This is a genomic window from Flavobacterium sp. F52, from assembly GCF_000278705.1.
Taxonomy (GTDB): domain Bacteria; phylum Bacteroidota; class Bacteroidia; order Flavobacteriales; family Flavobacteriaceae; genus Flavobacterium; species Flavobacterium anhuiense.
In genome coordinates this window covers 288,358-346,028 of sequence record NZ_AKZQ01000023.1, presented here as the reverse complement: position 1 = coordinate 346,028, position 57,671 = coordinate 288,358, and the positions used below count along the sequence as shown (strand labels likewise).

The 57,671-nt window shown below is 36.1% G+C and carries 45 protein-coding genes, 1 tRNA gene and 1 pseudogene (2 of these 47 only partly in view); 30 read left to right on the top strand and 17 right to left on the bottom strand.

Features of this window, described 5'->3' with window-relative positions; translation table 11 throughout:
- Nucleotides 1-2,266 (bottom strand): annotated as a pseudogene (locus FF52_RS23150) (SusC/RagA family TonB-linked outer membrane protein); it reaches 684 nt to the left of the window's first position.
- A 381-nt stretch (nt 2,267-2,647) separates the two neighbouring features.
- The gene (locus tag FF52_RS08830; protein WP_035691240.1) at nt 2,648-6,781 is read right to left on the bottom strand and encodes a hybrid sensor histidine kinase/response regulator transcription factor; all 4,134 of its coding nucleotides are present in this window, start codon (nt 6,779-6,781) and stop codon (nt 2,648-2,650) included.
- Nucleotides 6,782-7,122: 341 nt separating this feature from the next.
- Here FF52_RS08830 and FF52_RS08825 point away from each other — a divergent pair, with 341 nt between their 5' ends.
- Both FF52_RS08825 and FF52_RS08820 read left to right on the top strand, forming a co-directional pair.
- Nucleotides 7,123-7,956 carry an SIR2 family NAD-dependent protein deacylase gene (locus FF52_RS08825; protein ID WP_008464723.1) on the top strand — a complete coding sequence of 278 codons (834 nt, stop codon included), beginning with the start codon at nt 7,123-7,125 and terminating at the stop codon, nt 7,954-7,956.
- A 96-nt stretch (nt 7,957-8,052) separates the two neighbouring features.
- Entirely contained in the window at nt 8,053-8,412 is a 360-nt protein-coding gene (locus tag FF52_RS08820) for a hypothetical protein (protein ID WP_008464721.1), read from the top strand.
- A gap of 382 nt (nt 8,413-8,794) precedes the next feature.
- Here FF52_RS08820 and FF52_RS08815 read toward each other — a convergent pair whose 3' ends face one another.
- A complete protein-coding gene (locus FF52_RS08815; protein ID WP_008464720.1) occupies nt 8,795-9,400 on the bottom strand; it encodes a nucleosidase in 606 nt (201 codons plus the stop codon).
- A 168-nt stretch (nt 9,401-9,568) separates the two neighbouring features.
- Here FF52_RS08815 and FF52_RS08810 point away from each other — a divergent pair, with 168 nt between their 5' ends.
- Genes FF52_RS08810 through FF52_RS08800 form a run of 3 tightly spaced genes read left to right on the top strand, consistent with a single transcriptional unit; the run spans nt 9,569 to nt 11,325 of the window.
- Entirely contained in the window at nt 9,569-10,132 is a 564-nt protein-coding gene (locus FF52_RS08810) for a DUF6642 family protein (RefSeq protein WP_008464718.1), read from the top strand.
- A gap of 1 nt (nt 10,133) precedes the next feature.
- Nucleotides 10,134-11,075 carry a helix-turn-helix domain-containing protein gene (locus tag FF52_RS08805; RefSeq protein ID WP_035691234.1) on the top strand — a complete coding sequence of 314 codons (942 nt, stop codon included), beginning with the start codon at nt 10,134-10,136 and terminating at the stop codon, nt 11,073-11,075.
- A gap of 49 nt (nt 11,076-11,124) precedes the next feature.
- On the top strand, nt 11,125-11,325 hold the full coding sequence (locus FF52_RS08800; protein WP_008464714.1) for a hypothetical protein: 201 nt from the start codon (nt 11,125-11,127) through the stop codon (nt 11,323-11,325).
- A 124-nt stretch (nt 11,326-11,449) separates the two neighbouring features.
- On the opposite strand, the gene FF52_RS08795 is transcribed toward FF52_RS08800, so the two are convergent.
- The 4 genes from FF52_RS08795 to FF52_RS08780 form a co-directional block, all read right to left on the bottom strand.
- Nucleotides 11,450-13,024: a DUF4957 domain-containing protein gene (locus tag FF52_RS08795; RefSeq protein ID WP_008464712.1), complete on the bottom strand. Its 1,575-nt coding sequence runs from the start codon at nt 13,022-13,024 to the stop codon at nt 11,450-11,452.
- A gap of 30 nt (nt 13,025-13,054) precedes the next feature.
- Entirely contained in the window at nt 13,055-14,857 is a 1,803-nt protein-coding gene (locus tag FF52_RS08790) for a RagB/SusD family nutrient uptake outer membrane protein (RefSeq protein ID WP_008464711.1), read from the bottom strand.
- Between the two features lie 18 nt (nt 14,858-14,875).
- On the bottom strand, nt 14,876-18,118 hold the full coding sequence (locus tag FF52_RS08785; RefSeq protein WP_008464709.1) for a SusC/RagA family TonB-linked outer membrane protein: 3,243 nt from the start codon (nt 18,116-18,118) through the stop codon (nt 14,876-14,878).
- Nucleotides 18,119-18,745: 627 nt separating this feature from the next.
- On the bottom strand, nt 18,746-19,912 hold the full coding sequence (locus FF52_RS08780) for an MFS transporter (RefSeq protein ID WP_008464707.1): 1,167 nt from the start codon (nt 19,910-19,912) through the stop codon (nt 18,746-18,748).
- Between the two features lie 103 nt (nt 19,913-20,015).
- Here FF52_RS08780 and FF52_RS08775 point away from each other — a divergent pair, with 103 nt between their 5' ends.
- The 7 genes from FF52_RS08775 to FF52_RS23625 all read left to right on the top strand — a co-directional run bounded on the left by FF52_RS08775 (nt 20,016) and on the right by FF52_RS23625 (nt 28,121).
- Complete coding sequence (locus tag FF52_RS08775) at nt 20,016-20,849, top strand: AraC family transcriptional regulator (RefSeq protein WP_008464706.1); 834 nt, start codon at nt 20,016-20,018, stop codon at nt 20,847-20,849.
- Between the two features lie 70 nt (nt 20,850-20,919).
- Nucleotides 20,920-21,276: a hypothetical protein gene (locus FF52_RS08770; protein ID WP_157498557.1), complete on the top strand. Its 357-nt coding sequence runs from the start codon at nt 20,920-20,922 to the stop codon at nt 21,274-21,276.
- A 97-nt stretch (nt 21,277-21,373) separates the two neighbouring features.
- Entirely contained in the window at nt 21,374-21,901 is a 528-nt protein-coding gene (locus tag FF52_RS08765; protein ID WP_008464702.1) for a DUF3347 domain-containing protein, read from the top strand.
- A gap of 2 nt (nt 21,902-21,903) precedes the next feature.
- Nucleotides 21,904-22,464, top strand: a complete 561-nt coding sequence (locus tag FF52_RS08760) for a helix-turn-helix domain-containing protein (protein WP_035691173.1) — start codon at nt 21,904-21,906, stop codon at nt 22,462-22,464.
- A gap of 335 nt (nt 22,465-22,799) precedes the next feature.
- Nucleotides 22,800-25,346, top strand: a complete 2,547-nt coding sequence (locus tag FF52_RS08755) for a heavy metal translocating P-type ATPase (RefSeq protein ID WP_008464698.1) — start codon at nt 22,800-22,802, stop codon at nt 25,344-25,346.
- A gap of 199 nt (nt 25,347-25,545) precedes the next feature.
- Entirely contained in the window at nt 25,546-27,786 is a 2,241-nt protein-coding gene (locus tag FF52_RS08750) for a multicopper oxidase family protein (RefSeq protein WP_008464696.1), read from the top strand.
- A gap of 167 nt (nt 27,787-27,953) precedes the next feature.
- Nucleotides 27,954-28,121 (top strand): hypothetical protein, encoded by a 168-nt coding sequence (locus tag FF52_RS23625; RefSeq protein WP_157498555.1) that lies wholly within the window; start codon nt 27,954-27,956, stop codon nt 28,119-28,121.
- 105 nt (nt 28,122-28,226) lie between these two features.
- On the opposite strand, the gene FF52_RS08745 is transcribed toward FF52_RS23625, so the two are convergent.
- A complete protein-coding gene (locus tag FF52_RS08745) occupies nt 28,227-28,679 on the bottom strand; it encodes a DUF4442 domain-containing protein (RefSeq protein ID WP_008464693.1) in 453 nt (150 codons plus the stop codon).
- A 229-nt stretch (nt 28,680-28,908) separates the two neighbouring features.
- Here FF52_RS08745 and FF52_RS08740 point away from each other — a divergent pair, with 229 nt between their 5' ends.
- The 5 genes from FF52_RS08740 to FF52_RS08720 all read left to right on the top strand — a co-directional run bounded on the left by FF52_RS08740 (nt 28,909) and on the right by FF52_RS08720 (nt 33,306).
- Entirely contained in the window at nt 28,909-29,388 is a 480-nt protein-coding gene (locus tag FF52_RS08740; RefSeq protein ID WP_119792881.1) for a DUF4870 domain-containing protein, read from the top strand.
- Nucleotides 29,389-29,539: 151 nt separating this feature from the next.
- Nucleotides 29,540-29,872, top strand: a complete 333-nt coding sequence (locus FF52_RS08735) for a PadR family transcriptional regulator (RefSeq protein WP_008464689.1) — start codon at nt 29,540-29,542, stop codon at nt 29,870-29,872.
- Nucleotides 29,873-29,875: 3 nt separating this feature from the next.
- Entirely contained in the window at nt 29,876-31,624 is a 1,749-nt protein-coding gene (locus FF52_RS08730; protein ID WP_008464685.1) for a PspC domain-containing protein, read from the top strand.
- 3 nt (nt 31,625-31,627) lie between these two features.
- Nucleotides 31,628-32,362 (top strand): head GIN domain-containing protein, encoded by a 735-nt coding sequence (locus tag FF52_RS08725; RefSeq protein WP_008464684.1) that lies wholly within the window; start codon nt 31,628-31,630, stop codon nt 32,360-32,362.
- An 83-nt stretch (nt 32,363-32,445) separates the two neighbouring features.
- Entirely contained in the window at nt 32,446-33,306 is an 861-nt protein-coding gene (locus FF52_RS08720; protein WP_035691169.1) for a GIN domain-containing protein, read from the top strand.
- Between the two features lie 108 nt (nt 33,307-33,414).
- On the opposite strand, the gene trxB is transcribed toward FF52_RS08720, so the two are convergent.
- Nucleotides 33,415-34,362, bottom strand: a complete 948-nt coding sequence (gene trxB, locus FF52_RS08715) for a thioredoxin-disulfide reductase (protein ID WP_008464669.1) — start codon at nt 34,360-34,362, stop codon at nt 33,415-33,417.
- A gap of 255 nt (nt 34,363-34,617) precedes the next feature.
- On the opposite strand from trxB, the gene FF52_RS08710 reads away from it, so the two are divergent.
- The 13 genes from FF52_RS08710 (at nt 34,618) to FF52_RS08650 (ending at nt 48,903) form a co-directional block, all read left to right on the top strand.
- Nucleotides 34,618-34,692, top strand: a tRNA-Pro gene (locus FF52_RS08710).
- A 301-nt stretch (nt 34,693-34,993) separates the two neighbouring features.
- Complete coding sequence (locus FF52_RS08705) at nt 34,994-36,259, top strand: site-specific integrase (RefSeq protein WP_008464668.1); 1,266 nt, start codon at nt 34,994-34,996, stop codon at nt 36,257-36,259.
- Nucleotides 36,260-36,524: 265 nt separating this feature from the next.
- Entirely contained in the window at nt 36,525-37,286 is a 762-nt protein-coding gene (locus FF52_RS08700; RefSeq protein WP_008464666.1) for an SDR family oxidoreductase, read from the top strand.
- 26 nt (nt 37,287-37,312) lie between these two features.
- Nucleotides 37,313-38,740 carry a coniferyl aldehyde dehydrogenase gene (locus tag FF52_RS08695; RefSeq protein WP_008464664.1) on the top strand — a complete coding sequence of 476 codons (1,428 nt, stop codon included), beginning with the start codon at nt 37,313-37,315 and terminating at the stop codon, nt 38,738-38,740.
- 23 nt (nt 38,741-38,763) lie between these two features.
- Entirely contained in the window at nt 38,764-39,654 is an 891-nt protein-coding gene (locus tag FF52_RS08690; RefSeq protein ID WP_008464663.1) for a helix-turn-helix domain-containing protein, read from the top strand.
- Between the two features lie 206 nt (nt 39,655-39,860).
- Complete coding sequence (locus tag FF52_RS08685) at nt 39,861-40,478, top strand: TetR/AcrR family transcriptional regulator (protein WP_035691166.1); 618 nt, start codon at nt 39,861-39,863, stop codon at nt 40,476-40,478.
- A gap of 56 nt (nt 40,479-40,534) precedes the next feature.
- Nucleotides 40,535-41,869 (top strand): TolC family protein, encoded by a 1,335-nt coding sequence (locus FF52_RS08680; protein WP_008464658.1) that lies wholly within the window; start codon nt 40,535-40,537, stop codon nt 41,867-41,869.
- Between the two features lie 16 nt (nt 41,870-41,885).
- Entirely contained in the window at nt 41,886-42,932 is a 1,047-nt protein-coding gene (locus FF52_RS08675; protein WP_035691231.1) for an efflux RND transporter periplasmic adaptor subunit, read from the top strand.
- Nucleotides 42,933-42,939: 7 nt separating this feature from the next.
- Nucleotides 42,940-45,999: an efflux RND transporter permease subunit gene (locus tag FF52_RS08670; protein ID WP_008464655.1), complete on the top strand. Its 3,060-nt coding sequence runs from the start codon at nt 42,940-42,942 to the stop codon at nt 45,997-45,999.
- 21 nt (nt 46,000-46,020) lie between these two features.
- A complete protein-coding gene (locus FF52_RS08665) occupies nt 46,021-46,824 on the top strand; it encodes an SDR family oxidoreductase (protein ID WP_008464654.1) in 804 nt (267 codons plus the stop codon).
- Between the two features lie 88 nt (nt 46,825-46,912).
- Nucleotides 46,913-47,809, top strand: a complete 897-nt coding sequence (locus tag FF52_RS08660; protein ID WP_008464653.1) for a 3-hydroxyacyl-CoA dehydrogenase — start codon at nt 46,913-46,915, stop codon at nt 47,807-47,809.
- Nucleotides 47,810-47,916: 107 nt separating this feature from the next.
- Nucleotides 47,917-48,132: a DUF2798 domain-containing protein gene (locus FF52_RS23415; RefSeq protein ID WP_008464652.1), complete on the top strand. Its 216-nt coding sequence runs from the start codon at nt 47,917-47,919 to the stop codon at nt 48,130-48,132.
- Nucleotides 48,133-48,285: 153 nt separating this feature from the next.
- Nucleotides 48,286-48,903: a TetR/AcrR family transcriptional regulator gene (locus tag FF52_RS08650; RefSeq protein WP_008464651.1), complete on the top strand. Its 618-nt coding sequence runs from the start codon at nt 48,286-48,288 to the stop codon at nt 48,901-48,903.
- Nucleotides 48,904-49,427: 524 nt separating this feature from the next.
- Here the strand turns inward: FF52_RS08650 and FF52_RS08645 are convergent.
- From FF52_RS08645 to FF52_RS08610, 8 genes are all read right to left on the bottom strand, one after another.
- Entirely contained in the window at nt 49,428-49,850 is a 423-nt protein-coding gene (locus FF52_RS08645) for an organic hydroperoxide resistance protein (protein WP_008464650.1), read from the bottom strand.
- Between the two features lies 1 nt (nt 49,851).
- Nucleotides 49,852-50,286 (bottom strand): MarR family winged helix-turn-helix transcriptional regulator, encoded by a 435-nt coding sequence (locus tag FF52_RS08640; protein ID WP_008464649.1) that lies wholly within the window; start codon nt 50,284-50,286, stop codon nt 49,852-49,854.
- A 27-nt stretch (nt 50,287-50,313) separates the two neighbouring features.
- Nucleotides 50,314-50,946, bottom strand: a complete 633-nt coding sequence (locus tag FF52_RS08635) for an NAD(P)H-dependent oxidoreductase (RefSeq protein ID WP_008464648.1) — start codon at nt 50,944-50,946, stop codon at nt 50,314-50,316.
- 306 nt (nt 50,947-51,252) lie between these two features.
- Nucleotides 51,253-52,368 (bottom strand): adenylate/guanylate cyclase domain-containing protein, encoded by a 1,116-nt coding sequence (locus FF52_RS08630; RefSeq protein WP_008464647.1) that lies wholly within the window; start codon nt 52,366-52,368, stop codon nt 51,253-51,255.
- A gap of 85 nt (nt 52,369-52,453) precedes the next feature.
- Nucleotides 52,454-52,732 carry a hypothetical protein gene (locus tag FF52_RS08625; protein ID WP_035691159.1) on the bottom strand — a complete coding sequence of 93 codons (279 nt, stop codon included), beginning with the start codon at nt 52,730-52,732 and terminating at the stop codon, nt 52,454-52,456.
- A 4-nt stretch (nt 52,733-52,736) separates the two neighbouring features.
- The gene (locus FF52_RS08620) at nt 52,737-54,083 is read right to left on the bottom strand and encodes a TolC family protein (protein ID WP_008464646.1); all 1,347 of its coding nucleotides are present in this window, start codon (nt 54,081-54,083) and stop codon (nt 52,737-52,739) included.
- A gap of 22 nt (nt 54,084-54,105) precedes the next feature.
- Nucleotides 54,106-57,192: an efflux RND transporter permease subunit gene (locus FF52_RS08615; RefSeq protein ID WP_008464645.1), complete on the bottom strand. Its 3,087-nt coding sequence runs from the start codon at nt 57,190-57,192 to the stop codon at nt 54,106-54,108.
- 12 nt (nt 57,193-57,204) lie between these two features.
- Nucleotides 57,205-57,671, bottom strand: partial view of an efflux RND transporter periplasmic adaptor subunit gene (locus FF52_RS08610; RefSeq protein ID WP_008464644.1) — the end only. It continues 574 nt past the right edge of the window; the window shows 467 of its 1,041 coding nt (coding positions 575-1,041); its start codon lies beyond the right edge, outside the window — the gene reads right to left on this strand; it ends in the stop codon at nt 57,205-57,207.

The following is a 57,671-nucleotide window of genomic DNA, read 5'->3' as shown; positions in this document are numbered from 1 at the left end:
TCCGTCTGCATCTTTTCCGTAGATGCTTACAATGCTGTTTTTATTTTTAGTAAAAGTGGCTCCAAGATTCAATCTAAAATCTTTTGTTTTGAATACATCTCCATTTAAAGTCACTTCCAAACCCTTGTTGTTTACTTTTCCAATGTTAGAAAGTTTGGTCGTATAACCTGTATTCGCGTTAAGCGTTTCATAAATCAATAAATCTGAAGTATCTGTATTATACACCTCAACTGTTCCTGTTAATCTGTTTTTAAATAAACCAAAATCAGCTGCCAAGTTTAACTGTGTTGAAGTTTCCCATCTTAAATCTGGATTTGATAATTGCGAACCTGGCACATAACCCGAAACTTTTACACCATTGATAATGTAATCTCTCTGTGTCGCTGTTGCCATACTTTGATATGGGTTCTGAGGCTGATTACCCACTTTACCATAACTTGCTCTCAATTTTAAATTACTGATTACAGGAACGTGTTCTTTCATAAATTCTTCATTCGAAACATTCCATGCCGCATTGACAGCCGGAAAAAATCCCCATTTATTATTGGCTCCAAATACTGAAGATCCATCAGCTCTTCCTGAAACTGTAAAATAATATTTGCTGTCAAAATCATACTCTAATTTTCCGGCAAAAGAAATCAGCGATCTTTCATTTCCTCCAATTTCAGGCGTATTTAAGAACGCGCTTTCTAAACCATAAATCCCAAGAATATCACTCGGAATTCTGCTTGCAGAGTTTCTAAAATCATTGTATTCTGATGAGGTAAGTTCATAAACTCCCGTTAAAATGATTTTTTTCGGCTACATTTAAATTATAATGTAAAATATTACTCAATTGATACTCTACATTATCCTGAAAACGAATATAACCGCTTCCTTGCCCTGAGTTTGCAATTCCTGAAAGTGATTTTGAAGTATTGAAAGACATCGCTTTGTAATTCCACGATCTGCGGCTGGCATTCAATTTATAGGTAAAACCTTTTGCCAGATTAATATCCAAAAACACGTTCATGATGTCGTTACGGTTCAATTCATTAGTATTCGTTTCGTAAACATCAATCAGCGGATTTGGTGTTTCTTGAATTCCTCCCGGTAGGTAACGGAAAGAACCATCTGGATTATAAACTTGTCCTAACGGAGATGTATTAATTGCATTATTTAAAATATTGCCCACATTCGGACGGTTAGATTCAGAAAACTGAAGCGAAACATTCATTCCAACTTTCAGCCAATCTGTAATTCTTTGATCCACATTGACACGCATGGCAACTTTTTCGTAATCCGAATTTGGAACAACTCCAGAAGTATTAATATAGTTGATACTCGAAAAAATACTTGTTTTCTCTGTCCCTGACGAAATACTAACACTGTGGTTGTTTGTTACACCAGTTCTTAAAACCAATTTTTCCCAATCAATATATTTTCCAGATTGAACAGATTCCAGTTCAAGCGGTGTGAAAACCTGATCGTCTGGACGATAAACTCCGCCATTGCTTGTTCTGTACGCTTCTCTTTTTAACTGCGCAAATTCTTCTCCGCTGTAAACATCAAAATTTCTGTTGATGGTTTGAATTCCAGAAAAACCATTGTACGAGATTTTTGCTTTTCCTGTTTTTCCTCTTTTAGTCGTAATTAAGATTACACCATTTGAAGCTCTTGCTCCGTAAATAGATTGTGCAGCAGCATCTTTTAAGATTTCCAAAGAAGCAATATCGTTGGCATTAATATCGTTAATGTTTCCGATTACGATTCCATCTGCAATAACGATCGGTTCGTTACTTCCGTTAATCGATTTTTTTCCTCTAATTTGGATTGAAGAAGAACTTCCCGGTCCGCCATCATTTAAACTTACTTGTACACCGGCAGCTTTTCCACGAAGCATTTCTCCAACATCAGAAGTTGCCACTTTAGTCATATCTCCCGGTTTTACTGAAGCCACAGAACTGATTACGTCACTTTTCTTTTTAGTCCCGTAACCTACAACAATGATTTCGTCTAAAGCTTGAGAACTTGGTTTTAAAACTACTTTTAGGTTTTTCTTGTTTTCGGTTTCCACCGAAACCTCATCCATTCCGATGAAAGAGAATACAAGCGTACTTTTTGGGGCAGTACTAATCGTGAAATTACCGTCAAAATCGGTTTGGGTTCCTTTTGTGCTTCCTTTTACATGGACGTTTACACCCGGAAGAGGCAATCCTGCATTATCGACTACTTTTCCAGAAATCGGACTTTCCTGTGCATTAATTGTGGTCGAAAAAATACACATAAACAGTACTAAAACTAGTTTTAGATATTTTCCTTCACGGCAAAACATCTTGACACGTTTGTTTTGTTTCATAAAATAATTGTTTGGTTAGTTAGATAGAAATCAGTCATGATTTATGTTGCAAATGTGACTAATAAATGATGGTTTTAGGGGAGGAAAACATTCGCATTTGGGGGCGTGAATGTGTTTATTTGTGTTTTAAGGGCTTTAAAAAGCATTATTCGTAATATAAACCTTAAAAATTTGTGAGGTGGTTATTTTTTTTCGATTATTTAACCGCAAAGCTCGCAAGGAATAAAAGCGCAAAGTCCGCAAAGTTTAATATTTCAACATTGCGGACTTTGCTTAAACCTTCACTCCCGATAGCTATCGGGAGTGAAGTTAAACTTTACTCTGAGCTCCTTTATATTCACTCGGAGATAAATTATAAAACTTCTTAAACTCTTTGCTAAAGTGTTTTCGATCATTAAAACCAACCATATAAGCAACTTCAGAAACTGAATAACTGGTATTGGCCAATAAACTCGCTGCTTTCTTTAAACGCATATTTTTAATGAGACCAGCCACTGACTGATTTGTGAGCGACTGTACTTTTTTATACAATACCGTTCGGCTCATTCCTATTTCGCTTACCAGATCATTTACATCAAAATCGGTATTGTCAAGATTGGCTTCGATAATCTGAATCAGTTTTTTGAGGAACTGTCCTTCAGGAGTATTTAGATTTTCCTGTTCTGTATCTCCAATAAATCCATCGCCATATTTCTGACGCATAATTTCTTTTGCAGATAATAAATTGGCAATCGTAAGTTTTAATTCTTCAATACTGAAAGGTTTCGAAATATAAGCATCAGCACCAGTCGAAAGCCCTTCGATTCTATTTAAAGTCGAAGATTTTGCCGTCAATAAAATAACCGGAATATGATTGGTATTTTGACTTGTTTTTAAAATCGTACACAATTCAAAACCATCCATTTCTGGCATCATCACATCGCTTACAATTAAATCTGGAATTTCCTTTTCCATGTATTCCAGCGCCTGGATTCCATTTGTAAATTTCAGCACTTTATAATCGGCATATAAAATGTCATACACAAAAGAGAGTACTTCTTCATTGTCTTCAATTACCAGAACGGTCTTTTTAAAAGTGTTTTCCGCATCATCCAAATATTCTGGTTCATAAAGATCAATTTCAGTTTTAACATCCGAAATCGGATTTGCATTTTCTTCGATTTTAACTGAATTTTCAACAATCTGCGATTTTTTAAAATGCTCTTTTCCTTTCTTCAATTTTATTCTAAATATGGTATTGAAATTAGAATCGGCTTCTGTCTGCACCTTTATTTCGCCATGATGCAGCTCTACAATGCTTTTGCTTAAAGCCAAACCAATTCCGCTTCCTAAATTGGCGCTTCCGCGTTCGTCCAACTGGAAAAAATTCTTGAAGATTTTCTTCTTTCTGTTTTCTGGAATCCCAATTCCATTGTCTTTGACTTTAATTTCGATAAAATCTTCACCTTCCTTTTGTTCTACCGCAAGAGTGATACGGCCATTTTTACTGGTAAATTTAAAAGCATTCGAAAGCAGATTGTAGATTACTTTCTCCATTTGGTTTTTGTCGAAATAAATCAAAGCCGTATTGATATTCAGTACAAACTTATAATCGATTTTTTTCTCGACTGCAATTCCGCGGAACGACTCGTAAATATCAAAACAAAATGAAACAATATCCTGTTGTTCGCAATAGATTTTCATACTTCCTTTTTCAGCTTTTCTAAAATCCATTAATTCATTGACCAATTTTAATAATCGATCAGAATTGCTTTTAATGGTTTTCAGTTTATGCTCAAGATTTGAACCTTTTTCGGCACCGCTCAGAAGTTCTTCAACTGGTCCGCTAATTAGTGTCAATGGCGTTCTAATTTCGTGAGAAACATTGGTAAAGAAATCCAATTTCATTTTATACAACTCTTCCTGTCTTTCTTTTTCAACTTGTTCCAAATAATAAGCTTGTTTTAATAATTCTCGATTTCTTAAAAAACGGAACAATAAAACCGAAGCACCAGCCAATAGTGCGATATAAAACAAATAGGCCCACCAAGTTTTCCACCAAGGCGGTAACATGATAATTTTTAAAGTTTTAATTGTCGGATTCCACTCTCCTCCTCCATTAGACGTTTTAATTTTCAGCAGATAAGTTCCCGAATTCAAATTGGTCAGATTAATATAATGCTGTGAGCCTATCACATGCCATTCGTCTTTATTAAATGAACTTTCCAATTTATAAGCATATTCATTTTTTTCTGGCGAAATAAAATTCATAGCACTAAACTCTAATCCGATGTATCCTTGATCGTGCTTTAAAGTGATTTCTGAAGTTTCGCTTATCCTTTTTTCCAAAAAAACCTCTTTATTACCAGGTTTAATTTCCTCATTATTAACAATTAGCTTGGTTAAAACAATTGGTGATTTATCTTTTGTTTTAATTAATTTGGAAGGATTAAAAATGATTAAACCATTTGAACATCCAAAAACCAGTTCTTTTTCATTTAGTTTTATGCTACAATTGTTTGAGAATTGCTTTACTTTCAAACCATCATTCGAAGAAAAAGAAGTGATTTCAAAATCTTTAATATTAGGAACAGGTTTTACATTTTTGGTTTTGATTTTATAAAGCAAATTATTGTCACTAATCCAGATATTTCCTTGGGCATCTTCTGAAATACTTTTGATGGTTTCATCTGTAAAACCCATCGAACGGTTGATTTCGAAGAAACGGCCTTTCTTCTCGTCAAAAATATTTACGCCTCCACTTTCTGCACCAATCCAAAATCGGTTTTTAGAATCGGTAAACATTACCGTAAGACTATTATTTGACAAACCGCTTTTAGGACCTGCTTTGAAAACTCTGGTAACTTGTTTTAACTTTTTATCGAAATAATTTAAACCATATTGTGTGGCAATCCAAAGTCCGTCCTTTCTATTTGCAATATCTGTAATGAAATTATCACTAAGCGAATTGGCAGAACCATCGGCCATATAAATTTCGACCGTTCCGTCAGGCATTACTTTTTTCAATCCGTTACCATTTGTTCCCACCCAGAGATCTCCGTTATCCATTAATAAAGAGGTAATCGGACGTTCTCTTTCTTTGGAATCCTTTCGCGAAAGCGATATAAACTGAAATGTTTTACTGCTTTTATTGAATTTGAATAACCCGTTGAAAGTTCCACAAAATAAATTTTGTTCGTTTTGATTCGCTAAAACCGTTATCATGTTCACGCTTTTGTCAAAATCATGAGCTTCAATTTGATAAGAAGCATTTTTATTATTTCTAAAATCAAGATAATTTAAGCCTCCGCCATTGGTACCAGCCCAAACAGATCCGTCATTTTCTTTTAAAACAGCATTAACAAAGGCTGTATTCAGTCCGAAATTTGGTTTTATGACTTCTCTAATATTTGTGAAATTTGTATTCGTTTTCTGGAAAAAATTAACTCCTCCTCCATTCGTACCTATCCAAATATCATTGTGACGATCTTTTAGAAAACATTTGACATCATCATCAGAAAGACTGTAATTCTGTAACGGATTATGCCCATATTTTGTAAACTCATTTCTGTCTTTTTTATAAACGCATAAACCATTTTTTGTGGCAAACCAGATCGTATTGTCATCAATAGAAACGATGTCATTTACCCAATTGGAAGACAAACTTCTTCTGTTATTTGCATTTAGAAGAAAATTGGTCACAGAATTTTTGCTGACCTCAAAACGAAAAACACCATTGGCTTCGGTAGCAAACCATAAATCGCCATTTTTTTCTTTAATAATTTTCCAGATTTTTGATTTCGCTAAAGATTCGTTTTCTATTAAAGCTTTTGGCAATGCTTTTTTCGAACCGTTTTTAGGATCAAAACATTCCAAACCTTTAGATGTTCCAACTAAAACTCCGTAAGTTCGATCATAAAACAAAGACAAAACCCTACTTTTTCTGAATGGCGAATTATGATCGTTTGAGATTTCTTCCAACAGATATTTCTGTCTGTTCAGGCGTTTGATTCCGCCAAAAGTTCCAATCCAAATTCGGTTTTGATCGTCTTGAATTATGGATGAAATATAGTTTCTTCCGCCTTTTATTTTCTGAACGTCAACGCGCAAAAAGCTTTTTTCATTTTTATTAAAAAGATTCAATCCGTTATTGGTTCCAATCCAAAGCTGTCTTTCGTTATCTTCCAGAATTACATTTATATGATTGTTGCTGATGCTGTTCAGAATATCTTTATTGTAAACATATCGCAGAAAATCATATCCGTCATAACTGATTAAACCATTCGCCGTTCCAATCCAGATAAAACCTTTTTGGGTCTGATGAATACTCGAAATCATACTCTGCGAAAAACTGTTATCGTAGTTAATATGATCAAAGTACAAATCGGAACTTTGAGCAAATGAACTGATAGCAGTCGCAAAAAATAAAATAAAACTTAAAATGCAGTTTTTGATGTTTTTCATAAACAAAATAGAATAAACGCCCGAGTAATTTAATTTCAATAAACCTATGAAAAAAATCAATCGAATACACTGCAAAATACCGCTATTGCGAAAAATAAAGGAGGGAGTTTTTTCTTTTTAAGGGGTGTAGATGTACTTTTATTGAGTTATTTCTATTTGGAGCTAATTCCAGCTATCCGCTATATCTTTTCTGGCTAACCCCGCCACAAAAGGATATCGCTCCTATCTGGGCTAGGGCAGTCATTTTCAAAAGTCCGTTTTTTATTGAATTAAAATTAGAAAGCTGAGGTATCTATTTTTAATTTATATTTAATCAAAAAAACTGTTTTTTAAAACTAAACATGCAACAATTAGAAGATATCATAAAATACGTTTCAACTAAAAACAAAAGAAACCTCTTTACCTTTTTGACAGGAGCCGGACTTTCTTCAGAAAGCGGTATTCCAACTTATAGAGGTGTTGACGGTATTTGGGTTAAAGGAACACAATTTCATAAACCAGAAGAATTTGGAACTTTTAAATATTTTAAAGAACATCCGGAAGAAGTCTGGCAATATTCGTTGTTTAGAAAAAAAATGTTTCAAAATGCCAAACCAAATGAAAGTCATTACGAATTGGTTGAAATTGAAAATATCCTGAAAGACCGATTTCATCTTATTACCCAAAACATTGATAATTTACACCGACAAAGCGGAACTGAAAGAATATTCGAAATCCATGGCAACAATAGAGAAATTAAATGTTCGAACGGCTGTAAAGAAATCGTAAATCTACCCGAAGAAATAAAAGGAAAAGAAATCGATGAAGATCTGACGGAAAGAGAAATAGAACTTTTAAAATGCCAAAGTTGCGGAAGCTGGATGAGACCTAATATTTTATGGTTTGATGAATATTATGATGAACGAACCAATAAGAAATTCAGTTCTTTAAAAATTGCTAAAAATTCTGGAATACTATTTATTCTGGGAACTTCGGGCGCAACAAATCTCCCGATTGCAATTGCAGAAACCACTTTAAAATATGGCGGAACTATCGTTGACATCAATATAGAAGACAATCAGTTTACCGCTTTGATAAAGGATAAAAAGAATAAAATAATCATTCGCAAAACATCTACTGAAGCTTTAAAAATGATAAAGGAAATGATTAAAAACATACATATTTTCTCGTCTTGAAAAAAGTTTAAGAAATCTATTAGAAAAATTAAACATTACTACTATTATTAAATAGCCATTAGAGCAATAAATTTGAATTATATAAAATAAAACATTATGAATCTAAAACAACCAAATAAAATCAGAATTGATTTTGAAGATATTCAATGGGGTGACTGGGATTATGATGGTTGCCACAAAGTTCTATTTAACAATGAGCCATTCTCTGGATATGTTGTTTATGATCGACACGATAATGGGGATATTATGAACGAGATTGAATATAAAATTGGAAGCCATGTTGGTTGGGAAAACGAATATAACATTGATGGTACCCTTATCTATTCTTGTCTAACAGTTGGAGAAACAAGTTTAGAAGTATACAAGTATGATGATAATGGAAATCTTACAGATCATTGGAAAACCGTCGGAGATAATTATTATCAAGATATGACAATAAAATTTAACTTAGACTGACTAAGTATAGTTTTTCTTTGCTAGCCCAAGCAAAGAAAAAGATGAGAACATATTAATGATAGAATTTTTCGAAAAGTTTAATTATCATGAAAAATAAAAAAGTTGCAATTGCTGCAATAATTCTTTTATTGTCTGCCATAATTTTTTTTGTAGTCGATTATTACACTGGAAAAATGTTTGAAAACTTACATCCATAACTAAACCACTCTGCACTGAAAGTGCAGAGCTTTGTTTGACGAGAGACTGAAAGTCTCTCTATTCTGAAAACTTTTTGTCAAAACAAAAAAGTCAAAAGATTATATTTTTTCGCATTACTAAAGTACTGCAATAAATTGCAGGGTTTTAAACCCGAATCTGAGACCAATAAAAAAAGCCATTTCATCTAAGAAATGGCTTCTGATTCTTTTATCAATCCCAAGATTTTACCGTAAGCTATCGCTGCTTTATGAACCTGAACTGTCCAATCTTCGGCAGCATTATCATCGGCTCCGTCAGAAATATATTTTAAGCTTAAAAATGGAATATTTTCTTTCATGGCAATCATAGCAAGAGCGTAAGCTTCCATATCGACCACATTGTACGCGTCTGAACAATGTCCCATTTCAAAATTATCTCCCGTTCCGCAGATTCCTTCTTGAAGATTGTCCATTAACAAACCATATTCTAAAACTGGCGGTAAACCAGAAAGTGGCGTTTCGTATAATGCAAAACCTAAACCGCGAACGTCCATATCTCTTTGAACAAATTTGGTACAGCAGATTACGTCGCCCTTTTGAAAACAGCTGCTTCCTGCCGAACCTAGATTTATAATTACAGAGGGCTTTTTCTTTAGAATGGCTTTTGTCAGCTCATAAGCTGCGTTTACTTTTCCGATTCCAGTAATTAAAACATTGTGTCCTTTAAAAACTTCTGCTGCTTCAGATTCGAGCGCAAAACAGAATAATATATCTTCAACAGCAAATGATGCTGTTTGGTTAATTTGTATCATGCGTAAATTATTTTCGGTTTACAAAAATACGCTTAAAAGTTTACGTAGCTCTAACCTATATTAAAATCCAAAAAAGACGTTAAAGTCTGTTTTCTCTATTGTATTTAATGATATAAAAAATACATTTGCTAAAACCACTAAAAAAGTTTAAATCCAAAGTATAACTGCATGGATAATGAAAAATTTATTTTCTGCCTAGAAGGCGTTCGAGATATAGACGATCATAGCCCAACCCATGTGGTAAAATGTCTGGAAGAACTGGCAATTGACCAAGGCATTTCTAGCATTCATAAAACTTGCGATACGATTGAAGGTTTAGAAGAAAGTTTGAATATTTTACTTTACGAAGATCATAATTTCAAAGATTACGAAATTATTTATTTGGCAATGCCAGGTCAGGAAAACAACATCTGCCTTCACGATTATTATTACAGCATAGAAGAAATTGCCGAATTGTTTGAAGGAAAAATGAAAGGGAAAATCATTCATTTTGCCAATCTTAAAGTTTTAGATTTAAACGAAGAAGAAGCACAATATTTCTTAGATATTACTGGCGCTAGAGCTATTTCTGGGTATGGTTCTACTTATAATAAAATTGCCAGTTGCAGTACTATTGACAAAGCATTTTTTAGTCTGTATCAAGAAAACGACAATTTGTTTGAGGTTGTTGAGGATCTTTATACCAAACATTACAATTTATGCAAACTGCTTGATTTTAGATTATATTATTAAAATGAAAAAAAAGCAGGCTGAAAAAATCAAAACGTACAATCCAAAAGGCTTTCGGGAGAAATTTCTGGGAGAAGACAATCCTATTCATTTGCTTTTCAAGTCAAATTCGGATCATTTTTTCTGTCTTGAAATCGAAGAAATGATGCAAATGCAGCATCCTGTTCCGCCTTCTAAACATTCCTGCCATACTTTAATTTTTATTTCTTCGGGACAGCACAAGATGAAATTGGGACATCAGGAATATATCACAACTGATAACGAAATGATTATGGTGCCTGCCGGACAGATTTTTTCACTAGACAATATCAATAATATTCATAAAGGTTACATCTGTCAGTTTCATCCTGATATTTTGATTCGGAAATATGGCAGCCGTGAATTGTTGAATGATTTTGATTTTTTGAAGATTTCTGGAAATCCGAAAATCAAACTGGCTCTCGAAGATATTGCTCCCATTACAAACATATTGGAGCGATTGAAAAAGGAATATTCAGAGACCACGATTACAGATTTAAATATTGTACAATCGTATCTAATTACGCTATTTTATGAAATGAATAAAAATGCTGTAAAAACTGTGAAAAATATTTCAGCTGCGGAAGCCATTACAACAAAATTCAAAGAACTGATTCATGATCATATAAAAACCCAACATCAGGTAAATTACTATTCTTCTCTATTGAATGTCACTCCAAACCATTTGAATAAATGTGTCAAGACCATTACAGGAAAATCTGCCGTTAAATGGATTGACGAAAACATATTGCTCGAAGCAAAATATTTACTCTTTCAAACCACTCTCTCAGTAGGGGAAATCGCAACACAGGTAGGATTTGAAGACCAATCTTACTTTAGCCGTTTTTTCAAAAAGACAGAAGGAATTTCTCCTATTCGATATCGAAAATTGATTGATAAGTCCCAATTATTGATTAAAGAATCCTAACAAATATGTAGACGTTTTTCAGAAATTTGCTTCCTCAAAAATGCAAACTATGATTTATGTTTTTAAAACCTCCGTTGATACCCAAGCCAAATTTGAATCGGCTTCTGTACTCTTAAATGAATTATTGCCTAATTCTCTGTGGAATTTTGATCTCGAAGATTGCGATAATATTCTGAGAGTTGACAGTGAATTGAATGTTGCTGCTTTGCTTGAAGACAATCCTGTTTTTGATTGCATCGAATTGGAATAAAATTTATAGGTCTTTATTTGTAATCAAATTGTATCAAAGCAGATAAAGATCAAATTAAAAACTAAAAAGCGGGATTACAAAAAAAATTGTATCCCGCTTTTTCTATTTAATCAACCACGATTTTTTATTTTATCCAACGTGGATCTCCTACTTTTCTATCAATTAATGTTTGATTCTTAAGAGTAAAATCACCTGTTGTCGCACTTGTAAATTGAGGATCTAATACAGTTGCAGAAGTATCTGGTCTATTATTGCTTCCTGCAGCCTGTAAATTTGGTGAATTGAAATTATTATTGTTTGAGAACGTAGGAGCAGCAGTTGCCGTATTGTTAGTATAAGACGCTGATCCAACCGTAAATAGTGTATTACGCACTATTGATACATTTGCATTAAAACGGACATACAAAATTCTGCTCGTTGCTGGCAATGTAGGCGCATAGATCGTACATGCATCAATTAACACATTACTTGTTAACCCTGTTCCTGTCAATCCAGTAGCTGCGTCTAAACGTATAAAGTCACGCGATGAACAGTTGTCAAATGTACTTTTTGTTAAAGAAACACTTGCCACATAAGTCGTTCTAAAGTCAATAAAATCAGCCCCAGAAGCGGTGTTAACATTTTTAATAATACTATTATCAACAGTGAACGATTTTAATTTTGCTGATGCATTTCCATACATTAATTGAGATGGGAAATCATGAACATTACAACCACTTATTAAAACATCTCCTAAGTTTGTTGTAGCTGCTGTACCAATTGTAATTGCACCGCCAGTTGTTCCTGCTCCACTTAAATCGATATCAACTAAAGAGAAATTAACTACTTCACTTGTATTATTAGGGTTGTTGGCAAGAGTGAAATTAAATTTAAGTTTTGGTTTATCACCAGGTCTCAAACCTCTCAATGTTAATGTTTTATTTACTGCTATTGTTCCAGTTTGAGCTGTATAATCACCAGGCATGAAAACCAAAACAGATCCAGAAGGTGCACTAGCAATTTTTTGAAGTACATCATCTTCTGGTTTAACCAATATCCCCGTTCCAATATCAATTCCTGTAGTAAAAGTTACTACCCCTCTTTTCTTCGTTCCGTTTAATAAAGTTGCGGTATAAGCAGTTTCACCTGTAAGACCAGTAATAGTTGCAACTCCAGCTGTTTTTTCTGCTGCCGTAATTGTGTGTGTAATATTCCCTGGCTGAACAGAAATTTGTGTTACTGCACTATTAGGAGTCCATCTTAATGTAACCTGAGTTGCTTCAATATCTGCATCCTGGACTGGAAAGAAAATTTGTTCTGTCAATGTTGTAGCTGTCGTAACATACCATTTAGAATCTTCTAATCCTTTACCACTAACTGCTTTTACTCTAATATAGTAAACAGTTTCTCCTTCTAATGCTACTTGCACAGGAAGTTGAGAAGCGGCAACATTCATTGTTTTATAAATAGTTTTGAACTCAGGATCATCTGCGCTAAATTCCACTACATAATGATCTGGATTTTCTTCTGCCTTAACTGTCCAGTTTAATTCAACCGTAGTTGAGTTTCTAATTTTTGCTGTCAGTCCAATTGGGGAAAATTCTCTTGTATTTCCGATACCGTCTAACAACGCTTCATTATAACTTTCACAGCTTGAAACCGCAATTGAAAGAAGTAATACAGTTATTAAACCTTTAAATATATCTAATGTTTTCATCATAATAATTTATTATTAATTTTTTGAAAGATTTTAATAACCGTAATCATTTTTTAACTGACCATTACTCCCATCAATAAACACTTGCCAAATTGGCCAGAATTGTCTATTATCAGGGTTCACTCCCACTTTATAAAGTGAAGCTATTTTAGTATCTGCAGATGTTCCTGTCCAAGTCCATGCTGTAGATGAATATGTTGGACCTGGATTTACATTTTCTCCTCTATTAAGACCGTAAATATCTAAACTCACATTATCAGCTTGATATTTATAATACAAAGTTGCAGGCACATCAGCATATTCTCCTGTACGAGCTGATAGATTTGCCATTTTTTGTTTTGCTTTGTCTAAGTTTGCCTTAAGCAAATTCCAACGAATAAGGGCTTGTTTACGCTCCATCTCTCCTGTAAACTCATATTTATTTTCTTCAACAAGCGCATTAAACATTGCTTCTTTACTCGTTAAGGCATTTACATAATTTTCAACTTTTACAGCTTGATCTGCCGAAGAAAATGCTCTCCTGCGAACTTCCTTCAAATAAGGCATTGCTGCACTTGGGCCTTCTAATTCATTTGCTGTTTCAGCCGCAATAAGAAGTACTTCGGCAAAACGCATGTACATTTTATTCACTCCATCATCATTCGTAGATGTTACATAACGTTTCATCCATTCGTAACGATATTTACCAAAATACCATGTATCTAAAGTTCCTAATTCTTGTTTAGCAATACCATTAACTGCAGCACCGTATTTATAAGGGACACAAGTCACATTTCTACGAGCGTCTGCTTGATCGTAATCGTAAAAAACAAATGGCAACGGACCTGCTACACCTCCACGGTTAGCGCCATTAGCTTGAAATTGGTCAACCGCAGCCGTGTGTTTTACAGCAAAAGTGAATAACATTCTACCACGTCCATCAGAAAAAGGAAGTTCCCAAAGAGATTCTCCTCCTGCAGCAGTATTCTCTTCATTGTATTTTCTCCACAATCCCTCAAAAGTAGATTCTAAACGAGCAGAACCACTTTGAATTACCTCACGAGATTCTTTTAAAGCTAATGCATACATATTAGCAACTGAAAGTTCTGGATCATTACTTCTTCTTACTCCATCAGGATATTGCTGGTAACCGCTTGCAGCCAAAGCCAAACGCGCTCTAAATGCTTTTACAAAAGCCTTATTTACATGTTCTACTGTACTTGTGTAAGCTGTTTCATTAGGCCAAGCCACTAATGTCGATGCTTCTCCTAAATCTGCAATTAGTTGTTTGTAAATAATGTCTCTATTGGTTTTAGCCAAATATAAAGTGGCGCTTGTAATAGGCTCAAAACGAGCTGGAACATCTCCCCATGACTTAAGTAAATCAGCATAGTAAATAGCTCTTAACGTTAAAGCTTCACCTAATAGCTGTCCCATTTCTGTACCTGGTGCAGGATTTCCATATTGGCGTATACCTTGAATACAAACATTTGCTCGTTCAATACCTGAATACATCATAGCATAAGCGTTATTAGTGGTATTCATCTCAGTATTACTTGGCTTAGCATCATACACACACAAATCTGCCTTATCCCCTGCTGTTTGCGAAGTATTATACCATTCTACATCTGTATTTAATCCATAATAAGGTAAAAATCTTCCTCTATAAGAGTTAGTCTCCGCAAATGGCACTTTTATTCCGTCAATAGCTCCTTTTGCAAGTCCCGCTGTAGAGAAAATTACAGAAGCATCTAATGTTGATTGTGCAGGCGCATCTAAATAGTCATCTTCAAATTGCTGGCAAGAACTAAATAGACCTGAAATAATCAATCCCGCTATTAATATTTTATGTTTCATTTTGTGTAGTCTTTTAAATTAGAAATTAAGATTCAATCCAAAAATCATTTGTCTGCTTCTTGGATATGGACTCGAATCAACTCCAGGAGTTAATGGAGTTTTTCTTTTGGTTGAAACTTCTGGATCAGAACCAGAATAGTTAGTCCAAACAAAAACATTGCTTGCTGTCAAATAAAATCTCAATTTAGAAATTGAAAGTTTAGATGTAAACATTTCAGGCATTGTGTATCCTAATGTTAGAGTATTTAATCTTAAAAACGACGCATCTTCCACTGCCCAATCTGTAAAAATAGCAGATCTCATATATGGCGACCACATTGTTGTATTAGCATTAAGATCTGCCAATGCAGTAGGATCTGTTACCAATTGGCCAGTTGCTGGATCTAGATTTGTCCATCTTTTTCCATCTGCCATTGTAGAGTTTAAGTTTTTATACTTTCCTGAAGCAGTAGCTGTTGAAAATTCAATTTTATCGGCATTATAAACATCATTGCCAATACTCCAGTTAAAAGCCGCCATTAAATCAAATCCATAAGCATTTCCGTTGATTACAAAACCACCGTAGCTTTTAGGATTAACATTTCCGATAACTGTTTTATCATTTATATCTACTTTTCCATCTCCATTAACATCTTTCAATTTCATATCTCCTGGTTTAAGAGAACTTCCGTCTCCTACCAAAGAAGTAGATGTGTTAACTACTCCGCTTTTTAAAACATATTTCCCTCCAACATAATCAAAGTCTGAAACCTCATATCTTCCATCATTTTTATAACCATACATACTACCTAATGAACCACCAACTGCTATAAGGTAATCGTCTCCAATTTGTGAAGAAGCCCATCCTGTTGCTTGTCCAAAATCATTCATAGTACCTAATGAATTAATACGGTTTTTGTTTATTCCCATATTGAATGAAAAATTCAATCCGTATTTAGCTTTTTCAATAGCCACAACATTTAAAGTAGCTTCAAAACCTGTATTTTGAGTTTCTCCCATATTACGATATTGGAAATCGTATCCAGATCCTGCAACAGGGAAATTAATTAATAAGTCACTTGTAATATTTTTATAGATATCAAAATTACCACTTAAGCGATTTTTGAAAAATGCGAAATCCAAACCAAAGTTTTGAGTTACTGTTGTCTCCCATTTCAAATCAGGATTAGGCATTGTTTTTGAAGGAGCCCAAACACTAGTAACGCCATTAATCCATGATGTTGCTGTAGATTGAAAAATTTGAATCTGCTGACCAACAGGAATATTGTTATTTCCTGCCTCACCATAACTTGCTCTTAATTTTAGAAGACTTAACCAGCTTTGGTTTTTCATCCAGCTTTCTTCTGAGATTTTCCATCCGGCTGCAAAAGCTGGAAAATATCCCCAACGATTTTGCGATAAAAATTTACTTGATCCATCGGCACGAAATGTAGCAGAAAGTATGTAACGATTTTTGTAGTCATAATTTGCACGTCCAAAAAATGATAATAATTTATCATCTGGACTATAGTAATTATCTACTGATTGCGGAGATCCTTGCGTTGTTAATTTTTTTGCCTGATCAAAATCAAAAAACGTTGGATATCCATGTATTGTGCTAGTTACAGTATTCGAATTGTATTCGATGCTTTCTTGCCCAACAAGAACATTCAAATGATGATCTTCTCCCATTACTTTCTTGAAATCATAAGTCAGCGTATTAGCATTTCTGAAACGTCTATCTTTAGTATCTGACATAATCATTGCAGGCATATTCTGCATAGTAGCTAGCGGCGCATTAGCCACATAATAAGTAGTTAGCCCATAAAAACGATAGTCCTGATTATTAAAATTATCCAAACCTAAATCTACGTTCAACTTTAAATTATCTACAATCTGCCATCCAAAACTTCCTAGCATATTAAAGTTTTTACGAAGCTGCTGACGATCATTATCCGAAACAGACGTAAAAGGATTTATTAGCATATCTGACCCGTCTCCATTTACATCTTCAGATGTTAAACCTGCTACTGGAAGCGGTGCATAACCTACGATAGTACGCATACGAGAATCTGATGAAGACTTCTCGTTTTGTTCATTTACACCACCACCGTCAATCTCTGTATCTGAATAACGCATAGTAAAACCAACATCTATCTTATCAGTTAATTTACTTTTTAAAGCTAATGACAGGTTATTTCTTTTATAGTTTGAGCCTATCATAATTGCTTTTTCATCGTAATGAGCATAATTAAAATTATAGTTCAACTTTTCTGTGCCTCCTCTAATTCCTAAATCACGGCTTTGAACCTCACCTGTACGCCCAAAAATCTGTTTTTGCCAATCATCTCCCTTTAAGCCATTGTACATGTCATGATCTTCCCAATTTCCAAAATACTTAGTGTATGAATCTGGGTTAGAAGGCACTTTTGTTCCCGTTTGAGAAAGTAAAGCATATTCATATTGCCATTTCGTATAATCTTCAGGCGACAAAACATCAATTTCTTTTGCCATCGTTTTCATGCCATAGAACATATTAAAGTTCACTGCCATTTTTCCGTCTTTACCCTTTTTTGTTGTAATAAGAATTACCCCATTTGCACCACGTGATCCGTAGATAGCAGTTGAAGCAGCATCTTTTAAAACAGTCATCGTATCGATATCAGATGAAGAAATATCATTCATGTTATTAACTGGAAAACCATCCACAATAATTAATGGCGAAGCATCTTGTGTAAGTGAACCACCACCACGAACTCTAATTCTAATATCTGCATCTGGAGAACCTTCGGCAGCAGTTACTTGCACACCCGCAATTCTACCAGTTAAAGCTTCGGCAACATTTGCTACCGGCACTTTTTTCAAGTCTGCTCCTGAGATAGTAGAAACTGCACCAGTCAAATCAGATTTCTTAGAAGTTCCATATCCAATTACAACAACTTCATTTAAGTTATTAGCATCTTCAATCAATGTTGCATTTACCTTAGTTTTTCCTTCTGTAGAAACATTAATGCTTTGAAACCCTATAAAAGAAAAGATTAATACGGCTTTCGGATTGGTTAGTTTTATTTTGTAATGTCCGTCAAAATCGGTAGAAGTTCCGTTCTTAGTTCCTTTTTCTAAGACGTTTACCCCAGGAAGAGAAAGTCCCGCGGCATCCTTCACGGTTCCCTCTATCGTTGTGCCTTGCGCGTGTACTTGACTACCGATCAATAAGCACAGTAAGAAAACAAGTTTAAAGCAAAAGTGTGCTCCTTTGTTTAATAGTTCTTTAAAGTTCATGGTTGATTGTTTAAGTTATTAATGTTTTTCTTGTTGGTTTAAGTGGTTTTTTGTGGTTACTTTCAATTCATTTTTTACTTAATATTTGTGGTTTTTTATTTAACAGCAATTTATTTATCTCTTCACTAAAGCTTTATTCTAACTTCCTTTTTCATCATCTAACTTAATCGATTGCGAACATTGTCAAAAAAAGTTGTAATCGATTACACAAACATAAATATTTTTTTTAAACGAAAAATAAAATTTCCCAAAAAAATCCTAAAATAAATTATATAATAAAATTTTTATCGCTTTTTTATATGACATATATAATTTATGTCACTTTAAAATATTAAAAATATTATTATCAATCGTTCATTTGATTCTATTATTACAAAAAAAACAATCGATTACATGAATATTAATTACGAAATTATCAGGTGTTATTTTTACACTTAAAAAGTTAAAATCAAGCTAAAAAAAGATGGGAAACTTCATCAATATTTTAAAATTTACAATGATTTTACTTATAAATGAAATCAGTAGAATAAACGAAAAAGTAGTTTTGACTATAAGTTCACGTCTCTACAAGCACAAAAAAAGCCCTTAAACAAAAGTTAAGGGCTTAAAATTTTATTATTTCTATATTTATATCGGCTGAACTTGAACCTGTTTTTGATGTAATCTCATCAATATGAATGTAATAATCATTCCGAAAATCGACATCACTACTCCTATAAGATTAGGAGAAGAATAGCTAAATCCTGCAGCTAAGGGCAGTCCGCCTAGAAAAGCACCTAAAGCATTACCAATATTGAAACTTCCTTGAAGAGAAGCTGAAGCAATCATCTCTGCTCCTTTTGCAGTACGAATCATCAGCATTTGAATTGGAGCAATTACAGAGAACGAAATAGCACCAGTCAAGAAAGTCAGAAATAAGGACATGTATTGATTGAATGAGAAAAAGTAAACTAAAACTAAATCAGTGGACATGACAAGCAATAAAGCCAAAGTTGTGGGAGCTGGCGAAAAACGATCTGCCAACTTACCTCCTACAAAATTTCCAACCACCATTCCTAATCCAGCAAGAATTAAGATGGATGAAACATCTTCTGGCGAAAACTTAGATACATTAATTAATAATGGTGCGATGTAGCTGATCCAAGCAAACAGACCTCCAAAACCAATGGCCGTAATTCCTATTATCAGCCAAGCTTCTGTTCTTTTAAAAAATTGCAACTGCGTTTTCATGTTTACGCTTTCTCCTTTTTCTAGATTTGGCATCCAAAAATAAATAGCCAACAAAGTCAACAGTCCCACAAGAGCAATTAAAACAAAAGTATAACGCCAAATAAAATGATGTCCAATATAAGTCCCAATTGGCACACCAATTAAGTTAGCAATCGTCAAACCAGCAAACATAATCGAGATGGCCTGCGCCTCTTTTCCTTTATCTGCCAAACGGCTTGCGACTACCGCTCCTACTCCAAAGAATGCGCCATGCGGCAAACCAGAAAGAAATCGAGAAGCAAATAAAACATTATAATCTGGAGCAATAATTGATAAAGCATTAAAAACTGCTAGCATTAAGGCTAAAATTAAAAGCATTTTTTTAGGCGCATAATTTCTTCCCGCGATTACTAATAAAGGTGCTCCAATAACAACTCCAAGTGCATAAGCCGAAATTAAATATCCAGCAACCGGAATTGAAACTTTCATATCTGAAGCAATATCTGGGAGTAATCCCATCATTACAAATTCTGTAATTCCAATAGTTAACCCTCCTAAAGAGAGTGCAATAAGACTTTTTTTCATTTTGATTCAATGTAGAAAGGAATAGATTTCTACGACGCAAAATTAACACCGTTAAGCCAATTAAAAATTGTATATTTGTGATATAAAATTGTATAATTAAGTTATGCCGAAATTAAATCAGTTCAAAACGCTTGTCCTTGACGAATTTGAAGAAGAGAAATTCCATCTTCCTCCGCATACACATACGTATTATGAAATCATCTATATCAAGAAAGGAAGCGGTATTCATCATATAAATAATAATCTGCTTCACTATAAAGCAGGAGATCTTTTTGTGATTTCGCCCGATGACGAACATTACTTTGACATCAAAAAGAGTACTCGTTTTATTTTTATAAAATTCACCGATAATTATTTTAATTCGAAGCAAAATCTAACCTGTGATGAATTCTTATTGAATACTCCCGAAAGTTTCATGCGCGATAAAATCTTAAAAGAAACGGTTTTGAAGTTTGATGAACCTTGCAGAACAATTTTAAAAAACACTGTCGAAAATATTGTAACCTATGATAAATATATCGATGTTACCTCTTCTCCGATTGTATTTTATCAGATTCTTTCGATTTTTGGTTTAATTAAAGAAACCATCCGCTGCATGAACCTTCAGATGAAATCGGCTCATTTTGATAGTGAGCAAATAGCCAATTACATTCATCAGAATATTTATCAGCCCAAATTGGTTCAGGTAAAAGTAATTGCAGAACATTTTAATATTGCGCAAACCTATTTTAGCGCTTATTTTAAAAGAACTTTCAGCATCAGTTATCGCGAATACATTCATAATTTAAGATTGACTCTAATCGAAAAGAGATTTCACAACAATCAATTGCCGATTAAACAAATAGCATACGAATTTGGTTTTACCGATGAAAGTCATTTGACCAATTATTTCAAGAAACGTAAAAACATGAAACCGACTGATTTCAAAAAACTCTAGTTAGCGAAATCTTAAAAAGTTATTTCCTCGAACATTTTTAGCTAAATTTGTGCCATTAAAAACAATTTCTTTGAAAAAGAAAACCCACATAATAATGCTTTTTATAACACTTAGCTTCTTTTTGAACCCGAGTTATACTTACGCATGCCATACTGGACACTCTAAAGAAATTGCCGCTAAAGAAGAAAACAGCTGTTCAAAAAAATGCTGCGAAAAGAAAACTTCAAAACAAGAAAAACATAATTGTGATGGGAAGTGCCGTCATTCTGGCTGTAATACCTCAACATTAAACATCTTTTTAACTTCAAATGATTTTGATTTGCAAAACGATGTTTTCAATTTTTCTTTAAAAAATACTATTTCATCTTATAGTAATTCTACTATTTCTTCTGGATTTACTTCTATCTGGCTGAAGCCGAAAATATAATTATTGTATTTGTGACAGCCCATATTGGGTCTTTTTGAAATCAAATTTTTTAATTAATTTTAAAGGAAATAAATCCTTTACTCAAATATTATATACAATGAAAAAATCAATTATAGCTTTAGCAACAGCACTTACAATAGTATTTAGTGCAAATACAATTCAGGCAAAAACCAATACTACTGAATTAACAGCAATCGAAATGGCAGATTCTCAATTACAATCTGTTTACGATGCTTATTTTACTGTAAAAGATGCACTTATTAAAAGTGACAGCAAATTAACTTCGGCAAAAGCCAAAGATTTATTGACAGCGATTACTGCAGTAAAAATGGACAAACTAAAAAACAACGAACATACTGTTTGGATGAAAGTGGTGAAAAAATTAACTGCCGATGCCAAAAGTATTTCAGCAACAACAGATCTTAAAAAACAGCGTGAGACTTTCAAATCATTATCTAAAAGCACTTACGATTTAATAAAAGTTTCTAATCCAGAACAACCAATTTACAAACAATACTGCCCAATGGCAGATGCGGATTGGTTAAGCAAAGAAAAAGCAGTAAAAAACCCTTACTACGGTTCTTCTATGTTGACTTGCGGAAATGTGGTAGAAACGATCAAATAAATATGAAGCTTTACATCAAAAATATGGTGTGCAGCCGATGCAAAATGGTAGTGAAGTCTGAGTTCGAAAAGCTCGGACTTCAACCTACCGCTGTAGAATTAGGAGAAGTTGAACTGAATGAGGAAATCAGCGATTCACAAAAAGAAATTCTATTAGAAAATCTTCAAGCTTTAGGTTTTGATTTAATTGATGATAAAAAAACAAAAACCGTTGAGAAAATAAAAAACTTGATTGTAGATTTGGTTCATCATAAAAACAATGATTTAAAAATCAACTTATCGGAATATCTCTCAGAAAACCTCAACCAAGATTATAATTCGTTAAGCAACTTATTTTCTGAAATCGAAAACACTACAATCGAAAAGTATTTCATCAGCCAGAAAATAGAAAAAGTAAAAGAATTGTTGATTTATAATGAGCTTTCGTTAAGCGAAATCGCCGATATTCTTAACTACAGCAATGTGGCACATTTAAGCAATCAATTCAAGAAAATAACAGGCTTTACTCCTACTTCTTTCAAGCAGTCAAAAGATAAAATGCGTATTCAGATTGAGAACATTTAAGGAGTTCTTAACCACAATGGACGCAATGGTTTACGCAATCCCGATAGCTATGGGGAGCCAAGTTTTTTAGCCACAGATTATAAGGATAAAAGGATTTTAAAATCTGTGTTAATCTTTTTAATCTGTGGCTAACTTTTTTCCATGGTTTCCAAAGTCATTTTAGGAAAAAGCTTTGCGAACTTTGCGCTTTTTACAAAACCCTGCGCATCAAAATTCATTGCGCTCTTTGCGGTTAAAAAAAACTTAGTAAATCTTACAAATCATTCCCAAAATTCTACAAACCGAACTCACAGATACTTCGGAAATTTGCATTGTAATACTTAAAAACCAATACAATGACTCATCAATATATAATTTCAGGAATGTCGTGTGACGGATGTCGCAAAAAAGTCGAAAAAACTTTGAACGAAGTACAAGGTGTTCATGCAGAAGTTAGTTTGAATCCGCCAACAGCAACTATTACAATGGACAAACACGTCCCGACAGAAAAATTTCAGGAAGTTTTAGCTGCTGCTGGAAATTATACTATTGAAATGGATTCTCCTAAAAATCACGGAGAAGCCGCTGTTAAATCTTGCTGTTCTAGCAATAAAAAAGATCATCACGGTCACAATCACAATCATCACAAAACAGAAACAAAAAAAGTGCACCAGCACAGTGCGAATGGCGTTTACTACTGCCCAATGCATTGTGAAGGCGACAAAACATACAACAAACCTGGAGATTGCCCAGTCTGCGGAATGGATTTAGTTCCGCAAGTTGCCATCACAGCAACACAATTTACCTGCCCGATGCATCCTGAAATCGTTTCAAACGAGCCAGGCGATTGTCCGATTTGCGGAATGGATTTGGTTCCGATGCAGGCTTCAGAAAGTGAAGAAAACAAAACCTATACTGATTTATTGAAAAAAATGAAAATTGCGATTTTGTTTACGCTTCCCATTTTCATTATTTCAATGTCAGAAATGATTCCGAATAATCCTCTTTACAATATAATGTCAATTGAAAAATGGAACTGGGTTCAGCTTTTATTTTCGATCCCTGTTTTGTTTTACGCTGGATGGATGTTTTTCGTTCGCGCATACAAATCAATTGTGACATGGAATTTAAACATGTTTACCTTAATAGGAATCGGAACCAGCGTTGCGTTCCTATTTAGTATTGTTGGAATGTTTTTCCCTGATATTTTTCCATCCGAATTCAAATCGCATCACGGAACCATTCATTTGTATTTTGAAGCGGCAACGGTAATTATCACTTTAGTTTTATTGGGGCAATTATTAGAAGCCAAAGCACACGGACAAACAAATGGTGCTATTAAAGAATTATTAAAATTAGCCCCAACAGAAGCAACTTTGGTTGAAAACGGAGTAGATAAAGTGATTTCTATTCACAATATCAAAAAAGGCGACTTACTTCGTGTAAAACCAGGAGAAAAAATTCCGGTTGACGGAAAAATAACAACTGGCGAAAGCAGTATCGATGAATCGATGATTACGGGAGAACCAATTCCAGTAGACAAAAAAACGGGTGATGCAGTAATTTCTGGAACCATAAACGGTACAAAATCATTTGTTATGATTGCCGAAAAAGTAGGGTCAGAAACGATGCTTTCGCAAATTATCCAAATGGTAAATGACGCTAGCAGATCTCGCGCTCCAATTCAGAAATTAGCCGATCGCGTTTCTAAATATTTTGTACCGACTGTAGTTATCATTTCTATTGTAACCTTTTTTGTCTGGGCAAAATTTGGTCCAGAACCCGCTTATGTCTACGGATTAATTAATGCGATTGCCGTTTTAATTATTGCCTGTCCTTGTGCACTTGGATTGGCGACTCCAATGTCGGTTATGGTTGGAGTTGGAAAAGGAGCACAAAACGGAATCTTGATTAAAAATGCCGAAGCGTTGGAAAACATGAATAAAATTGATGTTTTGATAACTGATAAAACCGGAACAATCACTGAAGGAAAACCATCCGTTGAAAAAATCTATGCTATAAACAATGACGAAGATTTTCTGCTTCAAAATATCGCATCTTTAAATCAGCATAGCGAACATCCATTGGCGCAGGCCGTCGTAAATTTCGCGAAAGCAAAAAATAGTTCATTAAAAGAAGTTCACGGTTTTGAAACTATTGCAGGAAAAGGAGTTTTAGGAACTATAGAAAACATAAGTGTCGCTTTAGGAAACAAAAAACTAATGGATGAAATTGGTGCTTCTGTTTCTAATGATTTAGAACAAAAAGTAATTTCTGAACAGAATTTAGGAAAAACCATTTCGTACATCGCTATCGAAAAAAGCGTTTTAGGTTTCGTTGCCATTACAGATGCTATTAAAGAAAACAGTGCAAAAGCCATTAAAGAATTAATTGCTCAAGGCGTTGAGGTTATCATGATGACAGGTGATAATCATAATACTGCAAAAGCAGTTGCCGAACATTTGCATTTGAGTTCTTTCAAAGCCGATTGTCTTCCGGAAGATAAACTGAAAGAAATTGAACGTCTGCAATCTCAAGGAAAAATCGTTGCCATGGCAGGAGATGGAATCAACGATGCGCCTGCTTTGGCTCAATCTAATATTGGAATTGCAATGGGAACAGGAACTGATGTTGCCATTGAAAGCGCTAAAATAACTTTAGTAAAAGGCGACTTAAACGGAATTGTAAAAGCTAAAAACCTCAGCCATGCGGTAATGTCAAATATCAAACAGAATTTATTCTTCGCTTTTATCTATAACACTTTGGGAGTGCCAATTGCTGCTGGAATTTTATATCCGTTTTTAGGAATTTTGCTTTCGCCGATGTTGGCTGCTGTGGCAATGAGTTTGAGTTCTGTATCTGTAATCGTAAATGCTTTGCGATTAAGAAATTTAAAATTGTAAGTTGGGCGAAATATTTCAACACATAGAAACATAGCTTTGCCTTGTGCGTAAAGGCGTTTCACTTGCATCAATACACATAGATATGTGTGGAAACTAGTTTCTTTTATTCTCTTTTTTTAGACAAAAAAATCTATGTCTCTATGTGTTAAAAAACAAATTGTGTTCAATGTAGACCAACGATTTAAAATTATATTATATCATGAAAATCAAATATCTCTTTATACTTTTCTTAATTGCTTTTCAGCTAAAGGCGCAGAAAGTCGTACGTTACGATTTACATGTTCGTGATACGATTGTCAATTTTTCGGGTAAAGAAAAACGTGCGATTGCGGTCAACGGACAAATTCCGATGCCAACGCTGACTTTTACCGAAGGCGATATTGCAGAAATTTATGTGCATAACGAATTAAAAAAGGAAAGCACTTCGATGCACTGGCACGGATTGTTTCTTCCCAATAAAGAAGACGGAGTTCCATATCTCACACAAATGCCAATTGAACCTGGAACAACTCATAAATATACATTTCCAATTATTCAAAACGGAACCTATTGGTATCACAGCCATTCGGGATTGCAGGAACAAATTGGTTTGTACGGACTTTTTATCATCAATAAGAAAAAAGACGACCCGACTATTAGAAGAGGCATTGACGATTTGCCGACAATTCCAGTTATTTTAAGCGAATGGTCGGATTTGAAACCAGAGAATATTCAGCGAATGCTGCACAATGCCAACGATTGGTTTGCGATAAAAAAAGGAACAACGCAAAGTTATTCCGAAGCCATCAAACAAGGACATTTTTCAACGAAAGTTACCAACGAATGGAAACGAATGAATGCGATGGACGTCAGCGATGTTTATTATGAAAAATTTCTAATTAATGGTAAAAACGAAAAGCAGTTTTCAGACCTTAAACCTGGTTCAAAAGTAAGATTGCGAATTGCCAACGGCGGTGCTTCCAGTTATTTCTGGCTGACGTATGGCGGAGGAAAAATCACCGTTGTAGCCAGCGACGGAAATGATGTAGAGCCTGTAGAAGTGGATCGTTTGATTATTGCCGTTTCTGAAACTTATGATGTTGTAGTTACGATTCCCGAAGATCATAAATCTTTTGCCTTTTTGGCTACAGCCGAAGACAGAACGGGATCAGCCTCTTTGTTTTTAGGAAACGGAGAAAAACAACCTGTTCATCATCTTTCGAAATTAAAATATTTTGAAGGCATGAAAATGATGAACGATATGATGAAAATGAACGGTGAAATGAACGATATGGGCATGAATATGTCTTTGAATAAAATGGACATGAATGCCGTGATGTATCCAGAAATTTCAGGCGAAGATGAAAATGCAAAACCTGCAATGGATCATTCGAATCATAATATGGAAAACATGAAAATGGAAAGTGACAGTACAGAAATTTCTGAAATTGTGACTTTGAATTACGGAATGCTGAAATCGCCATTTAAAACCAATCTTCCGAAAGATTCTCCTGTAAAAGAATTGCGTTTTACCCTTTCAGGAAACATGAATCGTTATGTTTGGAGTTTAGATAATAAAGTGGTTTCTGAAACCGATAAAATTTTAATTAAAAAAGGAGAAAACGTTCGCATTGTTTTATATAATGGCTCAATGATGCGACACCCAATGCATTTACACGGACATGATTTTAGAATTCTAAACGAACACGGTGATTACTCTCCGCTGAAAAATGTGATTGACATTATGCCAATGGAAACCGATACGATCGAATTTCAGGCAAATGCGGATGGCGACTGGTTTTTCCATTGTCATATTTTATATCATATGATGGCTGGAATGGGACGTATTTTTAGTTATGAAAATTCAGCACCAAATCCGTTGATTCATCATCCAGAAATGGCTTTTAAAATGCTAAAAATGGATGATCGTATGTTTCATTTTATGGCAGAAAACGATTTTGCAACCAACGGAAATGATGGTGAAGCGATGTTCAGCAACACAAGATGGAGCATCGGAACGGAATGGAGATTGGGTTATAATGACAAACATGGTTATGAAACTGAAACGCATATTGGACGATATATCGGAAAAAATCAATGGTTAATGCCTTTTATTGGTTTTGACTGGAGATACCGAAAAATGGGAATGGACGAGCAAGAACAAAATCTTTTTGGACAGAAAAACACCAAAGACAATCGTTCGGTTTTTAGTGCGGGTCTTGAGTATACTTTACCAATGCTCATAAAAGCACAAGTTGAGGTTTATACCGATGGGAATGTTAGAGTTCAGTTTGAGCGAAAGGACATTCCGCTTTCACAAAGACTTCGAATGAACTTGATGTGGAATACTGATAAAGAATACATGGCAGGATTGAAATACATTGTTGGCAGAAACTTCGGAATCACAACTCATTATGACAGCGATATGGGAATTGGATTTGGGGTTAATTTGAATTATTGATCTATTTGAATTATAAAAATTATTTAAGTTCATTAGTCATTACTAGATTTCTCCTAAACACGGAATTCACTTTTACCAAAACATTAACAATCAAACTATTCTTACGAATACAAAATCCGTTTATATTTGATTCACCAATTATAATCTCTAACACAAAAAAACATTTAATGAAAATGACAAAAGTAATCACGATAGCAACAGCTGCTTTATTTTCGATCGGTGTAATGGCTCAGGAAACAAAACCGGTAACAAAAGATAAAGAGAAAAAAGAATCTTGCTGTAAAAAAACATCAACTGATAAAAAAGATAAAAAATCTTGTTGCGTTAAAAAATAATTGAAACTGGATTTCAAAGAAAAGACCTCGCTAAAAACGAGGTCTTTTTATATACTGCTACGAAACTTTGTCAAAGTTTTGAACTTTGACAAAGCTCTCTAAATACTATTTCAAACGAACGCTCCATTCAAAATCCATTTCAGAAACTTGAACGCCTTCTTCATTGGTTCCGATAGACTTCATCCAGAACGTTTGCCCTTCTCCTGTTTCAATAGTTTTTTGAATCGCTTCGGCGATTAAATGCCCATCATTACAAACGAAAGTGATTCTACCAGTCGCTTTTTTAGTAAAATTCCCTTTGTTGTTGGCAACCAACATCGAAATTTTTCGACCGCTTTCTTGAATTTGAGAAATTACCAAAGCCCCGGTTGTCAACTCTGCTGCCATAGCCTGAACTGCAAAATACATGGAGTTAAACGGATTCTGATTGATCCATCTATGTTTAACAGAAACAATACAACTGTCTTTATCTATAGCTTTTACACGTACCCCGCAAAAGTATGCTGATGGTAATTTGAACAATACAAATTTATTGAGTTTAGAAACTGAAACTGCCATGTGATATTTTTTTTAGTAAAAATACAAAAAAACTATGCATGCACAATAAATTAAACAAACTTTCGAAAAAGACCAATAAAACAAGGCATTCCGAATGATTTCCAGTAAATTATAGGTTTCTTACAAATTTAAAATTTGTTAAATTTTTGTTAATAATTAGTACTATGCAAAACAAGATACTGTTTTTTAGACATATATTTGCATAAGAAATTACTATATACTTTTAATCATGGAAACAACAACACCACTCATCATGGAAAAAACATCAGAAAAGAATACAGCAGCATTTACTCATTTGAGTACTTTAAGCCAATATATCATTCCGTTTGGGAACTATATTTTTCCGCTAATCATTTGGACAAACTATAAAGACAAATCTGAATTTGCAGATCATCACGGAAAACAGGCGTTAAACTTTCAATTAAGCATTTTGCTTTATTCTTTGATCTTAGCGCTTATTGCGATACCGATTTTCGTTACTGTTTTCTTGCAGAATCTTCCATTAGAAGCCGTTTTTAATGACGATGATTTTGTAATCAGAAACTTTAACATTCAGGCAAACATTGGAATTTTAAGTGTCGGTATAACAGCTGTTATACTTTTCGGGTTATTAAAGTTTGTTGAATTCTTTTTAGTAATCTATGCTTCTATAAAAGCTTCAAACGGAGAATTATACAAGTATCCGATCACGATTCCTTTTATAAAGTAACACTTCGACTTCGCTCAGTGAGACATTAAAAATTAAAAGTTATAGTCGAAACATCAGTCAAATCATATAAGTTTCGAAATCAATCATCATCAATCAAATCATCATCAATCAAAAAACGAATTGTTCAATCAAAAAAAAACAAAATGAAATTATGAACATTGAAAACACAAAAGCACAGATGCGCAAAGGTGTTCTTGAGTTTTGCATCTTATCAGTTCTAAAAGAAAAAGACGCATATACATCTGAAATATTAGACACTTTAAAAAACGCAAAATTACTAGTTGTAGAAGGAACCGTTTACCCGTTGTTAACTAGATTGAAAAATGACGGTTTACTAAATTATCGCTGGGAAGAATCGACCTCTGGGCCACCGCGAAAATATTATGGATTAACCGAGATAGGACAAACATTTTTAAACGAACTTAGCGGCACTTGGACAGAATTATCCGACGCCGTAAATCTAATCACCAATCAAAATCAATAAGTCATGAACAAAACAGTAAATATTAACTTAGGCGGGATGTTTTTTCACATCGATGAAGATGCATACTTAAAATTGACACGCTACTTTGACGCTATAAAACGATCACTTAACAACTCATCTGGTCAGGATGAAATCATTAAAGACATCGAAATGCGTGTTTCTGAATTATTGACAGAAAAACAAAAAAGCGAAAAACATGTTGTTGGACTGAAAGATGTTGATGAAGTGATTGCGGTAATGGGACAACCAGAAGATTATCGAATTGAAGACGAAGAAAATCCAAATCAGTCTTATAATAATTATGGCCCTAGAAAACACAAAAAATTATATCGCGATAAAGAAAAAGGTATGATCGGAGGTGTAGCTACAGGTTTAGGACATTACTTTGGAATTGACGCTGTTTGGATTAAAATCATATTCTTAATCTTCGTTTTCGCAGGTTTTGGAACAGGGATTTTAGCTTACTTCGTTCTTTGGATTGTAACTCCAGAAGCAGTTACAACTTCAGAAAAATTGGAAATGACTGGAGAACCTGTAACAATTTCGAACATCGAAAAAAAAGTTCGAGAAGAAATTGATTCACTTTCTGAGAAATTCAAAAATGCAGATTATGACAAAATGGGAAACCAAGTAAAGTCGGGAGCTGAGAGAATAAGTAGTTCATTTGGAGACTTTATCATGACCATTTTTAAGATCTTTGCTAAATTCTTAGGAGTAATTCTAATTATATCAGGGATTTCAACCTTAATCATGCTATTGATTGGCGTTTTTACTTTAGGGACTAATATTTTTATCGATTTCCCTTGGCAGAATTTTATCGAAGCTGGCAACTTTACAGAATACCCTCTTTGGTCATTCGGATTGTTAATGTTCTTTGCTGTTGGAATTCCGTTTTTCTTCTTAACACTATTAGGATTTAAACTGTTATCTCCAAACTTAAAATCAATAGGAAACATTACAAAATATACGCTTTTAGCGCTTTGGATTATCTCTATCGCAATTCTTACTAGTATCGGAATCAAACAGGCAACTGAAATTTCATACGATAATAAAGTAGTAGAGAAAAAAGTTCTGGCAATTAAACCAACTGATACTTTATATATCAAGTTTAAGTACAATGATTATTATACAAAAAGTTTGAACCACTATAGAGAGTTTGAATTTGTACAAGATTCTGCAAACAACGAATTGATTTATTCTAATGATGTGCGTTTACACGTATTACACACAGACGAATCGACTCCATTTATTCAGATCGAAAAAAGCGCGAGAGGAAACTCTTTTACAAACGCGAAAAAAAGAGCAGAAAAAATTAATTATAAGTTCCAAATTAGCGGAAATCAATTACTTTTGGATAACTATTTTCTGACAGATGTAAAAAATAAATTCAGAGGACAAGAAGTTGACATTTATCTGTATGTACCAGAAGGCCAATTAATCAAACCTGATTCTTCTGTAAGAGATTATTATAATTCTGACGACAATTTCTTTGAATTAAATTATAACGGAGATTACAATTACAAAGTTATCGGAACTAAAGTAAAATGTTTAAACTGCCCTGCTGATGAGGACAATGACAACAATTACGAAAGTGATTATGAAAACGATCAAAATGATTCTGATACAAATACCACTAACGACACTATAAAAGAAGTTTCGGTTAAAATTAATGGAAAAGAAGTTTTAAACGGAAAAAAAACTAAAGGAAAACTAACTACTGATAAAAACGGAGTGATAATCAAAATTAACTAAACCATGATAAAAATAATCATTCATATTACGAAATTTATAATTGCAACTGTTACTGCTTTATTGTTTGCTTCATGTAATTTTAACATGAATGCAATTGAAGGAAGCGGGAATGTTACCACAGAAAAAAGAACTGTTCAAGGAGAGTTTAAAAATATCTCTGTAAACAATGCCATCGATGTGGTTATTGTACAGTCAGATGCTACAGAAATTACGGTTGAGGCTGATGACAATCTTCAAAAAGAAATTGTTACGAAAGTAGAAAACGGAACACTTATTATTGAGTGCAAGTACAATTCTTTCCGCAACATTACATCAAAAAAAGTAACCGTAAAAATGCCAGTTGTTCATAAAATAGAAGCCTCAAGTGCTTCAACAGTTGAAACTGATGGACTTGTTCAAGGTGAAGATATTACTTTAGAAGCTTCGAGCGCAGCATCAATGGATGTTAAAATCGAATCGGACAGAATCGCAGTGGATGCAGGAAGCGGAAGCTCTGTAGATATCGAAGGTAAAGCATTAAGCCTTACCACTTCAGTTTCTAGTGGTGGAAGTATTGATGCCGAAAAATTAATGGCCAATGATGTTCACGCAGATGCTTCTAGCGGAGGAACCGTTTCTGTACGTCCAATCTTAAGTCTAAAAGCAGATGCTTCTAGCGGAGGAAATATTAACTACAGCGGTAATCCAAAAACAGTTGAAAAATCTGCAAGCTCCGGAGGAAACGTAAACAAAAGCTAAAAAAACAACTGTTAAATATAAACGAAATCATTCACCAAAAGTGGATGATTTTTTTATATTTGTCAAAATCAAATCTAGAATTAATGAAAAAAAGTACCGCCCTACTCCTATTATTACTTGTTACAACTCTGACTTTCGCTCAAAAAAGAGAAAAAATTAAAGGTTCTAAAATTGTAACTACCTCAATAAAAGAAGTTGGAAGTTTTGATGCCCTTGAAGTCGATGATAATATAGAAGTTTATTTAGAACAAGGAGAAAAAAACGAAATTAAAATTGAAGCCGATGATAACCTGCACGATATTATCGGAATGGATTTAAGAGAAAAAACACTTCGCTTATACACCAATAAAGAATCTACTATTTTCAAGAAACTATCTGTCAAGGTTACTTATACTAAATCATTGAATAAAGTAATCACAAAAAATGAGGCAATAGTTTATGCTATTCAAGAACTACAATTGGATGACATCACAATGAATTGTCTTGATTTTTCCAAATTGTATTTGAATGTGAATTCAAAAAAATTCACTTTAATCGCTGATGATAAATCCAGAACAGAATTAAACTTAAAAGCTGAAGACGGAAGTTTACAATTGAGCAAATATGCTGGAGTTAAAACATTGGTTTCTGCCATAAAATTCAAATGCGATTTGTATCAAAAAGCAACCGCTGCAATTGAAGGTATTGCAGAAAAAGCTACTATTCGATTAGACAACAATTCAGTTTTTACAGGAACAAAATTTACTTTGAAAGATGCAAATGTTACAGCTGAAGGTTCTGCCGTTGCTACCATTTTAGCAGAAAACACTGTCGCAATTGCAGCTGGAGACAAGTCTGAAATTTCATTATATGGCGATCCAAAAATAGACCTTACACGCTTTAGCGGAGAAGCTAAGCTGATAAAAAAACCAAGTGCAACAAAGCCAAAAGCAACTACATTGTAACTTTGAAAACTTTTTAGGGTTTAAGATATAAAATAAAAGTCCCAATCTTTATGATTGGGACTTTTATTTTATAGTCTGTAAACTGTGACTGAGACCGTAAACTAAAAATTACTCTTTTGAAGCCAAATATCTTTCAGCATCCAATGCAGCCATACATCCTGTACCTGCGGCAGTAATTGCCTGACGGTATACATGATCTGCAGCATCTCCCGCTACAAAAACACCTTCAACATTTGTTTTAGAAGTTCCTGGTGTATTTACTATATATCCTGTTTCGTCAAGAGTAATGTAATCTTTAAAAATATCTGTATTTGGTTTGTGACCAATTGCTACGAAGAAACCAGTTGCAGGAATTTCGATGGTTTCTCCAGTTGTTTTGTTTAAAGCTTTAATGGCATGAACTACATTGTTATCTCCTAAAACTTCAACAGTATCGTGATTCATTAAAATCTCGATGTTTTCAGTTTTACGAACACGCTCTTCCATAATTTTAGAAGCTCTGAATTTATCGCTTCTAACTAACATCGTTACTTTTTTACAAAGTTTAGATAAGTAATGTGCTTCTTCACAAGCAGAATCTCCTGCTCCAACAATAACAACATCTTGGTTTCTGTAGAAGAATCCGTCGCAAACAGCACAAGCAGAAACTCCTCCACCCATATTCAAATAGTGTTGTTCTGATGGCAATCCTAAATATTTAGCCGAAGCACCTGTAGAAATAATTACAGTTTCACAGTGCAATTCGATTGTGTCGTTAATCCAAACTTTATGAATATCTCCAGAAAAATCAACTTTTGTAGCCCAACCGTCACGAATATCTGCACCAAAGCGTTTTGCTTGTTCTTGTAGCTGAATCATCATTTCTGGTCCTGTAACCCCATCCACATAACCTGGAAAGTTTTCAACCTCATTAGTTGTAGTCAATTGACCGCCAGGTTGCATTCCTTGATATAGTACCGGATTCATATTAGCTCTGGCAGCATAAATTGCCGCAGTATAACCTGCAGGACCAGAACCTATAATAAGGCATTTAATTTTTTCGATTGTATTTGACATAGTAATAGTTTTTTTGAGTTGCAAATGTAAACTTTATTATAAAAAATATGGCCGAAAATAAATCTGAAATAGCTATGTCCAAATAAGTTTTATTTATTTTCATTTTTTCCTTTTGTAAACGAAATTTATTTATATCTTTGCATCCGCTTTCGGGCACTACAACAAAAATTACATCTTCGAGGTGTAGCGTAGCCCGGTTATCGTGTCCCGATTAAGATCGGGAAGACCACAGTAACGATCAATGAGCAAATGCTACGGGGTGTAGCGTAGCCCGGTTATCGCGCCTGCTTTGGGAGCAGGAGGCCGCAGGTTCGAATCCTGCCACCCCGACTTTTTAGACTTTCAAAGTCAGTCAAAACCCCTTAAATCCAATGATTTAAGGGGTTTTTCTTTGTTATTTCACTCCAAAATATTCAAGTTATATCAAATAAAATGGGACCTATTCGGCTACCCCTTTTCTTTTTTTACCTTGCAGGTCCCAAAAATCATTTCAATACCATAGTTTTCAGTCTGTTGTACTCAAATTTTAACATTTGATGCTTCTCAAAATACGCGCTTATCTGATTTAAAAATCAGTTGTATTGAGACCCATTTAATGTGCAAATCTTTTGAAACATTAAATTTTTGAGATATGAAAACAGCAGGAATTACATTCGGGATCCTCTTTTACCTAAAGATCCAAAAAACCACGATCCAAGGTTCGGCTCCTATCTGTGCCCGAGTAACAGTAAATGGAAAACGTACCGAGATTTCAGTCAAGCGTTCCGTTAAGGCAGCCGAATGGGATGAAAGAAAAGGCATGGCTAAGGGAAACCGCAAAGAAATTACCGAACTCAACATTTTTCTTAACCAGTTCAAGGCAAAAATCATAAATACCTATCAGCAGATGCTGCTCAATGATGATGCTATAGACGGCCCTGCTATACGCGACCGGGTAATGGGCACGGACAACACAACTCCAACTTTAATGGCATTGATGGAATATCATAATGAACAGCAGATGCATAAACTTGCTCCGGGAACCATGAAGAATTACCATACCACGCAGCGGTATGTAAAAACATTCCTGAGGGAGAAACTCTACAGAAATGATATTGCCCTTTCGCAGCTTAAGTACAAATTTATTCTGGATTTTGAACGCTATCTATTTAATTATGTTCCCAAGGATCACCAGAAGCCCCTTAATAACAATGGCATCATGAAGCATATCGAAAGGCTGCGAAAAATAATAAATATGGCTGTCAAGCTGGATTGGCTGGCTAAAGATCCCTTCGCTAGTTTCAAGAAGCATTTTGACAAAGTGGAACGGGAATCATTAAACAGCAAAGAGCTGTCAGCAGTAGAAAATAAAGAGTTTACTATTGAACGGCTAAGGCATGTTCGGGACATGTTCCTGTTCAGCTGCTATACAGGTCTTTCGTATATTGAACTCGCTGAACTGACCCCAGACAAAATTATTACAGGCATAGACGGCGGTCTTTGGATATCGACAAGCAGGGCAAAGACAGATACAACCGTTCGTGTACCGCTGCTTCCACAGGCAACAGATTTAATGGAAAAATACCGTGACGATCCAAGGGCGCTGAATAACGGTACCGTTTTTCCAGTAATTTCAAACCAGCGAATGAACGGCTACCTTAAAGAGATTGCTGATCTGTGCGGAATATCCAAAAAATTAACCTTTCACATTGCTAGACACACCTTCGCTACTACGGTTACCCTGAGCAATGGCGTACCAATTGAAAGCGTATCCAAAATGCTAGGACACACAAGCATTCGTACCACACAAATCTATGCTAAGGTTATTGAACACAAGCTAAGCGAAGATATGCGTAATCTTGAACAGCGGATATCGGCAAGTGCACCCTGTATATCCAAAGACTGCGAGGTCATTTGATTTGAAGTTTTTAGAAGTTTGTAAAATCGCAAGATTTATTGTTTATAGGTTATTCCACCCTTGCTATTGTCTGCTTAAAAGTCGATTTGAAAATTTCATCGCCAGCTTCCATGTTTTTTAGTGTTAGATATTCGTTATTTTGTGTTATAGCATAGGTCTCCTATCCATCTACCTTTGTATCATAAAGTTGCAGAGACAGCAGCACATGAAAATCAAGCTTAAAAGCAGCATTAATAGCTGTATCAATAATTTAAAAATATAAAAGATGGAATTAAAAGGAAAAACAATACTGATTACAGGCGGTACTGCTGGTATCGGATTGGAAGCGGCAAAACAATTCTTAGATAATGGTGCAAAGGTGATCATTACGGGAAGAGATCAGGAAAAATTGAATGCGGCCAAAAAATCACTTCCGCAACTTACGGCTATAAAGAGCGATGTAGCAAATGCCGATGACGCGCAGTTACTCTACAGCAAGGTTAAGGAACTCGGAGGAATTGATATTCTATACAATAATGCTGGTATAATGAGCGGCCCGCTCAATTTAGGGACTTCAAATCCAAAACATTACGAAGCCGCCACGAATGAGATGAACATCAATTACCTTGGCGTTATCCGCCTGAACAATATATTTATTGAAATGCTGAAGTCAAGAAAGGAAGGCGCCATTATCAATACTTCTTCGCTTTTAAGCTACGTGCCATTGAACCTGGCTCCTACCTATTCTGCTTCTAAAGCGGCAGTACGTTTTTACACCGTGTCCCTTAGAAACCACTTGGAACTGCAGCGCAGCAATGTTAAAGTTTTTGAGCTGCTTCCGCCGGTAGTGGCGACAACTATGACCGAAGGCGTTGGCCAAAAGGCAATTTCTCCTCAAGAATTGGTAAGCGCACTTATAGCTGGCATTAAAAATAACCGATATACCATTCGTGTCGGGCTCAGTAAGCTACTTTATATAGTTAGCCGACTGTCTCCTAAGTTAGCCTACAAATTGGTTAACCCGAAAGCAAACAATAAACAGCTTTGATAGTACCTAGTATTAACTCAATAAATATGGAAAATATGACAGCAACAATCATAAAGACAGAAGCAGAACAGCTTAACGATATACTTGCCCGTCAGCGAGAAGCCTTCATGAATGACGGTGCACCGACACTTGCGCAACGCAGGGCCGATCTAAGAAAATTTAAGGCAGCATTGATCAAACACAGACAACAGATTCAAGATGCCATTAGTGCTGATTTTGGACATCGCTCACCGCATGAAACAGCAATCGCAGAACTTGTGGGCGTAATTGAAGGCATCAGGTACCTGGATCGTAACCTTAGAAAATTTATGCGTCCCAGCCGCAGGCACGTAGCCTTGCACATGCGCCTGGGAAAAGCTCGTGTCGAGTACCAGCCTTTGGGTGTTGTGGGTATCATATCGCCATGGAATTATCCGATCAACCTTGCATTGATGCCGGTCGTTACGGCGATTGCCGCCGGTAACCGTGTGATGCTAAAACCTTCTAAAATAACACCTGCAACAAATGAAGTGATGACAAGGATGCTGGGAGATATTTTTCCAGCAGAGCAAGTCGCCGTAGTGGATAATGACGGCATTGCATTTTCTAAACTTGCTTTTGACCATCTGGTATTCACCGGCAGTACCAAAGTGGGCCGGGCAGTAATGAATGCTGCAAGTGAAAATCTTGTGCCTGTAACATTGGAGCTAGGCGGTAAATCACCAGTGATTGTAGGAAAAGGTTATCCATTGGAAAAGGCAGCGGCACGAATTGTGTTCGGAAAATTATTTAGTGCTGGGCAGACATGTATCGCACCAGATTATGCCTTGGTACATCAAAGTGATATTAGTGACTTTATCAAGTCGTATGACAACAGCGTTAGGGCTGCTTATCCTGACGGTCCGACCAGCTCTGATTATACCTCCATCATAAACGACCAGCAGTATGCAATGCTGCAGGGATTGCTCAACGATGCCCGGGCTCATGGAGCGCAGGTTATAGAGGTGGGTAACAAACCCCACGATGCGGCAATGCGCCCTCACACGCTCGCTCCGACAATTGTAATTGGCGTTACTGACGAAATGCGCATTGCACACGAGGAGATTTTTGGTCCAATACTGCCGATAATTCCGTATCTTTCCATAGAGGATTCGATCGCATATGTGAATAAGCGTCCGAGACCTCTGGCACTTTACTATTTTGGAGGTGAAGATGAGAACAGGAGGAAGGTACTCGACCATACAATCTCCGGTAATGTAACTATTAATGGAACATTTTCACACATCGCGCAGGACGATCTACCTTTTGGCGGTGTGGGAGACAGCGGAATGGGAGCTTACCACGGAGTAGAAGGATTTCGAACCCTGAGCCATGCAAAAGGCATATTTGAGCAGGGGCGCTGGAACGGCATGGACCTTTTACGTGCGCCCTTTGGAAGCATTGCCGACAAATTGATCAATTTCTTTCTTAGATAATTGGATTTTAAATACTAAACACAATGAAACATTTTAAGTCACTAAGCGAAATGGCACTCGCCAATAATATGGCTCCGCCCGAACATCCGATGCTGGCGCTCATTCCCATAACCAGTGATATTATGATTAATAATGCTGAATTTACAAGTGATTTTTATATGATAGGTTTAAAAAAAGTCAAAGCTGGATACATGCTCTATGGCCGAACAAGATTCGACCACCAGACAGGATCGATGATTTTTTTGAAACCCCGCCAGATTGTGGAAATGCGGAATCTCGAATTTGAAGACGACGGGTATATTTTATTTTTTCATGAAGATTTTTTGACAGCAAATGCACTTCACCGGGAGATCCAGCAGTATTCATTTTTTGAATACGAAACAAATGAAGCGCTTCATCTGGCACCAAAAGAGGAAAAAATTATCTGGAATATATTTTACACCATCGAACAGGAATACAATAACAATGAGGACGAATTCAGCAGGGAAATTATCCTGGCAGCCATCCATTCAATGCTGAAATACGCCGAAAGGTTTTACAAGAGGCAATTTATCAACCGCAAGCAGATGTCCGGGAAAACGGTAACCGAGTTTCATAAAATACTGCAGCAAAATATAAATGAAGGATTTCTTTTTGAGAATGGCCTGCCATCCGTTGCAGACCTGGCAGAGCGACTTAACGTTTCGCCCCGTTACCTTACCGACCTTTTAAAAGTGGAAACAGGCAAGACTGCCATAGCGCTCATACACATTGCCTTGATAAATGAAGCTAAAAACAGGCTTAGGAAAAAGGACAAAACGGTCTCTGAAATAGCATACGATCTAGGTTTTGATAACATGTCTTACTTTTCCCGTTTATTTAAAAAGGAAACAGGAATGCTGCCCTCATCTTATAAAAATCAATTTTTAAATTAAACCGCACATCAGAATCCTGCAGGGCAATTGAAAGTCAAGAGCGCCGCTTGCCGGAACTCAAGCATTTATTAGCTTGTGTATTATTGTATGCACCATGGTATCATTAAGCTAATAGAGCGCGCAAATAAAATATTTTTTACATTTTATTTGATTTTTTGAACAATGTTCAAAAAAAGTATATATATTTGCAACGTAAACTAATAAAAATGAGTATAGCTGATAGAAAAGTAAGAGAAAAAGAAGCACTAAAAGCACTTATACTAAAAGGAGCAAAAAAACTCTTTTTAGAAAAAGGGATTGAACAGACAACCATAAGAAATATAGCTGATGAAATTGATTATAGTGTCGGGACTGTTTATGTTTATTTCAAAGATAAAAATGCGATTTTACATGACTTACACTCCATTGGTTTTCAAGAATTAGGCGGGTATTTTAAGGAATTGTTTTCAATCGAAGATCCAATGGAAAGATTGAGAAAAATGGGCTTTATATATATCAAATTTGCTTTAGAAAATCAAGAAATGTACGATTTGATGTTTAATGTTAAAGCACCTATGGAGTTTTTGGAAAACTCGAATAATGACCATTGGGACGAAGGAGCAGTAACATTTGGTCACGTTAAGAAAACAATTGAGGACTGCATCGGTAAAGGACATTTTGCCGGGCACAATGTAGAACCCCTTTCGTTTATGGTTTGGAGTTTAGTACACGGTATGTGCTGCCTCCAAATTCGTCAGAGAATCACAGGCGTAAAATTTACTAATCCGGACACTATCCTTTTGGACGGCTACAGCGAGTACTTAAAAATGATAGAAAAACTTTAATTTTTTTTTGTCTTAAATTATGAACCATGTTCAACTAATAAACAATGTATAAAATAATGAAAAATGCCATAACAATAGCGCTACTCTGCTTTGCATCCTTAGGATATTCCCAAAGCAAACTTGAGAATTATATCCAGATTGGATTGGAAAGCAACGAAGTCATCAAACAGCACAATTTTGACATCAACAAGAGCGTATATGCCCTGAAAGAAGCCCGTTCGCTGTTCTACCCCACTGTTTCCTTAAATGCGAATTACACTAAGGCAGACGGCGGAAGAACCATAGACATTCCTATTGGCGATATGCTGAACCCGGTTTACAGCACCCTGAATCAGATTACAAATTCGAATTCTTTTCCTGCTCTGCAAAACCAATCCGTCTTGATAAATCCGGATAACTTCTATGATGCCAAAATTCACACCACGATGCCATTGCTGAATTTCGAAATTATCTATAACAAGAGGATCAAGAGCCAGCAGAGCTCATTGCAAAAAATTGAACTTGATATATACAAAAGAGAGCTGGTCAAGGAAATAAAAACAGCCTACTACAAATATCTTCAATCAATCGAGGGCGTTACTATTTATCAGGATGCTTTAAAATTAGTCAAGGAAAACCAGAGGGTCAACCAGTCTTTATTTAAAAACGACAAAATAAACCGTACCGCAGTCCTTCGAAGCGATAATGAGGTAATTCGTATTGAAGCAAATCTGGAAACAGCAAAGCAGACCAGTAACAATGCCAAGTCTTATTTTAATTTCCTGATCAACCAAAAGCTCGACAGCGAAATTGAAGTTGATTTAGACAAAGAAAGTGCGCCTAATGTACTGGTTAATGAGAATACCTCAAGCAGGGAAGAACTTTCAAAACTAACGCTGGCTAAAGATATAAACGACAATGCAGGCAGGCTTACTAAATCCTACTGGTATCCAAAGCTAAGCGGTTTTGCAGATTTTGGCTTTCAGGATTTTGATTTCGAGGTTAATAAACAATCCAGGTACTATTTTGCCGGTGCAGCTCTGGAATGGACTATTTTTTCAGGCAACAAAAACAAATACAGGCTAAAGCAGGTGGAAGAAGACAGCAAAAGGATCGCTTCACAGACAGATAATGTAAAACAGCAGCTGCTGCTTCAGTTTCAGGTAGCCCAAAACAACCTGAAATCAGCATTGGAGCAGTTCAACGCAGATAAAAATCAAAAAGAGTCGGCCAAAAAATACAATGACGATATAACCAAATTATATAAAGAGGGCCAGGCGATTTACATAGAACTTCTGGATGCCCAAAATCAATGGGTAAATGCCCAGCTCAATGCTAATATATCGCTTTATAATTCCTGGATTGCCTATGCAGAATTAGAAAGAGCCAATGCAACTTTTACTTTTAAATAAATCAAAACATAACACTATGAAATCAACAACAATAATAATCTGCCTTTTAAGCCTGCCGCTTTTTTTCTCTTGCAAAGAAGAAAAAAAGCAAAGTAATCTTTTTGAAACTGCTGATATTATTCCAATTAGAACAGCATCAGTTCAAACATTAGCACTCAAAAACAGCATAAGTGCATCGGGATTGGTAACCACAGAAAACCAGGCCAATTATGGTTTTAAAATCGGTGGCGTAGTGAGCCGAATTTATGTGGAAGAAGGTCAGTTTTTTAAAAAGGGCCAACTTTTAGCCACTTTAGACCAAACCGAAATCAATGCAGGTTTAAATCAAGCTGACTTAAATGTAAAAAAAATTGAACGTGATTACACACGAGCAAATAATCTGTACAAAGACAGTGTGTACACTTTGGAACAGCTTCAAAATACCAGAACAGGTTTGGACATTGCCAGAAAACAAAAAGAAGCCGTTGCTTTTAATTCCCGTTACGCCAAAATATATGCTACTGCTGATGGTTTTGTAACCCATAAAATAGCCAATGAAGGCGAAGTAGTTGGACCAGGATCTCCAATTTTGGCTATAAACGAAACATCAAAGAACAATAATTATCTTTTGAAAGTGGGATTGACAGATAAAGAATGGGCGTCAGTAAAAATAGGACAAAAAGCATTCGTTACACTGGACGGATTTCCTGATCAGAAATTTGAAGCCAGCATTTTTAGAAAATCACAAGCTGCTGATGCTGCGCTTGGGTCTTTTCAAATAGAACTCAAGCTGCACATGAAAAATCAAAAACCTGCTGTGGGCATGTTTGGGAAAGCAGAAATTCAAACCGAAAAGACCGAAGATGTTACCGTTATTCCCTATAACGCACTGATAGAAGCTGACGGCAACAAGGCTTTCGTTTTTGTAGTAAAAGATAACAAAGTGAAACGTCAGCCCATTACGATAAATAAGTTTGACAAAGACAAGGTGTATGTAAAAAATGGCCTCCAAAAAACCGACCAAATAGCAACTTCCAATAGTGCCTACTTAAACGAACAATCAACGATAAAGATCATTAAATAAGAACATTATGAAGTTTACAAACTTTGCCGTTAAGAATTATCAGTTTACACTGATTATCTTTCTTCTTGTTGCAGTCGTAGGGTCGATTACCTTATTCACAATGCCAAGAGCAGAAGACCCATCCACTGCACCGCCACAATATTTAATTACGGTTATCTATCCAGGAACCAGTCCAAAGGACATGGAGGAACAGGTTGTAAAACCTATAGAGAACAAAATTTATAGTCTGGAAAATATTGAAAAAATATTAACCACTGTAGAAGACGGTGTTGCCGCTTTTCAGGTAAAATTCAAATACGGAGTTGATGTTGATAATAAATATCAGGAAATCTCTACCGAAATGAATGCGCTTAAAAGCAGCGAACTGCCTAAAGACATTTACCAAATTAAAACTGAAAAAATATCATCTTCGGATGTTAACATCCTTCAGGTTGCCTTGGTTTCTGAAAATGCTTCAGATAAAAAATTACGTGATGAAGCAGACAAATTGAAAACAAAAATTGAAAAAATAACCAATCTTAAAGATGTAGAATATGCTGGAGTTCCGGAACAGGAAATCAGGGTTGATTTGAATTTAGAAAAACTGGCACAATTAAAAATCCCATTGAATATTGTAATGGGAAGTCTGCAAAGCGAAGCTGCCGATATTCCTGGAGGAAGCATTGATCTTGGCAGCAAAGTTTTCAACGTAAAAACAAGCGGCAAATTTAAGAATGCGGATGATGTTGCCAACACAGTAATTTACAATGCCAACGGAAAGATCATCTATATGAAAGATGTAGCCGAGGTAAGCTACAAATCTGAACTGGTACACCATATTACCAGAATCAATGGCCATCGATGCGTTTTGGTTACTGCCGGAATGAAGGACAATGTAAACATAAGTGATGTTCAGAAGGAATATTTGCCATTAATAGATGAGTTTTCAAAAGAATTGCCTTCAAATATAAAACTCATCAAAAACTTTGACCAAGCCGATATGGTTGCCAAGCGACTGGGCCATTTAGGATTTGATTTTGGACTAGCCATCATTTTAGTAATCTTCACCTTACTGCCCTTAGGGTCAAGAGCTTCTGTTATTGTTATGATTTCCATTCCATTGTCACTGGCGCTGGGATTAATTGCGATGAATGCATTAGGTTTTTCTTTAAACCAATTGAGTATTGTCGGATTGGTGGTCGCTTTGGGATTATTGGTTGATGATAGTATTGTGGTTGTCGAAAATATAGAGCGATGGCTGCGAGAAGGCCATACAAAAATGGAAGCCGTTTTAATGGGAACAAAACAAATAGGGCTCGCTGTTGTAGGATGTACGGCAACTCTGGTAATTGCCTTTTTACCACTGGTTTTTCTTCCCGACATAGCAGGTGAATTTATTAAAAGTTTACCTATAGCAGTTATCACGAGCGTCTTGGCTTCTATGATTGTTGCTTTGACATTGGTTCCATTTTTGGGAAGTCGATTTTTAAAAAAACACGAACACGAAGGAGGAAACATTTTTCTACAGTATTTGCAAAAATTCCTTACCAGATCGTACAAAAACATCATGCCTAAAGCATTGAAATTCCCAAAAACTACGATTGCCATTTCTATATTTTTAAGTCTTCTTGCCTTTGGACTTTTTTCTGTAGCCGGATTCAAGTTATTTCCTACTTCTGAGAAGCCGATGTTCCTAATCAACATCAAAATGCCGCTTCAAGCCAATATTTCAGAAAGTGACAGGGTGACAAAAATTTTAGAAGCCGAATTGAAAAACCATAAAGAAATTGTGTATTTCACTTCAAATGTAGGACATGGAAACCCACAGATTTACTATAACGTACATCCACAGGACAGAAAATCAGATTTTGCCCAGATTTTTGTTCAATTGGAAGAGGAAGCTACACCTACCGAAAAAACAGCTTTAATTGAAAAATTGCGTGAAAAGTTTAAAGCGATGCCTTATGCTAAAGTGGAAGTAAAAGATTTTGAACAAGGATCACCATTGGAAGCCAACATTGTGGTGCGATTATTTGGCGAAGACCAAGAAGTTTTACGCAAGTTATCTGCTCAGGTAGAAACTATTTTACGTAACCAGGAAGGCACGGTTTATGTCAATAACGAATTGAACACCTATAAAACGGATGTTAAAGTAAAAATCAATAAAGAAAAAGCACGCACCCTAGGTGTACTAACCAGCGAAATTGACAAAGTAATTCGACTTGCCATTGCTGGATTACCTGTTGGCGACTATATAGACGATCGCGGCGATGCCAGAAATGTAACCATTACTTTACCCAGAGATAAATTCTCTACTCTTGATGCACTGAAAAATTTGTATGTAAATAATGTCCAGGGAACCCCCATTGCATTAAATGAAATTGCAGCAATATCTTTTGAAACAGCACCTACGGCAATTAATCATTTTAACAAATCAGCATTTTCAAAAGTGACTGCTATGTCCCAAGAGGGGTATTATGCTAATGACCTGCTGGTGGATATTATACCACAATTGGATAAAATCAAAATGCCAAAAGGCTACTATTACAAACTATCCGGAGAAAAAGAATCAGAAGGTGATGCATTAGGAGGTAATTTCCTCTCGGTGATCATATTGAGCACTTTTTTATTCATAGCGGTTTTACTGCTTCAGTTTAAAACATTTAAAGGGATTATTATAGTAATGTCAATCATTCCGCTGGGTGTTTTAGGGGGTATAATATTCTTGATAGCTACAGGAAATCCGATGTCGTTGGTTGCTATTATTGGTTTTATTGGATTATCTGGAATTCAAGTCAAAAATTCCCTGCTTCTGGTCGATTTTACAAACCAATTGAGACTAGAAGGAAAGTCTATTGATGAGGCGATTGCCATTGCAGGAGAAACACGTTTCCTTCCGGTAGTGCTGACATCCATTACAGCCATTTGTGGCTTGATTCCTTTGGCTTTAAATTCCAATCCCCAAATATCCCCGTTGGCGATTGTATTAATTGGCGGATTGATCAGTTCGACCATTCTTTCAAGAATTGTAACACCGGTAATGTATAAACTGATACCGCCAAAACTGGAAGAGCTGGAAAACAACTAATAATAATTTAGAAAAATGAAAATGAAAAAAACAGTTTTAATAACTGGGGCTTCGACAGGTTTTGGATTCCAGCTGGCAACAAAACTTTTTGAAAATGGATTTAATGTAATCGGGACCAGCCGTAATCCTGAAAAATTCAAAGGCAGGGTCCCTTTTAAACTGCTGCGCCTGGATATCTCAGATGATGAATCGATTCATTCTTTTACCAAAGAACTGTACGATCAGGAGCAAAATATTGATGTGCTGGTCAACAACGCAGGATTCTTTGTTACGGGACTGGCGGAAGAAACACCGGCAAGAATAGGAATGAAGCAATTTGAAACTAATTTTTGGGGTACTGTAAAACTTACCAATGCCCTGCTTCCAAAGATGAGACATTTCAAACAAGGCAAAATCATTACCATAGGCTCATTTTTAGGATTAATAGGTCATCCCAATCTAAGCTACTATTCAGCTTCCAAACATGCTTTGGAAGGCTATTTTAAGTCACTGAGATTTGAAGTGAATCAATTTAATATCAAAGTCTGCATGATAGAACCAAGGTTCTATAAGACCAACTTCATAAATAATGCGACCGCTACGCAGGGCAATATTAAAGATTATGACGGTTTCAGACAGAAAATCCATTCGTTCTACAACAATGAGCTCAACAATGCGCCAGAACCAGCTGGCGTAGCCGATGCCATTATAAGGGTAATTAATTCAGAAAATCCCAAATTCAGCTATCCTGTCGGAAAAGGCACCTCGATGATCCTTACACTGCAGCAATTTTTTTATAATGCCTTTGAAAACGTCATCTTGAAGGGAGTAAGCAAAGCTGTTTGATATGGTTAATAATTTTAATGCACAAAGCAATTGTTTTTAAGATTCTAAAAACAATTGCTTTTAAAAATAGTAATAAAAATAGTAAAATATGGAAATTAAAAATGTCACAGTATTCGGATCCGGGGTGCTCGGTGCCCAGATCGCTTTTCAAACAGCTTTTCATGGTTATACAGTAACTTTGTTCGATATAAGGGAAGATCTGCTCGAAGATGCAAAGATAAAATTTGAACAGTTCAAACTCCTTTACCAGCAAGATATCAATGCCGATGCAGCGGATTTGGATGCTGCCGTATCAAGGATAAGTTTTACCACAGATTTGTCCTTATCGGTAAAAGATGCCGATCTTACCATCGAAGCGATTCCTGAAAGTATTGAAATAAAAAAAGATTTTTACAATAGGCTTGGGGCAGTGGCTCCCGCTAAAACAATCTTCTGCACCAATTCCTCTACACTGCTTCCGAGCCAGTTTGCCACCGAAACGGGACGCCCCGAAAGATTTTTAGCACTGCACTTCGCTAATTATTTATGGAAGAATAATGTGGCTGAAATTATGGGCCATGCAGGTACAGACCCTGAAATTTTTAAAGAGATAGTTCAGTTTGCCAAAACGATCGGCATGGTTACAGTACCAATTTACAAAGAGCAGCCCGGTTATGTAATGAACTCACTTTTAGTTCCCTGGCTGATGGCAGGTCTTGATTTATACAGGAATGGTGTCGCTGATGCCCAATCCATAGATAAAACATGGATGAAAACCATGGGAGCTGATCTGGGGCCGATGGCAATGGGCGATCTTGTCGGAATGAGTACCGCATACAACGTAACCCAATCCTATTATCAAGGAACCGGAGAAGAGGTTTGGAAGGAAAGAATGGATTTTTTGAAGGCAAACTTTATTGATAAAAATAAGTTTGGTATCTCAACGGGGGAAGGCTTCTATAAATATCCGAATCCTGCATATAAGAATGAAGATTTCTTAAAATAGGAAACGAAAATTATCCTGCAGCAGACGCGGCAGAATCAGGTTATTAAAAAATGAAAACAAAGGCTGTCTAAAATTTTGCAATAGGCAGTAGTGAAAAGTAACTTTATATGAAACAAAAAATAGCATTTGCCCTTTCAATGGGCAGCATAACAACTGGTATTATTTCCTTTATCTTAATTTTTTTAAATATTGGTTTCTCGGATAAATTCTTGAGGGTATGGCTGAAATCCTGGGGCATATCTTATCTCATTATTATCCCCGCCATCTTGATTATTGGTCCAATACTTCAAAAACGAATAGAAAAAATATTTGGTGACAAGTAACATTAAATTAAAAAACACAGAAATAATACCAGCTTGGTTAATCTTTATACTTACTTCATAAATCCAAATCGACGAATCTTGAACAGCCAGAAAATTTAAAAATTGGCATGTCATGATTACACGTTTGAAAATTTCATACTTGAATCTCAAAATATGAAGAAAATCCACATTGACAACACTACTGAAAACCGGATTAGAGAGGCGGCCCGTAAAATTTTTTACAAAAAGGGCTACGCCGCTTCGCGCACAAGGGATGTTGCGAAAGAAGCAGGCATAAGCCCTGCGATGCTGAATTACTATTTTAGAAGCAAGCAGCGGTTGTTCGAGGTTATTATGCTGGAGTCGCTTTCCCATTTTGTGACAGATATCGAGGGAATGCTTAATGATGAAAATACAGAATTTGAATATAAAGTGGAGCAGCTGGTCTTGCAGTATATTGACAGGTTCACTGCGGTACCAGAGCTGCCGCTATTTATTCTCAACGAAATAAGAAACAATCCTGCTGCATTGACGGGAAAGCTTCCAATTGCAGAAATGGTGAAAAATTCCGTTTTTCTGCGCCAGCTGAGCCAGAGAGCTGACCGGAGCCAGCTTGGAGTTAGAAACCCCTTGCAATTTGTAATGAACATCCTGGGGCTTATAGTATTTCCATTTATCGCACGGCCTGTTATTTCAGGAAGCACAGCTATTCAAAAAATGGAGTTCAACCTTATGATGCAGGAGCGCAAGACACTTATCCCGGTTTGGGTAAAAATGCTGTTGCAAAATTGAGAGACTGGCAAGCAGACGATATCTAAAGGAAAGCACAAGGAATACGGAAATACGTTTGGTGCCATATAGCCCCGAAATCCTTCGCTATTAATTTGTTTCATGCCAAATACTTACTTCTAAAGCCAAATACTGCCACTAAGCCTTTCTAAGGAAATCATCCTCTAAAGTCATTAGATTGAAGAGGGTGTTTTTTTCAAATTATTCAAGCCGATTCCAGTAACAAGTTAACTGTTTAAATATAAATCTACTGCACTCATCTTAAACGTCTCGATAATGCAGAATCTGATAAAAAAAATAACCGCCCAATTAGTACAGAATACTATTCTGTCAAAGTCTCAATAAAATGCCTTTTGTTACTCCTTTTCTACTATTGGCTTTTGGAAAATGACTTCACTTTCGAGATCAAAATAATTTTTAAATTACCGTTTGATATGCCCCATAACTATTTAATACAAAATCCTGATAAAATAACAAAATCTGCGTCTTTCGATGCAGATTTTGTATATAATTTAAAGGAATTAATCTTAGCTATTGGTCACCGATAGCTCAACTTCAATATTGGATCTTGTCGCGTTTGAATAAGGACAAATCTGATGCGCTTTTTCTGTTAACTCCTGAGCTTCTTCAATAGAAACTCCAGGAATATTCACATCCAGTTTTACTGCAAGACCAAAACCACTGTCTTCATTTTGCCCAATACTCACTTGTGCTGTAACAGAAGTTTCACCAGTTTCAATTTTAGATTTACTGATAATCAAATTCAATGCACTGTCAAAGCACGACGCATATCCTGCTGCGAAAAGCATTTCCGGATTGGTATAATTATCATTGGCTCCCCCTAAAGCTTTTGGCATTCTTACTTCAAGGTTCAAAACTCCGTTTTCACTTTTTACCTGTCCATTTCTTCCGCCTTTTGCGCTAACACTCGTTGTATATAATATTTTCATTTTATTTTTGAATTTTATTTAAAATTTTCTGAACAGTTTCTTTAAGTTCGAATAGATCTTCTGTTGTTAAATTTAGTTTTTCTTGCATTTTTGCCGGAATTTCACACGCTTTTTGCTGTAAATTTCTTCCTTGATCTGCTAGAAAAACTTCTACCACTCTTTCGTCTTCTTTTTTTCTTTTTCTGACAATAAACCCCTTGACTTCAAGTCTTTTAAGAAGTGGTGTTAAGGTTCCACTGTCGAGATAGAGTTTTTCGCCAATCTGATTGACCGTCAAGCAATCCTCCTCCCAGAGCACCATCATCACAAGATACTGTGAATATGTAATATCAAGTTCATCGAGAAATGGCCGGTACAAACCGATAATTTCCTTTGAGATAACGTAAAGAGGAAAACAAAGCTGGTTTCCCAATTGGAGCTGGTGGTGATTTTCCATAATCTAATGGCAAAAACTAAAGTAAAATTATTTTCTGATGATAAATTCCTCCATAGGAATTCTTACTTTTTTCATTTTAGAGAGCCAGTCGTTTTCAGTATCTCTGTAACCGAGATATAAAAGCGTAACACTTTTTAAACCTAAATAATTGAGATCCAAAATCTCATCAACCACTTCATTGCTAAAACCTTCAGCCGGAGTAGAATCAATCTTGAGTTCAGCTGCCTGAGCCATTGCCAGACCTAATGCAATATAAGTTTGTCTTGCTGTGTGCACAAAATGCTGTTCAGGAGTCTGGGCTCCGTAGATTTGCTTGATCTGATCAGTATAACTGCTAAAACGGCCTCTTGGTAATTCTCTTACATCAGTGTGATGATCATAAACTTTATCGATTTTCTCATTAGAATAACTATCCCATGCTGCAAAAACCAATACATGAGAACAATCTCTCATAACTTCCGGGTTTAATGCACCTTTTACCATCTTCTCTTTCAATTCTTGGTTTTCTACAACAATCACACGAAAAGGCTGTAAACCAGATGAAGTCGGGGCTAACCTTGCAGCTTCTAAAATTTTATCTAAATCCCCTTCTGATACTTTTTTTGCTGGGTCATATGCTTTTACGGCGTGTCTCCAGTTTAAATCTTCTATTAACGACATTTTTTATTATTTTATAGATTAAAAATCTGATCTTACAATTGTTTGAATAAAAACAACAATGCAAATATAAAAAAATAGTTTAATTGCGTACAATTTAATTTTGAACAATATATTTTAGGTGGATTCTCAACCATTTGTATTAAAATTCATAACAGCAAATTTATTTATAGTCTATTTTTTCTGAATGAAGCCTAAATGCTGTTTGTTGTATTCAAAATTGCTTTTATTGTTTTGCATATTCTACTTAACAAGGCAAAGAACAGGAGAAAGCAAACTGAAATATAAAAACGCTAAGGAGTTAAATACTTAGTTTAAGAAGAAAAAGTCTTGTTTGTGCAGACTATAAGCCCGGCCGATATTTGGAATTCCTTTTAACAGCAAACCGTCAATAATACGAAAATCATAACTTTCATAATGTTTTACTTTGAAAAAAAAGCTTTCTGAAATGATCATATCAGCGTTCCTTTCTTTACAGGTTTTCTGAAGCCGGGAACAAATATTTAACGTGTCACCAAAATAAGCAGCCTCCCTCTTTACATCACCTACAAGGGCAATCGATACCATTCCGCTGTTAATTGCCGCCCTGAATTTTGGCTGTACATTATAGAGCATCTTATAATGTTCATTGCGCTTCTCCAACAGCTGTGTATAGGTGAAATATAAGTCAATACAATCAGATGCTGTAAAACTTTTTTTTACTTTCCAAGTAATAACAGCCTCATCACCGACAAACTGATAAATAGACCCATCGTATTGCAGAACAACATCGGAAAGATCTGCAAAACAATCCTGCATCAGCCTGCTGAACCGATACGAACCTAATTGCTGCACCAAAGGGGTTGAATCAACCATATCCAAAAATAAAAATACCCGCTCTTCCTCAATCGGTGTCATGTAGGTTCCTTTAAAAAAGTCAGTAAAGTAATTTTTCCCCACACTGCGTTTAAGCAAAACGGCCACTGTTATAAAACTTTCAACAACTACCGCATACACCGCAATGGTTACTACCAGACTAAAATTAAAAGAACACAGATTTCCTTCATAGAAAAATAAGTAGAACACTGCCGATAAAAACAGTATAAGCACTATTACACTAATAAGCCTAAGTGCAAGGGTGTGTTCAAATTTGCTGTTTCTCATTCTCGGATAAACATACAAATGCATTAAACCCATTGGAATGCTGATTAATCCCGATAAAAGAAAAACAATTAAATAGATACGCTCGCTGCTAACCCAAGGCTTAAGACTGTAACTCTGGTAAATAAAACGCTCCGGAATATCATTAATTTTTATAAACACAAAAAGCAGTGCTGCAGCGATCCATAATACCGTTATAAGCAGCAGCTCTTTTAATTCAAAATTTCTTTTATTTTTTTTTCTTATCTGTTCTGAAACAATATTTTTCATCATACTTAATCCCATAAAAAATTATGATCAGTTCTATATTTAAGCATCTTTTGCATTAACCGCAAAAGATGCTGTACTTAGTATGCGTTCTCTCTTAAGGTTATGAATGAGGCTCCCCATAATTCCGATCGGATACAAGCTCCCGGCTTTGCTCTTCCAAATCATAATAACGAACATACTCCAAATTAAAATAATCAAGTATAGCTGTTATTTCGCAGGCATAAAGCATACTGTGCGAGATTCTTATCATTTTTAAATCCTCCAAAAATTCATAATGCAGGCGCGGACTTATTGCTTCAATATCTTCCCTGAGCCAGAACTCATCATATCTGTCTTTAAAATTTACTTTGAAAAAATAGGTATAAACGCTACTCTTCATGATGCTATCGACCAGTTACCTGCAAATATTTCGTCAATGCAATTTTATAATGGCTTTTGGCTTCGATAAGCTTATCCTGTGTCTCTGTCTTTAAAACCTGCGCTTCCAGCAGATCAGACAGCTGAAGCATACCATTATTATAGCTTTTATGGTTTACAGCTAAATTTTCCTCTGTCTGCAGAAGTGTTGCCTGAATCAAATGTATTTTTTCATTTAATTCCATTAGATCTGTCCAGGCCTTTTCCATTTGCAGCAGCAATAATCCCCTGCTGTCCTCTAATGAGTTTTTAGTTATCGATTCCCGTAGTTTAAGCTCCTTTAATTTATGCTTTGCACCCCACCAGTCAGAAACAGGAATATTTAAAGAAGCATAAGCCATTCCGTTACCGGCACCGCTTTGGTTGCTTTCAAACTGGTCCATATAATAAGCCGTTACCCCAACTCCAAGACTAGGCATATAGTCAGCTCTTTTCAGTTTTGTTTCCAGTTTTGACCCCTCAGCCGCTTTTTGAAAAAGCTGGTATTCTGCACGGCTTGTCAGTACCGTGTTATGATCAACAAAATAATTCTCTGGTTCCGAAAGATCGGCCGGACTGCTGCTCAGCATAATTTCAGGATTATAGTCGGCTCCGATGGTCTGGCACAGCCTCATAAGGACAAGTTTCCTTTCATTGGCAAGCTGTATTTTACTTACCTGAAGCTCCTGCTGTTTGATCGTTACCTTGAGAAGGTCATTCTTAATAATCATACCGCTTTTAAATGCGGCGTTGACCTGTCTGTAAAGGGTATCCAAGAACTGAATGTAACCTTCCAGGGTTTTTTGTTTTTCCTGTACAATTACAACCTGCCAGTACTGCTGCTCGGCTGCAAGAATGATTTCATCACCTGCTACATGCTGCTGTCTCTCTTTTACCTCTACATTCAGGCTTGCAAGATTATTGGCTGTTTTAATCTTTCCGCCGGCATAAACAGGCTGCAGGATATTTACATAACCTAATCCCACCTGATTGAAAAGCCCCATATTAACATCGGGCATGTAGGCAAATTGGGATGCTGCGGCTAAATTGGCCATATTACCATCGTATACCGGCAGGTTGCCGCCTTTCATTTTGATCTCTAAAAGAGGGTCCAAAGCCTGCATCCCAATAGCGGATGCGGTAACTTTAGGAAAATAATTGGTAAACATCTCCTGCTTGGATTCCTTTGCCGCTTCAAGCTCAAGTAAACTGTTCTTTACCTTACTGTTGTTTTTTAAAGCCATGCTTTTAACCTGCTCCACTGTAAGCTGTGTCTGGCCATATCCAGAATGCATCATTCCAAGTATCAGTACAAGTATTTGTAAGTTTTTCATTTTTCTTATCTGTTTTTTAAGCTCATACGCTTAAATTTTCATTTTTATAAGTCATCCAATATAGCAGCGGGAGCATGGTTAGGATAAACACCATGGATATTAAAGTCCCGAAAAATATAACAGTCCCCATTGGCCCCCAGAGTGGGCTTTTGCTGATAATCATAGGTATTACCCCCATGGATGCAGCAAGTGATGTAAGCAGTATAGGCCTCATCCTTCTTTTTCCTGCTTCCATGCAGGCCTCAAGCACCCCCATCTTGGCATGATGGCGCAGTTCTTCAATATAATCATACATGATAATCCCATTTCTCACAATGATTCCTATCAGGCTGACCAGTCCCAGAACCGCTGTCATGCTGAATTCCATATCCATCAGCCAAAGACCAAATGCAGCTCCGAAGAAACTAAATGATGTCGAGGCAAATACCAGAGAGGCAAGGCTTACCTTCCTAAAATGGAAAACCAGTATAAAGAAGATAATGGTAATCGAGATCAGAAGTCCTGCTGCTATTTTAGGAAGTTGGTCATTGGTGTCTTCTTTAATCCCGCCATACGAAACGGAAATATTCTTACTGTCAATTTCTTTTGACATATTCCCCACAATATCTTCTACTTCAGATTGTGTCCTGTTGGCTTTATTTCCCCTCTTAAGGTCTATGTAGACCGAGAGGGTGCGGACTCCATTTCTGCGTACAATCTGTCCTTCATTCCATCCGTTTGTTACCATGGCGACCTGTCTAAGGGGCACAGCGGGTGTGAAAAGGCCTGAAATATATTCATTTTCAACATCTGAACCCTCAGGATCTTTGCCCTGCCACTTTGATTTGAGAACTACCGGAACTTTATAATCCCCTTCCCAGACTGTTGTGATAGGAAGTCCTCCAAATCTTGAAGTAAGACCAATTCCCAGCAGTCCCTCATTGATGCCTAATCGGTTAGATTCTACAGGATCTACGCTTATGGAAATATCCGGAAGTATCTCTTCATAATTGGTATAAACCCTTTGGGGCGCATCGAGCTTTTTAATCTCGGCCTGCAGTCTGGCTGCCACTGCTTTTAAATCCGAGATACTGTCACCGCTCAAACGCACCTCTATATCAGCATCAACACCAGCCTGATAATCCAGCTGTTTAAATTTAATATAGGCATTGGGATAACGTCGGGCGTATTTTTCAGAGTACTCATCCAAGAGTGCAATTGTAGCTTCACTGGAGACAGTATTTACAATAAACTGCGCAAAATTAGGCCCCCCGATTTTAGGTGCATAGGTGGTATGAAACCTTGGCGAACCTGTACCCATAAAAGTGGTTATAGAGACAATACGCTTGTCTTTTGAGAGCACTTGGGCCATATCTTTTGCCACCTTTTCTGTCTGGGCAAGCGCACTTGCCTGTGGCAGGAATATTTCTACTGCAAACTGGTTCCTGTCTGCTGTCGGAAGTATTTTCAAAGGCAGATTGACAAACATTGCAAGGCCTGTTGCAACGAAAATAATACCGATGACAAAAGTGATTTTTGGAAACAGAAAAACTTTTTTAAGCACCGCATCATAGAAAGACTGCACATAATCCATAAAGGACTTATGGCGTTTTTTACCCGTTGGTGCAGAATGGATTCCTTTTTTGATAAAAAAGTACTGCAGAAAAGGAACAAACAAAACGGCAATACCAAGAGAAATTGACAGGGTAATCAGTATGGTCCATGGAAAAGCACTCAGGAAATCATACATCATCCCTGTAAAGGTGATTAGAAAAGGAAAAAAGGTGATTCCGATGGCCAGCGTAGCAGAAAATATTGCTTTAAAATATTCACGGGCACTGTCAATGGCCGCTTTTTTTCTTTCAATCCCTTCATCAAGTTTCTCCAGATAGCTGTCAACAATAACTATCGAGTTATCTACAATCATTCCCAGCACGACAATAAGCGCCGCAAGGGTTACCGTATTGAGCTCAATTCCAACGGCAAACATGATTCCCAAAGAAATAAATATGGTAATTGGGATCGTGGAAGCCGCAACGCCCGCCACACGTATGGGAAGAAAAACAACTGTCACCAGTATCACTGCTATAATTGCAATGATCAATTCCTCTAAAAATGAATGAATAGAAGCATCTACAACTTGCGGCTGATCTGCTATTCGGTAGATTTTTACATCAGATGGAAGTGTTTTCTCAAAAGCTTTCAATACCTTCTCTACATCTTTACCGTATTGCACAATGTTATAGCCAGGACGCATTTCGGTCGAAAGAACAAGGCATTTTTTGCCATTGCTTATGGTATAGCTGGATGCCTTAGGATATTCACGCACTACTTCAGCTACATCTTTCAGCCGTATATGATTGCCCTGCGGATCAGAATAAATAATCTGCTCTTCCAGGTCACGCTCTGACGAAAATGGCCGGGTGATATGAATAGGCACTACCATTTCATCATTGTCAATCACACCTGACGGGCCAATCATTCCCTTGGTTATAAGCGTCTGGTAAAGGCTGTAAAGATTGATGCTGTAACTGGCCACTTTTTCCTTGTCTACATAAATGCTCAACTGCTCATTCTGAACCCCATACCTCCTTAGATTCGATACAGACTCTACTGATCTTAATTTATTTTCCAAGGCTTCAAGATATTCTTTAAGCTGGCGGTACGTTTTTGTATCGGATTCTAAAGCAATTAAAAGTGCAGAGGTATCGCCAAAATCATCGTTGGCAACAACAGCAAGAACCCCGGAAGGAAGCTGCATCTTGAAAGTCGAAAGGCCATGCTTGATTTTGGACCATACTTCATCCTTATTGGCTACCTCGTCGTTTAGTTCCACAAAAATGTAAACCATCCCGTCCCTTGACTGGGAGTAGGTTTTTGACTTTTTTACTTCCTTATAAGTAAAAAGAAAGTTTTCAAGCGGTTTGGCAAGCTGCTCTTCAACCTCGGCAGATGTCGCACCTGGATAAACTCCCACTACAACACCCTGGCGTATTGTAAATACAGGAAACTCCTGCTTAGGCATCTTATACAAGGCGAACATGCCAAATACTACCAGCGTGATAATAAGCAGCAATACAATCTTATTGTATTTAACTGCCAAGGCTATAATTCCATTATTTTTATCCATTTGAACTCTTAATTAATGATTAGCTTTTACTATAGTCCCTTCACTAATATTTTGATATCCGGCTGTGATTAAATGATCTCCTTCCTGAAGGCCATCTGTTACCTTGACCCCGTTTTGGGAAAGACCGCCCAGTTTTACTTCCTTATACACTGCCTTATTATCTTTAGTCATAAGCCATACAAATCTTTTCCCTGAATAGTCTACCTGCACAGCAGTAACAGGGACAATGATGCTGTTCTTTGAGGCTGTGCTTCCCAGGTAGGCGCGGCATACCATTCCGGGAACTATTCTTCCTGAAGGATTCTTTACAAGCAGTTTTATATCGTAAGTGTGGGAAACCGGATTGGCAGTAACGCCCTTCTCAACCAGCTTCCCCTCAAAAACGGCGTCTCCGAGAGCCGAAATAATCACCTTTGCTCTGCTTCCCTGCTGCATATTTGAAATTTCACCCTCAGGTATGGCGGCCTTTATCTTGACAT

Excerpts from the sequence above, each read along its gene's own strand:
- FF52_RS08760 (WP_035691173.1), top strand. The coding sequence starts at position 21,904 with ATGAAGCTTTACATCAAAAATATGGTGTGCAGCCGATGCAAAATGGTA.
- FF52_RS08625 (WP_035691159.1), bottom strand. The coding sequence starts at position 52,732 with ATGAAGAGTAGCGTTTATACCTATTTTTTCAAAGTAAATTTTAAAGAC.
- trxB (WP_008464669.1), bottom strand. The coding sequence starts at position 34,362 with ATGTCAAATACAATCGAAAAAATTAAATGCCTTATTATAGGTTCTGGT.
- FF52_RS08790 (WP_008464711.1), bottom strand. The coding sequence starts at position 14,857 with ATGAAACATAAAATATTAATAGCGGGATTGATTATTTCAGGTCTATTT.
- FF52_RS08750 (WP_008464696.1), top strand. The coding sequence starts at position 25,546 with ATGAAAATCAAATATCTCTTTATACTTTTCTTAATTGCTTTTCAGCTA.
- FF52_RS08635 (WP_008464648.1), bottom strand. The coding sequence starts at position 50,946 with ATGTCGTTAATAGAAGATTTAAACTGGAGACACGCCGTAAAAGCATAT.
- FF52_RS08720 (WP_035691169.1), top strand. The coding sequence starts at position 32,446 with ATGAAAAAAAGTACCGCCCTACTCCTATTATTACTTGTTACAACTCTG.
- FF52_RS08665 (WP_008464654.1), top strand. The coding sequence starts at position 46,021 with ATGAAAAAAACAGTTTTAATAACTGGGGCTTCGACAGGTTTTGGATTC.
- FF52_RS08800 (WP_008464714.1), top strand. The coding sequence starts at position 11,125 with ATGATTTATGTTTTTAAAACCTCCGTTGATACCCAAGCCAAATTTGAA.
- FF52_RS08810 (WP_008464718.1), top strand. The coding sequence starts at position 9,569 with ATGGATAATGAAAAATTTATTTTCTGCCTAGAAGGCGTTCGAGATATA.
- FF52_RS08785 (WP_008464709.1), bottom strand. The coding sequence starts at position 18,118 with ATGAACTTTAAAGAACTATTAAACAAAGGAGCACACTTTTGCTTTAAA.
- FF52_RS08765 (WP_008464702.1), top strand. The coding sequence starts at position 21,374 with ATGAAAAAATCAATTATAGCTTTAGCAACAGCACTTACAATAGTATTT.
- FF52_RS08755 (WP_008464698.1), top strand. The coding sequence starts at position 22,800 with ATGACTCATCAATATATAATTTCAGGAATGTCGTGTGACGGATGTCGC.
- FF52_RS08780 (WP_008464707.1), bottom strand. The coding sequence starts at position 19,912 with ATGAAAAAAAGTCTTATTGCACTCTCTTTAGGAGGGTTAACTATTGGA.
- FF52_RS08645 (WP_008464650.1), bottom strand. The coding sequence starts at position 49,850 with ATGAAAATATTATATACAACGAGTGTTAGCGCAAAAGGCGGAAGAAAT.
- FF52_RS08690 (WP_008464663.1), top strand. The coding sequence starts at position 38,764 with ATGAAACATTTTAAGTCACTAAGCGAAATGGCACTCGCCAATAATATG.
- FF52_RS08825 (WP_008464723.1), top strand. The coding sequence starts at position 7,123 with ATGCAACAATTAGAAGATATCATAAAATACGTTTCAACTAAAAACAAA.
- FF52_RS08775 (WP_008464706.1), top strand. The coding sequence starts at position 20,016 with ATGCCGAAATTAAATCAGTTCAAAACGCTTGTCCTTGACGAATTTGAA.
- FF52_RS08815 (WP_008464720.1), bottom strand. The coding sequence starts at position 9,400 with ATGATACAAATTAACCAAACAGCATCATTTGCTGTTGAAGATATATTA.
- FF52_RS08700 (WP_008464666.1), top strand. The coding sequence starts at position 36,525 with ATGGAATTAAAAGGAAAAACAATACTGATTACAGGCGGTACTGCTGGT.
- FF52_RS08695 (WP_008464664.1), top strand. The coding sequence starts at position 37,313 with ATGGAAAATATGACAGCAACAATCATAAAGACAGAAGCAGAACAGCTT.
- FF52_RS08620 (WP_008464646.1), bottom strand. The coding sequence starts at position 54,083 with ATGAAAAACTTACAAATACTTGTACTGATACTTGGAATGATGCATTCT.
- FF52_RS08640 (WP_008464649.1), bottom strand. The coding sequence starts at position 50,286 with ATGGAAAATCACCACCAGCTCCAATTGGGAAACCAGCTTTGTTTTCCT.
- FF52_RS23625 (WP_157498555.1), top strand. The coding sequence starts at position 27,954 with ATGAAAATGACAAAAGTAATCACGATAGCAACAGCTGCTTTATTTTCG.
- FF52_RS08725 (WP_008464684.1), top strand. The coding sequence starts at position 31,628 with ATGATAAAAATAATCATTCATATTACGAAATTTATAATTGCAACTGTT.
- FF52_RS08795 (WP_008464712.1), bottom strand. The coding sequence starts at position 13,024 with ATGATGAAAACATTAGATATATTTAAAGGTTTAATAACTGTATTACTT.
- FF52_RS08730 (WP_008464685.1), top strand. The coding sequence starts at position 29,876 with ATGAACAAAACAGTAAATATTAACTTAGGCGGGATGTTTTTTCACATC.
- FF52_RS08675 (WP_035691231.1), top strand. The coding sequence starts at position 41,886 with ATGAAATCAACAACAATAATAATCTGCCTTTTAAGCCTGCCGCTTTTT.
- FF52_RS08830 (WP_035691240.1), bottom strand. The coding sequence starts at position 6,781 with ATGAAAAACATCAAAAACTGCATTTTAAGTTTTATTTTATTTTTTGCG.
- FF52_RS23415 (WP_008464652.1), top strand. The coding sequence starts at position 47,917 with ATGAAACAAAAAATAGCATTTGCCCTTTCAATGGGCAGCATAACAACT.
- FF52_RS08735 (WP_008464689.1), top strand. The coding sequence starts at position 29,540 with ATGAACATTGAAAACACAAAAGCACAGATGCGCAAAGGTGTTCTTGAG.
- FF52_RS08680 (WP_008464658.1), top strand. The coding sequence starts at position 40,535 with ATGAAAAATGCCATAACAATAGCGCTACTCTGCTTTGCATCCTTAGGA.
- FF52_RS08820 (WP_008464721.1), top strand. The coding sequence starts at position 8,053 with ATGAATCTAAAACAACCAAATAAAATCAGAATTGATTTTGAAGATATT.
- FF52_RS08805 (WP_035691234.1), top strand. The coding sequence starts at position 10,134 with ATGAAAAAAAAGCAGGCTGAAAAAATCAAAACGTACAATCCAAAAGGC.
- FF52_RS08685 (WP_035691166.1), top strand. The coding sequence starts at position 39,861 with ATGAGTATAGCTGATAGAAAAGTAAGAGAAAAAGAAGCACTAAAAGCA.
- FF52_RS08705 (WP_008464668.1), top strand. The coding sequence starts at position 34,994 with ATGAAAACAGCAGGAATTACATTCGGGATCCTCTTTTACCTAAAGATC.
- FF52_RS08615 (WP_008464645.1), bottom strand. The coding sequence starts at position 57,192 with ATGGATAAAAATAATGGAATTATAGCCTTGGCAGTTAAATACAATAAG.
- FF52_RS08740 (WP_119792881.1), top strand. The coding sequence starts at position 28,909 with ATGGAAACAACAACACCACTCATCATGGAAAAAACATCAGAAAAGAAT.
- FF52_RS08650 (WP_008464651.1), top strand. The coding sequence starts at position 48,286 with ATGAAGAAAATCCACATTGACAACACTACTGAAAACCGGATTAGAGAG.
- FF52_RS08630 (WP_008464647.1), bottom strand. The coding sequence starts at position 52,368 with ATGGGATTAAGTATGATGAAAAATATTGTTTCAGAACAGATAAGAAAA.
- FF52_RS08670 (WP_008464655.1), top strand. The coding sequence starts at position 42,940 with ATGAAGTTTACAAACTTTGCCGTTAAGAATTATCAGTTTACACTGATT.
- FF52_RS08745 (WP_008464693.1), bottom strand. The coding sequence starts at position 28,679 with ATGGCAGTTTCAGTTTCTAAACTCAATAAATTTGTATTGTTCAAATTA.
- FF52_RS08660 (WP_008464653.1), top strand. The coding sequence starts at position 46,913 with ATGGAAATTAAAAATGTCACAGTATTCGGATCCGGGGTGCTCGGTGCC.